Raw genomic sequence first — 55,170 nt, 5'->3', positions numbered from 1 at the left:
GCCGATCCTGAAGTTCGGCACGGACGAGCAGAAGCAGCGGTTCCTCACCCCCATGGCCGAGGGCCGCATGATCGGCGCCTTCTGCCTGACCGAGCCGCAGGCCGGGTCCGACGCCGCCGCGCTCAAGACCCGCGCGGTGAAGGACGGCGACCACTGGGTGCTGAACGGCGCCAAGCAGTTCATCACGTCCGGCAAGCACGGCCATGTCGCCATCGTCTTCGCCGTGACCGACCCGTCCAAGGGCAAGAAGGGCATTTCGGCCTTCATCGTCCCCACCGACACGCCGGGTTACGAGGTCGTGCGCGTGGAGGACAAGCTGGGCCAGCATGCCTCCGACACCTGCTCCATCGCCTTTACCGACTGCCGCATTCCGACCGACCTGATGCTGGGCAAGGAAGGCGACGGCTACAAGATCGCCCTGTCGAACCTGGAGGGCGGGCGCATCGGCATCGCGTCGCAGTCCGTCGGCATGGCCCGCGCGGCCTACGAGGCGGCGCGCGACTACGCCCGCGAGCGCAAGAGCTTCGGCACCGAGATCATCAACCACCAGGCGGTCGCCTTCCGGCTGGCCGAGATGAAGACCAAGATCAACGCCGCGCGCGGCCTGGTCCACGCCGCCGCCGCCAAGCGCGACGCCGGCGAGCCCTGCCTGGAGGAAGCCTGCATGGCCAAGCTGTTCGCCTCCGAGGCGGCGGAAGAGGTCTGCTCGGCGGCCATCCAGACGCTGGGCGGCTACGGCTACCTGGCCGACTACCCGGTGGAGCGCATCTACCGCGACGTCCGCGTCTGCCAGATCTACGAAGGCACCAGCGACGTGCAGAAGATGGTCATCGCCCGCGCCATCGCCAACGAAGACTAAGCCGCTCATTACAAAGACAAAAAAGAGCGTTCCGGCCACCAGGGAGGCATTCGCGTCATGAGCAAGGGTCCCATCGAGTTCTATTACGATTTCTCCTCGCCCTACGGCTACATCGGGGCCATGCGCATCGAGGACATCGCCGCCGCCCATGACCGGGAGATACTCTGGCGGCCGATCCTGCTGGGCGTCATCTTCAAGGCGACCAACAGCGCGCCGCTGATGCACGTGCCGCTGAAAGGCGAGTACTCCAAGCACGACTTCGCCCGCACGGCGCGGTACTACAACGTGCCCTACAAGCTGCCGTCCAAGTTCCCCATCGCCAGCCAAGCGCCGGCGCGCGGGCACTACTGGCTGGAGGAACAGGACAAGGGCCTTGCCAAGCGGTTCTCGCTGGCCGTCTTCAACGCCTATTTCGTCGAGGACAAGGACGTCTCCAGCCCCGAGGTCGCGGCCGACATCGCCCATGCGCTGGGCGTCGACCGGGCGGCCTTTCTGGAGGCCATCCAGGCGCCCGAGATCAAGCAGCGCCTGAAGGACGAGACGCAAGCCGCCGTCGACAAGGGTGTGTGCGGCAGCCCGTTCTTCATCGTCGACGGCGAGCCGTTCTGGGGCTCCGACCGCCTGCCCATGCTGTCGGCCTGGCTGGAGCGCGGCGGATGGTGATGAAGAAGGGCGCCATGCAGCTTGTCGAGGAGGCCGAGGCGGAAATCAGCACGCTCTCCCCGGCCGAGGCGCACGCCATGATGGACGATCCGGACGTCCAGCTTGTCGACATCCGCGACGTGCGCGAGCTGGACCGCAAGGGCATGATTCCCGGCGCCCTGCACGCGCCGCGCGGGATGCTCGAATTCTGGGTCGATCCGGAAAGCCCCTACCACAAGCCCGCCTTCGCCACCGGCCAGACCTTCGTGCTGTATTGCGCGGGCGGCCTGCGCTCGGCCTTGGCGGCCAAGACACTGCAGGACATGGGCCTTGCGCCCGTGGCCCACATCGGCGGCGGCTTCGCCGCGTGGCAAGAGGCACAACTGCCCACCGCGCCGCGCCCGTCGTCGTCCCCGTCATCCCACCCTTCGTCCAAGAAGACCGGCTGAGGTTCCCCACCCCATGACCGTCCTGAAAAGCGCTCTCAATCCTCGTTCCGACGAGTTCCGCGCCAACGCCGCCCACATGGAAAGCCTCGTCAGCGACCTGCGCGACGTGGTCTCCCGCGTCAAGCAGGGCGGCGGCGAGAAGGCCCGCGACAAGCACGTCTCGCGCGGCAAGCTGCTGCCGCGCGACCGCGTCCGCACCCTGCTGGACGTCGGCTCGCCGTTCCTCGAATTCAGCCAGCTCGCCGCCTACAAGATGTACGGCGAGGACGAGGTGCCCGCCGCCGGTGTCATCACCGGCATCGGCCGCGTCTCGGGCGTCGAATGCGTCATCGTCGCCAACGACGCCACCGTCAAGGGCGGCACCTACTACCCCATGACGGTCAAGAAGCACCTGCGCGCGCAGGAGATCGCCAAGGAAAACCGGCTGCCCTGCATCTACCTGGTGGACAGTGGCGGCGCCTTCCTGCCCAAGCAGGACGAGGTCTTCCCCGACAAGGAGCACTTCGGCCGCATCTTCTACAACCAGGCCAGCATGTCGGCCATGGGCATCCCGCAGATCGCGGTGGTGATGGGCTCGTGCACCGCCGGCGGCGCCTACGTGCCCGCCATGTCGGACGAGAGCATCATCGTGCGCAACCAGGGCACCATCTTCCTCGGCGGCCCGCCGCTGGTGAAGGCGGCGACCGGCGAGGAAGTCTCGGCCGAGGACCTGGGCGGCGCCGATGTGCACTGCAAGATCTCCGGCGTCACCGACCACTACGCCATGGACGACACCCACGCCCTGCACATGGCGCGCCGGGTGGTCGCCAACCTCAACCGCCGCAAGCAGGTGGCGCTGGACGTGGTCGCGCCGGAAGAGCCGCTGTACGACCCGCGCGAAATCTACGGCGTCATCCCCAAGGACACCCGCAAACCCTGGGACGTGCGCGAGGTCATCATGCGCCTTGTGGACGGCTCGCGCTTCGATGAGTTCAAGGCCAACTACGGCACCTCGCTGGTCACCGGCTTCGCCCGCATCTTCGGCTACCCGGTCGGGATCGTGGCGAACAACGGCATCCTGTTCTCCGAGAGCGCACTGAAGGGCGCGCACTTCGTGGAACTGTGCAGCCAGCGCGGCATTCCGCTGGTGTTCCTGCAGAACATCACGGGCTTCATGGTCGGCCGCAAGTACGAGAACGGCGGCATCGCCAAGGACGGCGCCAAGATGGTGACGGCGGTGTCCTGCGCCCAGGTGCCCAAGTTCACCGTGCTGATCGGCGGCAGCTTCGGTGCCGGCAACTACGGCATGTGCGGCCGTGCGTACAGCCCGCGCCTCATGTGGATGTGGCCCAACTCCCGCATCTCCGTCATGGGCGGGGAGCAGGCGGCCGGCGTGCTCGCGACCGTGCGCCGCGACGGCATGGAGGCGCGCGGCAAGCAATGGTCGGCGGAGGAGGAAGAAGCCTTCAAGCAGCCCATCCGAGAGCAGTACGAGCACCAGGGCCACCCCTACTACGCCAGCGCGCGCCTGTGGGACGACGGCATCCTCGACCCGGCGGACACCCGCATGTCGCTCGGCCTGGGGCTGTCGGCGTCGCTGAACGCGCCGATCCCCAAGACCGACTTCGGCATCTTCCGGATGTAAGGTGAGGACGCGCAACGATGACAAATGATGACACGCTCCTGATCGAGCGCGACGACCGCGGCGTCGCCACCATCACCATGAACAAGCCCGAGAAGCACAACGCCTTCGACGACGTGCTGATCGGCCGCATCAAGGCGGCGTTCGAGGAAGTGGGCGCCGATCCGTCGGTGCGCGTGGTGGTGCTGGCGGGCAGCGGCCCCAGCTTCTCCGCCGGCGCGGACCTCAACTGGATGAAGCGCATGGCCGGCTACTCGCGCGACGAAAACGTGGAAGACGCCATGGGCCTGGGCGCCATGTGCCAGGCCATCGACAAGTGCCCCAAGCCGGTGATCGCGCTGGTCCAGGGCGCGACCTTCGGCGGCGGCGTCGGCCTGGTGGCCGCCTGCGACATCGCGGTGGGCACCACGCACGCCAAGTTCATGCTGAGCGAGGTCAAGCTGGGCCTCATCCCGGCGGTGATTTCGCCCTACGTGGTCCGCGCCATGGGCGCCCGCGCCGCCCGCCGCTACTTCCTGACGGCGGAGCGGATCGAGGCGCAGGAAGCCTACCGCCTGGGCCTGCTGCACGAGGTGGTGGAGGACGAGACGGACCTGCACAACGCCTGCGACCGTCTGGTGACGGTGCTGCTGGCGAATGGTCCGCGCGCCATGGCCGAGAGCAAGGCCCTGGTCGACGCCGTGGCCGACCGCACCATTGACGACACCGTCATCCGCGACACCGCCGAACGCATCGCCGACACCCGCGCCTCCGACGAAGGCCGCGAGGGCGTGACGGCGTTCCTTGAAAAGCGCAAGCCCACCTGGACCGACGGTCAGGCATAAGGGCAGAGGGAGACCGAAACGTGTTCTCGAAAATCCTCATCGCCAACCGCGGCGAGATCGCCTGCCGCGTCATCAAGACCGCCAAGCGCCTAGGCGTGAAGACCGTCGCGGTCTACTCGGAAGCCGACGTGGAGGCCATGCACGTCCACATGGCCGACGAGGCGTACTGCATCGGCCCGGCCGCCGCCGCCGAAAGCTACCTGCGCGGCGACAAGATCCTCGCCGTCTGCGAGGCGTCCGGCGCCGAGGCCGTCCACCCCGGCTACGGCTTCCTGTCGGAAAACGCCGAATTCGCCGAGGCCTGCAAGGCGAACGACATCGTCTTCATCGGCCCGCCGACCAACGCCATCATCTCCATGGGGTCGAAGTCCGAGTCCAAGCGGATCATGGAAGCCGCCGGCGTGCCGCTGGTGCCCGGCTACCACGGCGCCGACCAGGACCTTGAGCTTCTGCGCTCCGAGGCCGAGCGCATCGGCTACCCCGTGCTGGTCAAGGCGTCGGCCGGCGGCGGCGGCAAGGGGATGCGTGTCGTCCGCGAGGCGTCCGAGTTCGACGCCGCCGTGGCCGGTGCCCGCCGCGAGGCCAAGGCGGCCTTCGGCGACGACCACCTGCTGATCGAGAAGTTCCTGGATCATCCGCGCCACGTGGAAATGCAGGTCTTCGGCGACACCCACGGCAACTACGTCCACCTCTATGAGCGCGACTGCTCCCTGCAGCGCCGCCACCAGAAGGTGATCGAGGAAGCCCCGGCTCCGGCGCTGCCCGACGACGTGCGCGCCAAGCTGCACGACGCCGCCGTCGCCGCCGCTCGCGCGGTGGATTACGTGGGTGCCGGCACGGTGGAATTCCTCTACCAGGACGAGGCGTTCTATTTCATCGAGATGAACACCCGCCTTCAGGTGGAGCATCCGGTGACGGAAATGGTCACCGGCCTGGACCTGGTGGAATGGCAGCTGCGTGTCGCGGCCGGCGAGCCCATCCCGCTGTCGCAGGACCAGATTTCGGTGAAGGGCCATGCCTTCGAGGCGCGCCTGTATGCCGAGGACCCGCAGCGCGACTTCCTGCCCGCCACCGGCACGCTGGGCCACCTGCGCCCGCCGGTGGAGGAGGGCGGCGTGCGCGTCGATACCGGCGTGCGCGAGGGCGATGCCGTCTCCATCCACTACGACCCGATGATCGCCAAGCTGATCGTCTGGGACCACGACCGCCTGTCGGCGCTGCGCAAGCTCAAGGGCGCGCTGGAGCGGTATCAGGTGGTGGGCGTGGCGACCAACAACGCCTTCCTCACCGCCTGCGCCAGCCACGAGGCGTTCGAGAACCTGGAGCTGTCGACCAACTTCATCGACCGCCACCGCGACGAACTGATCCCAGAGGCCAAGCCGGCCGACGACCGCATCCTGGCGATCGCGGCGCTGGAGGTGCTGTCGACCCGCGATGCCGAGTCGCAGGCTTTCGCGCTGGCGTCCGGCGACCCGTACTCGCCCTGGCACGGCACCACCGGCTGGCGGATGAACGACGAGGGCCACGTGGACCTGCGCTTCATCGACGGCGAGGCGGAGCATGTGGTGGTGGTCCACTACACCCGCGACGGCTACGAGCTGGAGCTGTCGGAGGGCCGCGTGCCGGCGCGGGTCTCGCGCGATGACCACGGCGACCTGCTCATCGACCTGGCCGGCGTGCGCCAGCGGGCGACGGTGGTGCGCCTGGGCGATGAGCTTGTCATCATGCACGAGGGCCGCCAGCACCGCCTGACGGTGTTCGATCCCGCCGCCGCTGCCGGGGAGCAGGAAGGTGCGGGCGGCGCGCTCACCGCGCCCATGCCGGGCAAGGTGATCGACGTTTCGGTCAAGGAGGGTGACAAGGTTTCCAAGGGCCAGGCGCTTGTCGTGCTTGAAGCCATGAAGATGGAGCATACAATCACCGCGCCCGCCGACGGCACGGTGGCGGCGGTTCACTACGGTCCCGGCGACCAGGTGGCCGACGGCGCCGAGTTGCTGGTGATCGAGCGGGACGAGTAGGGCCGGCCAAGGCCCGCGTCGTGGGGGCGCGGGCTCGACCGGCCGATCAACCGGAGGGGAAGAGCCCGTGACCACCGCGACCATCGATGCCCTGATGCTGGAATACGCCTGGACGGTCCACGATTTCCAGCACCTGGCGCACAGCCTGTCGCTGCTGACGGCGGCCATCAACGCCGACGAGTTCGAGGAGCGGAATTTCTATTCCGACGTCGAGGCGCTGACCATGGCTGCCGCCGAAAGCCGCGGCCACCGCGCGCTGCTGGAGCAGTTGACGGCCGACGACAAGGCGGTGCTCAAGCGGTTGAAGGGGGCGCGCGATCGGCTGGTCTACAGCTTCTTCGTCGACCACCGCATCGACCGCGACAACGCCGACGTGGTCGCCCGCGAGGCCCGCGAAAAGCTCCACACCCTGCGCGCCGACATCAAGGAGGGCCGCAAGGTCCTGGACCGCGCCTACGCCATCCTGGCCGAGGTCGGCGAGGAGGATTGACGGGGCGGCGGTCGCGCGCGATATCATTGATATCACCGCCGTGTTGAAGGAGAGAGTTCATGCCCTCGATGACCGTTCGGGACCTTCCCGAGGATGTGTTGCGGCGGCTTGACCAGCGAGCGGCGGCGGCTGGACGCTCCCGCGAAAAGGAAGTGCGCGCGATCCTGACCGAGTCGGTCAGTACGGATGAGGCGTGGGACCGTTTCGATGCGGCTGCCGCCATGATCCGCCGCAAGCTGGATCAGCGGGTTCTGTCCAGCAGCGTGGATGATCTGGCGGACGCCCGGCGAGAACGGGACGGTGACGCGTGACGCTGATCGTCGTCGATGCGTCCGTGGCCGTCAAATGGGTGGTGACGGAGGAGCCGGTTGAGGAAACGGCCGCTGCTCGTTTGTTGACGCGGCGGGCTCGGCTTGCCGCCCCCCGTCTTCTTGACGCCGAGCTGGGGAATATTCTGTGGCGCAAACGGCGCAAGGGCGAGTTGACCGCAGACGAGGCCGAGGAAGCCGCAATCGTTCTGGAAAATGCGCCGCTTGAGCGCGGCGCCGAAGCCGGGCTTTGGCTGCGGGCGCTCGCCCTTGCGGCGGAGATGGATCACCCTGTCTATGACTGCGTGTATGTCGCGCTGGCCGAGCGCCTTCAGGCGGCCTTCGTAGTGACCGCCGACCGCCGCTTCGCGCAACGCTTCGCTAGTGGGTCCGCGCCGCATACCGAGGGCGCGCCTCTCGTCATCATGGTGGGTGATGCCGGGGCGCGTCTCGATGCCCTTCAAGAATAAACAGAGGACACGTTCATGACCCTGCCCAAGGCCGTGAAGATGGTGGAGATGGGGCCGCGCGACGGCCTGCAGAACGAGCCGACCCCGGTGCCGCCCGAGGTCAAGGCCAGGCTCATCGACATGCTGGCCGACGCCGGGCTGACGGCCATCGAGGCGGGCTCCTTCGTCAGCCCCAAGTGGGTGCCGCAGATGGCCGGGACGGCGGAGGTCTTAAGCCTCATCCACCGCAAGCCGGGCGTCAGCTATCCGGTGCTGGTGCCCAACCTGAAGGGCATGGAGGCCGCCGAGGCCGCCGAGGGCGTGCACGAAATCGCTGTGTTCGGCGCGGCGTCGGAAAGCTTCTCGAAGAAGAACATCAACTGCTCCATCGCCGAGAGCCTGGACCGCTTCAAGCCCGTCGCCGAGCGCGCGCTGGCGAATGGCTGGAAGGTGCGGGGCTATGTCTCCTGCGTGCTCGGCTGCCCCTACGAGGGGGAAATCGCGCCGGAAAAGGTCGCCGAGGTCGCCGCGGCGCTGCTGACCATGGGCTGCTACGAGATCAGCCTGGGCGACACCATCGGCACCGGCACGCCCGCCAAGGCGCAGGCCATGGTCGATGCCGTGGCGGCCAAGGTGCCGGTGGAAAAGCTGGCGGCCCACTTCCACGACACCTACGGCCAGGCGCTGGCGAACATCTACGCCGTGCTGGAGCGCGGCGTGGCGGTGGTCGACAGCTCGGTCTCTGGCCTGGGCGGCTGCCCCTATGCCAAGGGGGCTTCGGGCAACGTCGCCAGCGAGGACGTGCTGTACATGCTCAACGGCCTGGGCATCGAGACGGGCGTCGACCTGGAAAAGCTGATGGCCGCCGGCGCCTACATCGGCGAGCACCTGAACCGCCCGTCGGGCTCCAAGGTCGCCCGCGCCAAGGCGGCGTGAGGTCAGGGCGGTTGCGGGTGGCATGACGGGTCCCGCCGCGTCCATCGCCCGCATCGGCGCGATTCTCCTCGGCCTCGCGCTGGCGGCCGTTCCCGCGCTCGCATGGCCCGCCTTGCCGCCGGAAGCCGTTCGCCCTCTCGGCGTGCTGGTCCTGGCCGGCGCGCTGTGGGCGAGCCCGTGGCGCTCGGCCACGCCCGCCGCCGCCCGGCCGTGGCTGCTGGGCACGCTGGCCGTCGCCGCCGCGCCCCTCCCCCTGCAGCAAGAGGTCGTCACGTCCACCGCGCTGTGGCTGGTGGCCGGCGGACTGGTGATCGGCGTCGCGGTGAAGGCCACCGGCCTGGGCGAGCGGCTGGCGCGCGGGCTGGTCAGCCGCATCGGCGGGTCCTACGGCGCGCTCATCGGCGGCATCATGGTGGTGGGGCTGGTGCTGGCCTTCGTCATGCCGTCGAGCATGGGGCGCGTGGTTCTGCTGACCCCCATCGTGCTCAGCCTGGCGGCGGCGCTCGGCTACCGCCACGGCACGCGCGGCTATGACGGGCTGATTCTGGCGACGGGGCTGGTGTGCATCGTGCCCGCCATGGCAATCCTGCCCGCGACCGTGCCCAACGTGGTCATGCTGGGCGCAGCGGAAGCCCAGTTCGGCGAGACCCTGCGGTTCTTCACCTTTCTCAAGGCGCAGTTCCCCGGAACCGGCCTCGCCCGGGCGGTGGTGATCGCGCTGGTCGTCTGGGCGCTTTATCGCCAGCGCCCGGCGCGCGAGCCCGAGGCCGCCCGCCCCGGGCCCATGAGCCGGCGGGAGCGGCGCCTCGCGGTCATCCTGGCCGCGGCACTGGGCCTCTGGGCGACCGACAGCCTCCACCACATCTCGCCGGCCTGGATCGCCGTCGGCGCCGCCGTCCTCTGTTTCCTGCCGCCGAACCCCATCCTGCCGCTCAAGGGCCTGCACCGGAAGGTGAACGTCAAGGCGCTCATCATGGTCGCCGCCCTGGTGGGGCTGGGGGCCGGCGTGGCGCAGAGCGGCATGGCCGCCGGCCTGGGCGGCTGGGCGGCGGAGACCCTGCCGCTGGACCCCGGCCAGCCGGGGTGGCTGAACGCGCTGGTGATCGGCGGCCTTGCCATGGTGGCGTCGGTGGCGGTGACCACGCCCGGCGTGGCGGCGGTGGTCACGCCCGCCGCCGGGCGCCTGGCGGATGCCTCGGGCCTGCCGCTCGACACCGTGCTGATGGCCGAGGTCATGGGCTACGCCACGGCGCTTCTGCCCTACCAGGTGCCGCCGCTGCTGGTCGCCATGAGCATGGCCGGCGTGCCTTTCCGCCAGGGCGTGCGGGCGAGCCTGGCCGTCGCCTGTGCCTCGGTGCTGGTGGCGTGGCCGGTGACGCTTCTGTGGTGGGTGTGGCTCGGCCTGCTGTGATTCGCGGCATTGCACCATGCGCTTCGACGTTAGTATGATCATGCTTCGCATCCTCAGGATGCAGGTCGAGGGGGAGGGGTCATGATCGGTTTCGACGGCGGGCAGTTGAAGGTCCTGCTGGTGGAGGACAACGAGCACTTCCGCCGCCTGATCCGCACGGTGCTTCAGGCCCTGGGCATCACGGATGTCCGCGAGGAAGCGGACGGCGGCGCCGGTCTTGCCGCGCTGGCGGCATACCCGGCGGATCTGGTCATCGTCGACTACCGGATGACCCCCATGGACGGGCTGGAGTTCACCCGCCGCCTGCGCCGCGAGCCGGGGCGGGCCAATCCATACGTCCCCGTACTGATGGTCACGGGCTACACCGAGCCCAAGCTGGTGGCGCAGGCGCGCGACGCCGGCGTGAACGAGTTCCTGGCGAAACCCATCTCGGCGAAGATGCTGCTGTCGCGCATCGTCCAGGTGTTGCAGACGCCGCGCGCCTTCGTCTCGGCGTCCGACTACTTCGGCCCTGACCGCCGCCGGCGCCAGACGCCCATCGCCCACCCGGAACGCCGCCGCTGCGACGAGGCGTGAAGGGCGCGAAATTGTGCAGTGCGGTGATCCCGCTTCATTCTTCGGGCGTATAATTACCGCTTTCCGCACGCTTCTTTTTCGCGGTATACAGGCAGGACATCCGCTGCCGGCGGGATGGCGACGGAACTTGGTCCGGCGAAGGTACTGTGCATGTCTGGCTACAATCTGGAGCGTTTGAACTTCCTCGTCGTCGACGACAACAAGCATATGCGCGCGTTGGTCAAGACGATCCTGCACGCCTTGGGCTCGAAAAACGTGCACGAGGCTGCCGACGGGGCGGACGCCTTCAAGGAACTGCGGCACTTTCCGGCGGATATCATCATCTGCGACTGGAACATGTCGCCGCTGGACGGGCTTGACTTCGTCCGGCTGGTGCGCACGGGCAAGGACAGCCCCAATCCCTTCGTCCCCATCATCATGCTGACCGGCCACACGGAAATGCACCGCGTGATCGAGGCGCGCGACGCCGGCGTGCATGAATTCCTGGCCAAGCCCATCTCCGCCAAGGGCCTGTTCTCGCGCATCCGCTCGATCATCGAGCGCCCGCGCCCCTTCATCCGCGCCGGCCTGTACTTCGGCCCCGACCGCCGCCGCCGCCAGATCGACTGGAAGGGCCCGGAGCGCCGCAAGTCCGGCGCCGGCAACGCCCAGGTGGCCGAGGACGAGGGCGGGCTGAGCCAGGCCGAGGTCGAGGCGCTGCTGAACGGCTGACGCCGGGCATGGCGCGCCGCAACCGTGGCTTTCCCCGGCCGCCGCTTACGGTTAGGATGAACGGATTACGCCCTCCGATCATATCCCGGAGGTCCTATCCGAAGCGCCCAGCCAGGGAGCCGTTCGCATGAGCAGTGAGCAGCCCGAGTTCATCCAGCCGCCCGACACCCTGAAGGACAAGGTGGACGTCACCGCCGGGGGCGTCGATCTGGACGCGCTGGAAAAGGCCGAGGCGCTGATTGCCGGCCTGCAGGGCGATTACCTGTCGTGGGTGGAGGGCGACCTGGAAAAGCTCCAGGAGTTCTACAAGGCCGCCGAGGCCGCCGAACCCGCCGACCGGCGCGAAAAGCTGCGCGACGTCTTTTCCGTCGCCCACGACGTCAAGGGCCAGGGCGGCAGCTTCAACTACCACCTCATGACCACCATCGGAAACCAGCTCTGCCGTTTCATCGAAAAGCTGCCCGAACAGGTCAGCAGGGGCCAGATGGAGGTGGTGAAGGTCCACATCGACGCCCTGCGCCTGGTCATCGCCCAGCGCCTGGAGGGCGACGGCGGCCGCGCCGGCAGCAACCTGGTGCGCGGCCTGGATGCCGTCATCAACAAGGTGAAACCGGCGGAGGAAGGCTGAGCCCTCTCCGCCGTTCTTCGTTCAGAACCGCCCGGCGCGGTAGTCTTCCACGGCCTGCATCAACTGCTCTCGCGTGGTCATGACGAAGGGGCCGTACTTGGCGATGGGCTCCTTCAGTGGTTTGGCCGCCACCACCAGCAGTCGCGCCCCGTCCGGGCCGCCGACGGCGCGCAGGGACCCTTCCCCTTCCTCGACCACCGCGACGCGCCCCTCGGGCACCATCTCCGCAGACTCGCCCGGCCCCAGGGCCACCGTGCCGGAAAACGGCAGGACGAAGCCGGCATGGCCGTCGGGCAGGGGCAGGTCTACCGGTGCGTTTTCCTCCAGCGTCACGTCGGCGATGAAGGGCCGCGTCGCGCGCTCGGGTGCCGGGCCGGCGGCCTCGCCCCAGGTGCCGGCGATCAGCTTGACGGAAACCCCCGGCGCGGGCTCGACCGCCGCCAGCCGGTCCGCCGGGATGTCGGCGTACCATGGCTCGCGCATCTTCTCGTCGGCCGGCAGGTTCAGCCAGAGTTGAAAGCCGAACAGCAGGCCGTCGGTCTGCTCGGGCATCTCGGAATGCTCGATGCCCCGCCCGGCGGTCATCCACTGCACGCCGCCGTCGACGATCAGGCCCTCGCCGCCGTGGTTGTCGCGGTGGCGCATGCGGCCCTGGACCATGTAGGTCACCGTCTCGAATCCCCGGTGCGGATGCGGCGGGAAGCCGGCGATGTAGGCCTTGGGGTCGTCGCTGCGGATGCGGTCGAGCATCAGGATGGGATCGATGACGTCCAGTTTCGGCTGGCCGATCATGCGGGTCAGCTTGACGCCGGCGCCGTCCTGGGCCGGCATGCCGTCGACGACGCGGGCAACGGAGCGGCCGCTGGGCATGGTGCTGGTGGACATGGCTGCGCTCTCCATGGAGTGAACTGTTTCCTGATGCGCAAGATGGCGCGGCGGCCCCGCCGGTTAAAGCGCCTTCGCGGAAACAGTCTGTCGCCCCATCAGCGGTCAGCCGGACGCTCAGCAGGGGCCGGGCAGCACCGATCCGATGCGGCGCCCGGCGGCGTCCACGGCGGCGGCGGGAGGACCGCAGGCGGCGGGCGCCTCGATCCCGGCCGGCGCGAAGACGGGGCCTTCCGGGCCGTAGTCGTCGGGCAGCCGGTCGAGGCGGGAGACGCCCATGCCCTGGTCGGGCGCCACGCATTCCCAGCGGGTGCCGTCGGGGCCGCGCAGGTGGACGCCGACCTGCCCCTTGGCGACGGGCCAGGCCTGCACGGCGACGGCTTCCGGCTCGCTCGCCGCCGCCAGGCAGGCGGTGACGGCGGGCAGGAACTCGGGCAGCCAGGCCGTCCACACCCAGCCCTCGGGCGGCGTGTCGTAGACGGGCGGCGGGGCAGGGTTGTCCAGGCGGGCGGCCAGCCGCGCGCCGTATTCCTCGCCGCGTCCGCTGTCGAAGCCCGGCGGCTGGTGGCCGCACGACGACGCCAGCGCGCCGAGGCCGAGGCCGAGCAGCGCGGCGATGGGCAGCGACAGGCGCCGCGTCAGGAGGCGGGGGAGGGGCATGAAGGGCGCGCGGTCCTTACACTCGGCTCAACCGCCGGTGGCTTCCTTGGGGGCGGGCAGGGCGACCCAGTCCGGCAGATCGACCCTGAGCGTTGCGGCACCCGCCGAAAGCGGCGCCTCAAGGTGCTCCAGCCGCACCAGCGCCAGCGCGTGGCCCTCGACGGCGGAACGCACGGTACCGGCCTCCTTGCCCTCGGGCGTGAGCAGCGGCGTGCCGGCGGCGGGCGTCGGCCCTTCGGTGACGGTCAGGGGGACGAGGCGCTTCTTCGCCAGGCCCCGGTACTTCATGCGGGCAGTCAGCTCCTGGCCGACGTAGCAGCCCTTCTTGAAGTCGACGCCATGCAACTCGTCGAAGCCCGACTCGAGCGCCGTACCCTTTTCCACCTCGATGTCGCGGCTTCCGTCGGGCAGGCCGAGCGCGATGCGATGGGCGTCCCAGCGGGTGAACTCGGCGGCGGTGAAGCCGGCGTCCTCCAGCAGCGGTCCGGCCTTTTCGGTGGGCACCAGCACGCGAACGCCGGCGCCGGGCAGACGCGGATCAGTGAAGGCCAGCCCCTCGCCGCCAGCGAAGGGCATGGCGGCGCCGGGGTTGTTTTCGGGCAGGCCGAGGCGCGACTCGGCGCCCGGCCCGAACACCGCGGCGACCTCCCAGCCCTCGGCGACGGCCAGTTTCACCTTGGCGCGCAGCTTGTACTTGGACAGGCGGGCCTTCAAATCCTCCAGCCGTGCCTGCTCGCCCTCCAGATAAAGCGTCTCGCCCATCTCCACGGCGAACACGTCGTGCAGGAACTTGCCCTGCGGGGTGAGCAGCGCCGCCCACACCGCGCGGTCGGGGGCGACGGCGGTGATGTCGTTGGTGAGCATGCCCTGCAGGAAGGTCTTGCGATCCTCCCCGGCGACCGCCAGCAGGCCGCGGTGTTCCAGGATGGTGTAGAAGGCGTCGGCCATGGACCCCGTCCTCTGCCTTGAAAAATCAACGTGTCCAGAAGGTGGCGCGCCGGCGCGCGCTTGGCAAGTCCGCTTGGCAGATGGGGGTTGGCGCCCTATAACGGACGGCGCGCCCCATAAGCCGGAATCCCATGAAGATCTGCCTTTTCGACGACTCCGTCCCCTTCGATGCCTGGACCCCTGGCCGCCGCCCGCTCGGCGGGGCGGAAAAGGCCTTCGCGCTGCTGCCGGGGCCTCTGTCCGCGCAGGGGCACGAGGTGCACGTCTACAATCAGTGCAAGTACTCCATGCCCATCGAGGGCGCCCGCTGGCACTCCCCAGACGGCCCCCGCCCGGTGGATGCCGAGGCGCTGATCGCGTTCCGCAAGCCGACCCTGCTGGAGGCGCTTCGCACCCCGCGACGGCGCATCCTGTGGGCGACGGCGGCGCCGGAATACCTGGACAAGAAGGCCGCGCGCCAGTTCCTGGCAGACCGCGAGGCGGAACTTGTCTTCGTGTCCGAGGCGCAAGCCGCCCGTTACCAGGGCGACCGGGCGGCGACGGTGATCCGCCCCGGCGTGGCCAAGGCCTACCTGCGCGAGGAACTGGCCCGCGACGCAGACGCCCCGCCCCGCGCGGTGGTGACCACGCACCCGAGCCACGGCCTCGACTGGCTCATCGATCTCTGGATCAACGAGGTCCGCCCCAAGGTGCCCGACGCGGAACTGGACATCTACTCCGCCAGCCTGGACCGCGCCATGCAGGACCCCGAAAGCGCGCCCGACGCGCTGGAGCCGCTGGTGGCCCGCTGCATGGCCGGCCGTCAGCACGGCGTGGCGGTGCTGGCGCCGCTGGGCGACGAAGGCATGGCGAAGGCCTATGCCGATGCCCGCGTGCATCTGTACCCCGGCCATCCCGACGACATGGCCTGCTGGACGCTCGCCGACAGCCAGGCCGCCGGCTGCCCCGCCATCGCGCGCGGCTTCCCAGCGGTGGCGGAGCGCGTGGACACCGGCCAGACCGGATATCTGGTGCCCGATGCGGCTGCCTTCGCCAACGTGGCGGTCGAGCTTCTGACCAACGACGCCGTGCGCGACTCCTTGGGCGAGGCCGCCCGCGCCGCGCACCGCCGCCGCCCGTGGAGCGCTGCGGCGGCCGACTTCCACACGCTGCTGACCGGCGGAGCCTGATCCCATGGAGACCCTGCGCGTCCTGCAAGCCATGGCCGGCGCCGAGAACGGCGGGGCGGAGCTGTTCTTCGAACGCCTCGTCACCGCGCTCCACCGCGCCGGCGTGCAGCAGCACGTGGTGCTGCGCGAGAACGGCGTCCGCACGGAAAAGCTGCGCGAGGCCGGCCTGCGCCCGGTGGAACTGCCCTTCGGCGGGCGGCTCGACCTGAAGACCGGGCGCGGCCTGAAGAAGGAGATCGCCCGGTTCCAGCCGCACGTGGTGCTGAGTTGGATGAACCGTGCGACACGTTTCGTGCCCAAGGACGGCCCCTTCGTCAAATGCGCGCGGCTGGGCGGCTACTACGACCTGAAATACTACCGCCACTGCGACCACCTGATCGGCAACACGCCCGACATCGTCGACTATCTGGTCAAGCAGGGCTGGCCGGAGGAGCGGGCGCATTACCTGCCCAACTTCGTCAACGAGGAACAGGCGGCCGAGCCGGCCTCGCGCAAGGCCAACTACACGCCGGGATCGGTGCCGCTGGTGTTCGCGCTGGGGCGGCTGCACGTCAACAAGGGCTTCGACACCCTGTTGCGGGCCATCGCCCGGCTGCCCGACGTGTATCTGTGGATCGCCGGCGACGGGCCGGAGCGCCAGGCGCTGGACGACCTGGCGCACGAACTGGGCGTGAAGCCGCGGGTGCGCTTCCTGGGCTGGCGCGAGGACGTGGCCGCCCTGCATGCCGCCGCCGACCTGTTCGTCTGCCCGTCCCGCCACGAGCCGCTGGGCAACGTGGTGATCGAGGCCTGGGCGCACGACCGCCCGGTGGTGGCGACGGCCAGCCAGGGGCCGTCCATGCTGATCCGCGACGGCGAGAACGGCCTGCTGACGCCGGTCGACGAGCACATTCCCCTGGCCGACGCCATCAAGCGGGCCCTGCGCGACGAGGCCCTGCGCGACCGTCTGGCCGCGGCGGGGCGGGCGGATTACGAGGCCGCGTTCACCGAGGAAAAGGTGGTCGCCCAGTATCGCGCCTTCTTCGCCCGCGTGGTGGCGGAGAAGTTCCCCGAGGCGGCGGAGTAGCGCCCCGATGTGCGGCATCGCCGGCGCCATGACCCGCGACGGCAGCGCCGTCGAACCCGCCCTGCTCAACCGCATGGCCGACGCCCTGGCGCATCGCGGGCCGGACGGGTCGGGCGTGCATCTGGCGGGCGACGTGGGGCTGGCGCACGCGCGGCTGGCGATCATCGACCTCGACGGCGGCGACCAGCCGCTGTTCGGGCCCGACGACGCCCTGGCGCTTGTCGCTAACGGGGAAATCTACAACTACCGCGAACTGCGCGCCGACCTGGCCGGAGAGGTGTTTCGCACGGGGTCGGACTGCGAGCCGCCGCTGGCGCTCTACCGCCGGCGCGGACTGGCCTTCACCGACGTGCTGCGCGGCATGTACGCCATCGCCCTGCACGACCCGGCGGAAAAGCGCCTGGTTCTGGCGCGCGATCCCTTCGGCATCAAGCCGCTGTACTACGCCGAGACCGAGACCCTGTTCGCCTTCGCCAGCGAGCCGGCCGTGCTGATTGCGGCCGGCATCGTGCCCGCGCGGGTGAACGACGCGAAGCGCGACGAGCTGTTCGGCCTGCAGTTCACCACCGGCGCGGACACCGCTTTCCAGGGCATCCGCCGCGTCCTGCCCGGCGAGACGCTGGTGGTGGAGGCCGGGCGCATCACCGAAAAGCGCCGACTCAACGCCCTGCCGCCGCCGGACACCAGGCCGGCGGCGCGCGACGGGGCGGCGGCGGTCAAGCTGTTCGACCGCCTGTTCGCCGAAAGCGTCGACCTGCACCAGCGCGCCGACGTGCCCTATGGCATGTTCCTGTCGGGCGGCGTGGACAGTTCCGCGGTGCTGGCGATGATGGCGCGGCTCAATCCCGATCCGGTGCTGGCCTTCACCGCCGGCTTTCCCGGCTCCGGCGCCCACGACGAGCGGGACCACGCCCGTGCCGTGGCCCGGGCGGCGGGGGCGGAGCATGTGGAGGTCACGGTCACCGAGGAGGACTTCTGGGCCCACCTCCCCGAGATCGCCGCCGCCGTGGATGACCCGTGCGCCGACTACGCCATCGTGCCCACCTGGCTGCTGGCGCGGGAGGCGCGGGCGTCCGTCAAGGTGATCCTGTCGGGCGAGGGCGGCGACGAGTTGTTCGGCGGCTACGGGCGCTACCGCGGCGCCATGCGCCCCTGGCCCTTCACCAAGGCCGTGCGCCGCAAGGGCATGTTCGAGGGGCTGGGCGTCCTGCGGCGCGAGGCCGGCAGCCGCTGGCGCGACGGCTTCGCGGCGGCGGAGGACGCGGCGGCACGGTCGGGCTGGCGCAGCCGCCTGCAACGGGCGCAGGTGCTGGACATGGCCGACTGGCTGCCCCACGACCTGCTGACCAAGCTGGACCGCTGCCTCATGGCGCACGGCATGGAGGGCCGCGTGCCGTTCCTGGACGTGGCGCTGGCCGCCTTCGCCATGCCGCTGCCCGACCGCTTGAAGATGCGCGGCCGGCACGGCAAATGGGTGGTCAAGCAGTGGCTGTCCGAGGCGCTGCCCGTCGCGCAGCCGTTCACGCCCAAGCGCGGCTTCACCGTTCCCGTTGGCGAGTGGATCGCGGCCAAGGGCGCGATGCTCGGTCCCATGGTCGCCGCCCAGCCGGGCGTGGTGGAGGCCGTCGATCCCGAGGCCGCGCGCCATCTGTTCACCAGTTCCGACCGCCGAGCGCGGTTCGCAGCCTGGACGTTGCTTTACTATGCTCTTTGGTATCGTCGCCACGTGCTGGGCCGGCCGCCCGCCGGCGACGTTTTCGAAACCCTGACCACCGCCCCGTGAAGGAGATTGCCGCCGTGGCCGACCGTTACGACCTGATCATTCAGAACGGCACCGTGATGACCCCCTCTGGCGCGGCGGGGGGCGACGTCGGCGTGCGCGACGGCCGCATCGTCGCCATCGGCGCGCTGGGCACCGCCGACGCCGCCGAGGTCGTGGATGCCTCGGGCCTGCACGTGCTGCCGGGCGTCATCGACAGCCAGGTGCACATGCGCGAGCCCGGCCTGGAGTACAAGGAGGACCTTGCGACGGGCTCGCTGGGCGCGGTGAAGGGCGGCGTTACGGCCGTCTTCGAGATGCCCAACACCAACCCGTCGACCACCACGCCCGACGCGATCGCCGACAAGCTGAACCGGGCGCGCGGTCGCATGTGGTGCGACCATGCCTTCTTCATCGGCGCCAGCCCCGAGAACGCCAAGAACCTGGGCGGCTGGGAACTGCTGCCCGGCTGTTCCGGCGTGAAGATCTTCATGGGATCGTCCACCGGCAGCCTGCTGGTGGAGCAGGACGAGATGATCGCCGAGGTGCTCGCCAACGGGCGCCGCCGCGTCGCCGTTCACTGCGAGGACGAGGCCCGCCTGCGCGAGCGCAAGCACTTGGCCGAAGAAGCCGGCCACCCCCGCGCCCACCCCGTCTGGCGCGACGCCGAGACGGCCCTGCGGGCGACCAAGCGCCTGGTCAGGCTGGCCGAGGCCGCCGGCCGCCGCGTCCACACCCTGCACATCACCACCGCCGACGAAATGCGCTTCCTGGCCGAGCACAAGGAGTTGGTGACGGTGGAAGTCCTGCCCCAGCACCTGACGCTGACCGACGAGGCCTATGAACGGATCGGCACCCGCGCCCAGATGAACCCGCCCATCCGCTCCGCCGAGCATCAGGCGGGCCTGTGGTGGGGCATCCAGCAGGGCGTGGTGGACTGCATCGGGTCCGACCATGCGCCGCACACGCTGGAGGAAAAGGCCAAGCCCTATCCGTCCAGCCCGGCCGGCATGACCGGCGTGCAGACGCTGGTGCCCGTCATGCTCAACCACGTGGCCGCGGGGCGCCTGACGCTCCAGCGCTTCGTCGACCTGACCAGCGCCGGCCCGGCCCGCGTGTTCGGCATCGCCGGCAAGGGGCGCATTGCGGTCGGCTACGACGCCGACTTCACCCTGGTCGACCTGAAGGCCGAGCGCGTGATCGAGGACAAGTGGATCGCCGCGCGCTGCGGCTGGACGCCGTTCGACGGCATGAAGGTCACCGGCTGGCCGACCCACACCATCATCCGCGGCCGCGTCGTGATGCGCGAGGACGAGGTTGCCGGCCAGCCCCAGGGCGTGCCCGTCCGCTTCCAGGAAACGATCGGCCAGGACGTGGTGTCCTGAGAGGGCGACGGGACGGGGGCGCATTCAGCCTCCGTCCTCTTGCTCTTACCCCGTGATGCCCCGCAAGACCGGGGCCGGCGCCCCGCACAAGGCCTTCACCGCCAGCCAGCGCTCCCACGACAGCGCCATGGCGCCGCCGGCGGGCACGTCGCGCAGGCGGTCCATGCGGGCGGCGTCGGCGGGATGGCTGCGCAGGTAGAGGGCGGGCCGCCCGTCGCGGTCCGCCCGGCTGTTCAGGACGTCGTGCACGCCAGCCAGTCCGCGTGTGCGCAGGCCGGCGTCGCGGAGGAGCGCGATGGCGGCAGCGTCCGTTTCCGCCAAGTCTGCCGGAGCGGGGCGGGCGCGGGTCAACGCGGCAGAAAGAAGTTCCGGCGCGCTCTGGGCGCCGTCCTGCCACACCGTCACCAGTTCGCCCGGCCGCAGGTGGCCGAGCAGGGTGCGCGTCGGACCGTGCCCGCCGGCATCGGCGATGGCGTGGGCCAATACACCGGCCAGTTCGTCGGGCGTGCGAAGGGTGTCGATCATGCCGCGCGTCAGCAGGATGTGGCCGCCGGGCAGGGCACGCGCCTCCACGGCGGGATCGTCGACCACCGTCACCTCCAGCGCCGGCGCGTCGGGACCGGCGGAGGCTTCCAGCCGGCCGACCAGCGATTCCAGTGCCTCGCGCCCGGCCGGGGCCTCGCAGCGCGACCCGGCGGCGGCGGCCAGCGTCGCACCCCAGGTGAGGCTCCAGTCCGCCGGGACGGACGGCGCCATGCGGGCGGCCACGACCGGCGCGGTGGCGGCGACGGCGGCGTAGAGGCCGATGCCCGCCGTCATCAGGCCGAGCGCCCAGGCCGACGCCCGCAGCGTCCGTTGCAGGCGCGGTGCGGCCGTCAGGCGGCGCCAGTCGGCCAGGCCCGGCGCACGCCGCTTCGGGCGCCGGGCCGCGGCGGCCGCGCGGGCGGCCTTCAGGCGCGGCCGCAGGTCGGTGGCGAGGGCCGGGTCGAAGACGCTGAGTGTGGTCCCGCCCTGGCCCCGGCGCGTCAGGTGGATGGCGCGCGACAGGGCCTCGCCGTCGCGGCCGGGGTCCAGCGCGATCTCGGCATAGGGCCACAGGGCGACCGGCAGCCCCCGGCGATCGCGGATCTCCAGGCGCGTCGGCGCGGGGCGGACCAGGACGTCGCGCGGCCCCTGGCCGTCGCCGTCGTCATAGAGCCCCGGATATGCGGGTGCGGTCGGTGTCGTCGTCACGGCGTTGTTGTAGCGGGGCGCGGGCCTTGCGTAAATGGCGGCGAAGGGCCTGCGTCTGTTATGGTTGCCCCAGCCGATTCATCAGACAAGGGAGGTTGCGTTTCATGAGCCAGTCCAGCGAGTTTCAGGCGCTTGTGCTCGACAAGTCCGACGACGGCAAGGTGGCGTCCACCATCAAGACCCTGTCGGACGCCGATCTGCCGGAAGGCGACGTGGTGGTGCGCGTCAGCCATTCCACCCTGAACTACAAGGACGGCCTGGTGCTGAACGGCCTGGGCGGTCTGGTGCGCACCTATCCGCACGTGCCCGGCATCGACTTCGCCGGGACCGTCGAGCAGTCCTCCCACCCCGACTACAAGGACGGCGACGCCGTGGTGCTGACCGGCTGGCGCGTCGGCGAGGTACACTGGGGCGGCTATGCCCAGAAGGCGCGCGTCAAGGGCGACTGGCTGGTCAAGCTGCCCGACGGGCTGAGCCCGAAGCGGGCCATGGCCATCGGCACCGCCGGCTTCACCGCCATGCTCGCCGTTCTGGCGCTGGAAAAGCATGGCGCGACCACCGGTGGCGGCCCGGTGCTGGTCACCGGTGCGACGGGCGGCGTCGGCTCGGTGGCGACGGCGATCCTGGGCAAGCTGGGCTACGACGTCGACGCGGTGACCGGCAAGGCCGAAAGCGCCGATTATCTGAAAAGCCTGGGGGCCACCAACATCATCTCGCGCGGTGAACTGGCCGAGCCGGTGACCAAGCCGCTGCTGAAGGAGCGGTGGCAGGGCTGCGTCGACGCCGTCGGCGGTCAGATGCTCGCCAATGTGCTGCCGCAGATGATGTACCGCGGCTCCGTCGCCGCCGTCGGCCTGGCGGGCGGCAACAAGCTGGAGACCACCGTGGTGCCGTTCCTGCTGCGCGGCGTGAACCTGCTGGGCATCGACTCGGTCATGTGCCCCAAGGCGGAACGCGAAGAGGCGTGGACCCGCCTGACCTCGGACCTGCCCATGGACAAGCTGGACGCCATGATCCACGACGCCACGCTCAAGGATCTGCCGGACCTGGGGACCAAGATCCTCAAGGGCGGCATGCAGGGCCGCGTCGTGGTCGACGTGAACGCCTGACCGGGCTGATGGGGCGCGCGCATGCCACCGCCGATGGCACGCATCGGCGGTGGCTCGCGTTCAACAGGAGAGACGGACGTTCGAGAGTCAGAGGAGGAAAGACCGCAATGGCCGAAACCGACCAGCTCAAGCAGCGCCTGAACACCCTGGAAACCCGCATCCGCAAGGTAGAGCAGGCGGCGCACCCGGTGGCGCCCAGCGACCACGACGTCGCCAGCCTGCTCCAGGACCTGTGGGGCGAACACGCCCGCGTGCGCCACTACCTGGCCGAGGACGGCGAGGCACCGGAGCCCGAAGGCCCCCGCCTGGCCTCCCACGCGGACGCCCACGACAGCATGAACGAGATGGAAAAGCTGCTGGCCCAGGCCGAAGCGCTGCATACCGAGAAGTGAGGACGTGTCCGTGACCCGGTACATCCGCCGCCGGCCGGCGCGGCGGCCATGAAACGCCGCTTTCTGGTCCTGTTCCTGATCCTGCTTGCGGCCGCCTGCGCGTGGTTTGTGCTGCATTTCCACGGCGATATCGGCAATTGGCTGCGCGAGGCGCAGGGCGTGATCGCGGGGTGGGTGGACGCCCGACCCCTGGCGGCCGCCGCTGGGTTCATCGTCATTGCGACGCTCGGCAAGGTGACCCCGTTTCCCGGCGGCATCGCGATCATGCTGACCGCCGGAACCCTGTTCGGGCCCATTCTGGGGCCGCTCATGTCGGCCCTGGGGGCGGCGTTGAGCGCGCTGCTGGTCGGCGCGCTGGGCCGCGTGCTGATCGCCGACGCCATTGACCGGCGGTTCGGGCACCGCATCTCCCACCTTGAGGAGGTGGTGGCCGAGGACGGCTTCAACTGGCTGCTGGCCGCGCGCCTGCTGCCCGTCCTGCCGGCGTGGCTGGTGAACCTGGTGCCGGTGGTCTTTCCCATTCCGCTGTGGAAGGTGTTCGTCGCCACGCTTCTGGGCCTGCTGCCCATCAGCTTCGTGCTGGGCAGCATCGGCGACGGCCTGGCGACCCTGGCGGAAGCCGAGACCGTGCCGGCGGACATCCTGCTGTCGGCGGACGTGCTGCTGCCGCTGGTGGGGCTGGCGGTGGTGGCGCTCGCCCCGGTGGCGGTCAAGCGCCTCAGGCAGTCGCGGCGCTAGGTTTGGCGCCCATTTCCCGCTTGTTGACGCGCTTGACGCTCAGCCACAGCACCAGCACCACCCAGGCCAGCAGCACCGCCAGGCTGGTCAGCCACTCGCCCGAGGAGAACAGCGCGCCCGGCGCCTCGTAGAAGGGGCCGCGCACGACGTTCAGGGCGTGGGTCACCGGATTGATGGTCATGACGAAGTCCAGCCACGCCGGCACGTTGTTCATGGGGAACAGCGCGCCCGACAGCAGCCACAGCGGAAACAGGAACACCATCATGATGGCGTGGAAGCCCGCGGTCGACTTCATGGTCCAGGCAATGGAAAAGCCCAGGCCCGCAAAGCCCAACGACGTCAAGGCCAGCGCGGCGACCACCATCAGCGATCCGCCGATCCCCGGCATCAGCCCGATGAAGGGTGCCGCGATCAGCAGGATCAGCGCCTGGAACATGGCGATGGCCGCCGCCCCGCCCACCTTGCCGACCACGATGGACAGGCGCGGCACGGGCGCAACCAGCACACCCTGCAGGAATCCCTGGTCGCGGTCCTCGATCACGGTGATGGTGGAAAAGATGCTGGCGAACAGGATCAGCATCATCAGCACGCCGGGGTAGAAGTACTCCAGGTACGTCATCCCCTCCATCCCCGGCGGGTTGAAGGACGGCGTCAGCCCCGCACCCAGGAAGGCCCAGAACAGCAGCGGCTGGCCGATGGACCCGACCACGCGCTGGGGCTGGCGGATGAAGCGAACGAACTCGCGGCGGGCCAGCGACAGGGCGAAGCGCATCATGCCGGGGCTCCTTCCCTGCGGGCCTTGGCGTCGGCGCCCCCGGCGTCGGAGGCCGCGCCGGCCTCGGCGGGACGCTTGCCGGTGATGTGAATGAACACGTCCTCCAGCGTCGGCTGCTTGACGGCGATGGACTGAATGTCGGCCCGGTGGGCGTTCAGCGCCTTCTCGACGATGCGCGGCACCTCGGCCGGCGGCAGGTCGTCGACGCGCAACTCGTCGCCATAGCGCCCGACGGCGAGGCCCAGGGTTTCCGCCAGCCTGGGGCGCAGGGCCTCGGCATCGCGGGTCTGGATCACCAGCACCTCCTGTCCGACGCGGGCGCGCAGCCCGGCGGGCGTGTCGTGGGCGATAAGACGGCCGTCGCGCATGATCGCGACGCTGTCGGCGTCCTCGGCCTCGCCGAAGACGTGGCTGGTCATCAGCACCGTCATGCCGCGCTCGCGCTGCACCCGGCGCAGCACGGTCAGGAACGACCAGCGGCTGGCGGGGTCCAGGCCCGTTGTCGGCTCGTCCAGCAGCAGCACGCGGGGACGGGTGAGCAGGCACTTGGCAAGCTCCACCTGGCGGGCCAGGCCGCCCGACAGGGTCTCCACCCGGTCGCCCAGGCGGTCCTTGAGGTCGGTCCACGACAGGGCGTCGGCCATGCGCTCCTGAAGCTCGGTCCCGCGGATGCCGTAGAGGCTGGCGTGCAGGGCGATGTTCTCGCCGACGCTCAGGTGCTTGTCGACGGCGGGGCTCTGGAACACCACGCCCATGATGCGGCGTACCTCGGCGGCGTCGGTCGCCATGTCGTGGCCGGCGACGCGCACGCGCCCGGCGCTGGGTGCGGCCAACCCGCAGAGGATGCGGAACAGGGTCGACTTGCCGCTGCCGTTGGGGCCCGAGAGGATGCAGAACGATCCGTCCCCGACCGTCATGGACAGGTCATGGATGGCGGTGCGCGCGGGCTGCCGCCGGCTGCCGGGGTAGATGTGCTTCAGGTGTTCGATGTCGATCATGGGTGCCTGTGCCGAAACCCGGCGGGGCCTCCTTGCGCGGATCGGGAAAGGAGGCATCTATTCCACAGGAAAGCGGCAACGGCAAGGCGGGGCGCGGTTTGGAACCATGAAAAATTCGGTCACGGCGGCGTTTGAAGGCGTTGGTCCCTCACGCGCGGGGGCGCGGTGGGGCTGAACGGGAGGCGACCGCATGCTGCCGACATCGTTGATGACCCGGCCGAACCGGGCTAGGGTCCGCCGCATGGATACAATGCGCCCCATCTACCACCTCTGCCTCCAGGATGCCTGGCAGGACGCGGCCGCCGCCGGCGTGTACGAGGGATCGGACCTCGACCGCCGCGACGGCTTCATCCACTGTTCCACCGGCGACCAAGTGGCCGAGACCGCCGCCCGCTATTTCCCCGGCACCGACCTGATGCTGCTGACCATCGACTCGACCCAGGTGGAGGGCGAGGTCAAGTGGGAGGAAAACCCCCGCGGCGTCTTTCCGCACATCTATGGCCGGGTGCCGCTGATGGCGGTGACGGCGGTGGAATTCCTGCGCTGGACGGGGGAGCGCCACGACATCCCCTTCCTCTTCGACTGACCCAGGCGACCGACCCGATGCCCGACACCGCACAGCTTCCCGCCGAGATTCCGCTGATCGACGGCGTCCGCGCCCTGGCGGAGCGCTATGACGCCTTCATCCTGGACCTGTGGGGCGTGATCCACGACGGGCAGACGGCCTATCCCGATGCCGCCGAAACCCTCGCGGCCCTGCGCGAGGCCGGGCGCAAGACCATCCTTTTGTCCAATGCCCCGCGCCGCGCCCACACCGTGGCGGCGGCCATGGAGCGCATGGGGCTGTCCGGCGACCTCTACGGCGATGCCCTGACGTCGGGCGAGGCGGTGCGCATGGAACTGCTGGAGCCGCGCGATCCCTTCTATCGCGACCTGGGGCCGAAGGTGTTCTTCCTGGGCCGGTCCGACGACGACAGCGTGCTGGAGGGCCTGGGCGACCGGTTCGAGAAGGTGGCCGATCCGGCGGCGGCGGACTGGGTGCTCAACACCGGCCCGCGCAACTTTACCGAAACGCTGGACGACCTGGAGCCGGTGCTGCGGGACCTGGCGGCGGAAAAGCTGCCCATGGTCTGCGCCAATCCCGACCGGGTGGTGATCCGCGCCGGCGAGCGCATCATCTGCGCCGGGCTGATGGCGGAACGGTACGAGGAGATCGGCGGCGGCCCCGTCAGCTGGCGCGGCAAGCCCGACCGCGCCGTCTACGCGCTCTGCCTGGAGCGGCTGGGGGTGTCCGACAAGAGCCGCGTGTGCACCATCGGCGACAGCTTCCACACCGATATCGCCGGCGCCGCGGCGGCCGGGATCGACGCCGTGCTGTGCACCGGCGGCATCCATGCCGAGGACCTGGGCGTGCGCTACGGCGAACCCGCCGATCCGCGCGCGGTCGCCGGCCTGGCGCGGCGCGAGGGTGTTGCTCCGGCGCCGGTGGGGCACATCGCGGCCTTCCGCTGGTAGCCGGAACGCATCAGGCCTTCTCCCGGTCGGCCTCGGCCTGAGCGTCCGACCCGGCCGGCTGGCGCTCCTCTCCGAACCAGCCGCGCAACAGGCGGAAGGCCATGGGGGCCAGCATCACCACGATGATGATGCGCACCAGATGGTGCGTGGAGACGAACGCCACGTCGCGGCCCAGCGAGATGGCGATCAGCGACATCTCCGCCACGCCGCCGGGGCTGAGCGCCAGGATCAGCGAACTGAACGGGATTCCCGTCAGCGCCTGGATGCCCAGCGCGAACACCGCGCCCGTCGCCAGGATCAGCGAGGTCGAGCCGAGCGCCGCGAAGAAGGTGTCGCGCATGGATTTCAGCGGCACGCCGACAAACCGGCTGCCGATGGCCGCGCCGATCACCACCTGCGCCAGGCCGACCGCCACCGGCGGCGGATGGGCGGCCGTCAGCCCCGCCAGATGGACGATGGCGCTGCCGATCATGGGACCCGTCAGGAAGTAGGCCGGCATCCGCACCGCCTTGGCCGCCAGCGCCCCCACCACGGCCGACGCCAGCAGCAGGCCCAGGTCGGCGGCGGTCAGGGTCTCCTCCACCGGCGGCAGGCCGCCCGCCGGCCGTTCGTAGCCGGCGAACAGCTGGTAGAGGAAGGGCAGGGTGAAGACGGTGATCAGGATGCGGATGGAATGCACCAGGCTGATCACCTTCTCGTCGCCGCCCATGGAGGTGCCGACCAGAATCATTTCCGTCAGCCCGCCCGGCGCGGCCGAGAAATAACTGGTCACCGGCCCGTACCGCACGACGCGGCGGAAGAACAGGATCACCAGCCCCGTCGCCGCGATGACGTAGACGAACAGGCCGGCCAGGCTCCACACCCAGTTGCCCAGGCTGTCCAGGATATCGGGCGTGAAGGCGCTGCCCAGCATGACGCCCAGCACGGTCACCATGGCCATGCGCAGGGTCTGCGGCACTTTCGGCGTCAGGCCGCTCATGGCGGCGATCAGGTTGGCGAAGATGGCGCCCAGCATCCATGGCAGGGGCGCCCCGATCACCGAGAACACCCACCCGCCGGCCGACCCCAGGACCAGGGCCAGCGCCCAGGCCGCCAGCGTGTGGCGGTCGGGCATGGTCATGGGGTGAACTGCTCGGACAGGATGCGTTCTTCGAGGTTGTGCTCGGGATCGAACAGCATGGTGAGCGTGACGTCGCGCGCCTCGTGCACCTCAACGCTGGCGACGTCGCGCACCTCGGTATAGTCGGCGACGGCCGAGACGGGGCGCTTGTCGCTTTCCAGGATTTCGAAGGCGACGGTGGTGCGGTGAGGCAGGATGGCGCCGCGCCAGCGCCGTGGCCGGAAGGCGGAAATGGGCGTCAGCGCCATGACGTTGGCGCCCATGGGCAGGATGGGGCCGTGGGCCGACAGGTTGTAGGCGGTCGATCCCGCCGCCGTGCACACGAGGGCCCCGTCGCAGATCAGCTCGGGCAGGCGCACCTTGCCGTCGATGCTGATGCGGATCTTGGCCGCCTGACGGGTCTCACGCAGCATGGAGACCTCGTTGATGGCCACCGCCTCGATGTGCTCTCCGTGCTTGTCGACGGCCTTCATGCGCAGAGGGTGCAGGTTGACCTTCTGCGCCCGCGCGAGGCGTTCGGGCAGCCCGTCCTCAAGGTAGACGTTCATGAGGAAGCCGACCGTGCCGCGGTTCATGCCGTAGATGGGCTTGTTGAGGCGGATGTAGCGGTGCAGAGTTTCCAGCATGAACCCGTCGCCGCCCAGGGCCACCACCATGTCGGCGTGCTCCGGCGGGGTGTGGCCGTAGCGGTGGCGCAGGCGCATCAGGGCCTCCTGCGCGAGTTCCGACTGCGCGGCGACGAAGGCGATGGCGGGATGGTCGGTGTCGATCATGTCTGGCCGTTCGATGCTGGGCCGCGCAGTATAGCCACCCCTGCGCGCAAAGCGAAAGGGCCGCTCCCGGACGGCATTCGGTACGGAAACCGGCCGGGCCAAGTATGGTGGGCGCGCGGCTCCGGTGCGCGCGGCGGGCGCCGGTCAGTGGTGGGGCAGGGTGGTGTCGTCCTCGGTCACCTGTTCAAGGTCCACGACGATGGTGTTGATGGTGCGCTTGCCGGCGTTCTCGAAGTTGACGGTCACGCGCGAGCCGACGGCCGACTGCACCTGGCCGATGCCCCAGTCGGGCTGGCCGGGATGGCGCACGAAGACGCCGGGAACGAAATCGGTGAACATGGGGCACCTCCTGTAACAGTCTGTCCTGCGGTTGCCGGCGGGGCGGAGAAACGCTAGCGTTTCCGGGGCCTTTCGCGGCAGGTCCTCAACAGGTCAACGTCAGTCCCGATATGGGGTTTCCATGAACGACCCGCATCCCGACCAGCTTGATCCTCTTCTTCTGGCCCGACTCTTGTGCACACGGCTGTGCCACGACATGGCCGCGCCGGTGGGCGCCGTGGCCAACGGGGCGGAGCTGATGGGCGGCGATCCGGCCATGGTGGACGCCGAAACGCTTGGCCTGCTGACCGACAGCGCGGCGGCGGCGAGCCTGCGCCTGCGCACCCTGCGGGCCGCTTTCGGCCTGGGCGGCGCGCTGGAGGCCGCCGATGTTCCCCGGCTGATTCAGGGCTGGGTGGCGACCCGTACCACCGTCGTGCCGCCGGCCCCCGAAACGCTGACGCGCCTGCCGGCCGACGACCTTCAGGTGCTGCTGAACCTGGCACTGGTCGCCCATGACGCGGCGCTGGCCCCGACGGCGCTGACCGTCACGGTCGAGCCGGGCGCGACCGTGGTCATGACCGCCGAGGCCACCGGCCGCGGCGCCCGTGCCGAGCAGGGGCTGGCCGAGGCCGTGGCCGGCGCGCCCGAGGGCCTCGGACCGCGCACGGTGCAGGGCTGGCTGGTCGGCGCCCTGGCCCGTCAGCGCGGGGGGCAGGTCGCCTACGCCGAGATCGCCGGCGGCGTGCGCCTGACCGGGACTCTGCCGCTGCCCGACGGCTGATGCCGGCATACCACTTCATGCGTAAAGAGCGCTTCTATGGGCGGGCGAGAAGTGGTAGCGTTCCCATCCGAAATTTGCCAGGAACGCCCCGTCCTGCCGGGCTCCGGCACGGGAAGGTGGAAGGGTCGTGGGACGCCACGCGCGCTGGTGGATCCGCGCACGGAACGCGGGCTGCCTGACGGGAGAAAGAGAATGGATGATCTGCTCAGTGAATTTTTGACGGAAACGTCGGAAAGCCTCAGCACGCTCGACGTGGAACTCGTGAACCTGGAGCAGAACCCGAACGACCGGGACATCCTCTCCAACATCTTCCGCCTGGTGCACACCATCAAGGGCACCTGCGGGTTCCTCGGCCTGCCGCGCCTGGAAAGCCTGGCGCACGCCGCCGAGAACGTGCTGGGCAAGTTCCGCGATGGCGAGCTTGAGGTCACGCCGGCGGCGGTGACGCTCATCCTCACGTCCATCGACCGCATCAAGGAAATCCTGGCCCACCTCGAGCAGACCGAGCAGGAGCCCGAGGGGACCGACGAGGACCTCAAGACGCAGCTGAACGCCGCCGCCGAGGGCCGCCTGGAAGAGCATCAGGCGGGCGAGGACGTCGGCGCCTCCGCCGAACCCGAGGGCGGCGCGGGCGACGATGCCGCCGCCGATGCCGGCGGGGACGAGGCCGGCGGCGGGCCGGTTCTGTCGGATGCCGGCTTCCCCGTGGCCGCCGAGCTTCTGGCCGAGGTGGAGGCCGCGACGGCGTCGGGCAAGAAGGCGGCGTCCGAGGACGAACTCGCCGCCGAAATGGCCGCCGAGATGGAGAAGGAAGCGGCCGCCAAGGAAGGCGCCGCGGCCGCGCCTCCGCCCAAGGAAGAGGCCAAGAAGGAACAGAAGTCCGAGGCCAAGCCTCCGGCGCCGGCGGCCAAGCCGCCCGCCAAGGCCGCCCAGCCGCCGGCCAAGCAGGGCGCCGGCGGTGGCGGCGGTGCCGGACCCGAGAAGAAGGGGTCCGAGCCGTCCATCGCCAGCCAGTCCATCCGCGTGTCGGTGGAGCTGCTGGAGAACCTGATGACCTTGGTGTCCGAGCTGGTGCTGACGCGCAACCAGCTGCTGCAGATGGTGCGCGGCCGCGATGACAGCGAATTCACGGCGCCGCTGCAGCGCCTGTCGCACATCACGTCGGACCTGCAGGAAGGCGTGATGAAGACGCGCATGCAGCCGATCGGCAATGCCTGGGCCAAGCTGCCGCGAATCGTCCGCGACCTGTCCATTGAAATGGGCAAGAAGATCGACCTTCAGATGTACGGCGCCGAGACCGAACTCGACCGCCAGGTGCTGGAGCTGATCAAGGACCCGCTGACCCACATGGTCCGCAACTCCGCCGACCACGGGCTGGAGGACACCGAGGGCCGCATCGCCGCCGGAAAGCCCGAGACGGGCGTGGTGAAGCTGAACGCCTATCACGAAGGCGGCCACATCATCATCGAGATCAGCGATGACGGCCGCGGCCTGAACATCGACAAGATCCGCGACAAGGCCATCATGAACGGCTTGGCGACCGAAGCGGAGATGGACAACCTGACCGACCAGCAGGTCGCGCAGTTCATCTTCAAGGCGGGCCTGTCGACGGCCGAGAAGGTCACCAGTGTCTCGGGCCGCGGCGTCGGCATGGACGTGGTGCGCACCAACATCGAGCGCATCGGCGGCACGGTGGAGCTGAAGACCTGGCCGGGCAAGGGGTCGACCTTCACCATCAAGATTCCGCTGACGCTGGCCATCGTCTCTGCGCTCATCGTCGAGTGCGCGCACGAACGCTTCGCCATTCCGCAGATCAGCGTGCTGGAACTGGTGCGCGTCACCAAGAACAGCGAGACCGGCATCGAGATGATCTCGGACGCGCCGGTGCTGCGCCTGCGCGACCGCCTGCTGCCCCTGGTGTCGCTGGGCAACCTGCTCAAGCTGCGCAAAAAGACCGTGCACGAGGAGGTCGAGGACCTCATCGACGCCCACGACGGCGTGCCGGCCGGACAGGCCAAGGGCAAGGGCAAGGGCAAGGGCAATGGGTCGGCGCTGGACAAGGTCGGCGCCGCGACCAACGCCGACGGCGACATCGCCGAGACCTTCATCGTGGTCACCCAGGTGGGCACCTACACCTTCGGCATTATCGTCGACCGCGTGTTCGACACCGAGGAAATCGTCGTCAAGCCGGTGGCGCCGATCCTGCGTCACATCAGCATGTTCTCGGGCAACACCATCCTGGGTGACGGCTCGGTCATCATGATCCTGGACCCCAACGGCATCGCCACGGCGACCGGCGAGGTCACCATGGGCACGGGCACGGCGGCCGAGAGCACGGCGCAGCACGACGCGCGCGGCGACGACCGCACCTCTCTGCTGGTGTTCCGCGCCGGCGGCAAGGACCTCAAGGCCGTGCCGCTGGCCCTGGTCGCACGCCTGGAGGAAGTGGACTGCGCGACCGTCGAGCACTCCTACGGCAAGCCGGTGGTGCAGTACCGCGGCCAGCTCATGCCGCTGGTGACCGTGAACCAGGGCTACGAGATCCCCGACGAGGGCCGCCAGCCGGTGCTGGTGTTCTCGGACCGCGACCGCAGCATGGGTCTGGTGGTCGACGAGATCGTCGATATCGTGGAAGACCGCCTGAAGGTGGAGTTGAAGGCCGACAAGCCGGGCGTCATCGGCACCGCCATCATCGGCGAGAAGGCCACCGACGTCATCGATACGGGCTACTACCTGACCCAGGCGTTCGGCGACTGGTTCGGCAATCCGGACGAATCGGCACCGTCGCTGGCAAGCGGCAAGAAGCGCGTGCTGCTGGTGGATGACAGCCCGTTCTTCCGCAACCTGCTGACGCCGCTGCTGAGCGTCGCGGGCTATGACGTCACTTCGGTGGACGGACCGCAGCGGGCCCTCGAGATGCGCGAGCAGGGGCACGACTTCGATGCCATCATCAGCGACATCGAGATGCCCGGCATGGACGGCTTCGGGTTCGCCGAGGCCGTGCGGGCCGACGGCCGCTGGGCCGACCTGCCCATGGTGGCGCTGTCCAGCCATGCGACTCAGAAGGATTTCGAGCGCGGCCGCCAGGTCGGGTTCGACGACTACGTGACCAAGTTCGACCGCGACGCCCTTCTGGAAACCCTGAAGGCGACGCTGGGCAGCCGTTCGTGATCCCGGCGGGCGGGACGGTCAATCGTCCGTCCCGCTCACGCCGAGGTTGCGTTTTTCACGGGCTTTTCCTTATGATGCGTCGGGCTTTGCGAGGGGAGAGGCAAGGCCGGCCCACGATGGTGCACAAAAAGCCCTACGGCTTGACGGGACCGGCGGTTGTGGCGTTAAGTCTCCCTCGTTCGGTTTAGGTCCAAAGCCACCGCCGCGGCGGCGGAGATCATCCAGGGGTGGAAGTGCTGGCATGAAGTCTTGTCTGATCGTCGATGACTCCAAGGTCATTCGCATGGTGGCGAAGAAGATCCTCTCGGAGCTGGAGTTCGCCACGGTGGAGGCCGAGGACGGCCAGCAGGCCCTGGACGCCTGCAAGGCCGAAATGCCCGACGCCGTTCTGCTCGACTGGAACATGCCGGTCATGAACGGCATCGACTACCTGCGCGAGCTGCGCAAGCTGCCGGGTGGCGACAAGCCGGTGGTCGTCTTCTGCACGACGGAGAACGACATCGAGCATATCCAGGAAGCCATCGAGGCCGGCGCCAACGAATACATCATGAAGCCCTTCGACAGCGAAATCCTGCAGGCGAAGTTCGCCCAGGTCGGGCTGCTCGACTAACGGGGCCGATCGGCCGACGCTCTTATTTTTGGGGGATTGTTGCATTGTCGTTAAGCCAGGGTGCCGGAACCGCGCGGTCCGCGAGCGCACAGTCCGAGCCGTTCCGCGTGATGGTCGTCGACGACTCCGCCGTGGTGCGAGGCCTGGAGACGCGCATCCTGGAGAGTGACCCGGCCATCACCGTGATCGCGTCGGTCGGCAACGGCCAGGCTGCCGTGCAGGCGCTGGACCGGCACGATGTGGAAGTCATCGTCCTCGACATTGAAATGCCCGTCATGGACGGCATCACGGCGCTGCCGCTTCTGCTGAAGAAGGCGCCGAAGGTCAAGATCGTCATGTCGTCGACCCTGACCCTGCGCAACGCCGAAATCAGCATGAAGGCGCTGGAGGCCGGCGCCTCGGAATACGTGACCAAGCCGTCGTCCTCGCGCGAGTTGACGGGCGGTCAGGACTTCAAGGCCGAACTGGTGGCCAAGGTCAAGGCGCTGGGCGCCGCCGCGCGCAAGGCCTCGGGCGGCACGCCGCGGGTGGCCTCGCCGGCGCCGCGCGCCGCCGCCGCACCGGCCGCCACCCCGCGATCGGCCGGCCAGCCTTCGCTGCATCAGGCCGGTGCCAACATCGTGCTGCGCGAGCCGTCGAAGGAGCGTCCCGACATCATCGCGATCGGGTCCTCGACCGGCGGTCCGCAGGCGCTGTTCAACCTGCTTGGGGGCTTGCGCAAGTGCGGCGGCGTGCAGCAGCCGATCATCATCACCCAGCACATGCCGGCCACCTTCACCACCATCCTGGCCGAGCACATCAACCGCCTGGCCGGGCTGACCGCCAAGGAGGCCGAGAACGGCGAGGTGCTGAAGCCGGGCGTCGTCTACATCGCGCCGGGCGACTACCACATGCTGGTGGAGAGCAAGGGCACGAACCGCGTGCTGACGCTCAACCAGGCGCCGCCGGAAAACTTCTGCCGCCCGGCGGTGGACCCGATGTTCCGTTCCGTGGCGAAGGTCTACGGCCGCCGTGCGCTGGCCGTGGTGCTGACCGGCATGGGCGCCGACGGGGCCAAGGGCGGCAAGATCATCGCCGACGCGGGTGGCACCGTCGTCGCGCAGGACGAGGCGACCAGCGTGGTTTGGGGCATGCCCGGCGCCACGGCGCAGGGCGGGGCGTGCAGCGCGGTGCTCCCGCTGTCCGACATCGCCCCTTACCTCCACAAGATCGCCAACAGGCGGGTGTGACATGAAGCCGGACGATTTCGACTACGTCGCCCAGATGCTCAAGACGCGGTCCGGGCTGGTTCTCACCAAGGACAAGTCCTACCTGCTGGAGAGCCGGCTGATGCCGGTCGCCCGCAAGCGCGGCTTCAAGGGGCTGGAGGAACTGGTGGCGCAGCTGCGCCGGCGCGACGAGTCGCTGGCCCAGGACGTGACCGAGGCCATGACGACCAACGAGTCGTTCTTCTTTCGCGACATGAAGCCGTTCGAGCAGTTCCGCGACGTGGTGCTGCCGAACCTGCTGAAGGCCCGCGCCAGCAAGAAAAGCTTCCGCATCTGGTGTGCCGCGGCCTCGTCGGGGCAGGAGCCGTACTCGCTGGCGATCATCCTGAAGGAAGCGGCGGCCAAGATGCCGGGCTGGCGCATCGACATCGTCGGCACCGACATCAGCCGCGAGGTCCTGCAGAAGGCCCGCGCCGGCCTGTACTCGCAGTTCGAGGTGCAGCGCGGCCTGCCGATCCAGCTCATGGTCAAGTACTTCAAGAAGAAGGAAGACCAGTGGGAGATCGATCCCTCGCTGCGCGCCATGGTGCAGTACAAGGAGTGGAACCTGCTGTCGGACCTGAAGGCGCTGGGCACCTTCGACGTCATCTTCTGCCGCAACGTGCTGATCTACTTCGACCAGGCGACGAAGGGCAAGGTGCTGGAAAACATGTCCCGGCAGCTGACCGACGACGGCGTGCTCTATCTTGGCGGCGCCGAGACGGTGCTGGGCATTTCCGACAAGTTCAAGCCGATCCCCGGCCAGCGCGGCGTTTACGCCGTCAACAAACCGGGCGCCCCCGCCGGCGCTCCGTCGCTGGGCACCGGCAGCTAAGTCCGGCGGCGCAGGCCGTAGAGACGTCATGACGGCGCCGTCTTCCCAGGCGGCGCCGTCATGCTATTCTGGCGCCATGACGACGCACGCACCGCCGACGGATGATCCGTTCTGAAGACGCTGGTGGACCGCATCGTGGCGGTCTTCCAGCCCGTAGCGGTATGGCTGTTCGGCTCCCGCGCCCGTGGCGACGCCCGGCCCGACAGCGATTATGATTTTCCGGTGGTGGCGCCGGATGATCGCGACATCCAGCAGGCGTGGCAGGACACGGCGCGCGTTCGGCGCGAGGCGGGGCTGGGCGTCGACATCGTGCCCTGCCGACGGACCGCACATGAACGCGGAAAGCACATGGCCGGCCTTCTCAATCATACGGCGACGTAGGAGCGGGTCCGGGTCCATGGCCCATCAGGCGGCAATGGCATGGCTCGGCGTTGCCGAGGATGACCTGCGGATGGCGTTGAACGGCGCAACGGGGCCAGCACCAAGCGCAGGGGATCTGCCTATCATGTCCAGCAGGGGGCCGAGAAACTGGTAAAGGCGGCGATTGCCGAACACGGACTGGTGCCTCCACGCACCCATGACATCTAAGCGCTGTGCGACAGGCTTCCTTCGGACAGTCCGGTGCGGTAAATCCTGATTCCGCTTGAGCGATTCACATACCTTGGGGTGGCGTTCCGCTATCCGCAGGCCGACGCGCCGCCGGACCCGTCCATCGCGGATGTCTTCTCTTGGATCGAAGAGGTGCGGACGGCGCGGGATCGGGTTGTCGATATGCTTGGCATCAACCGCTGAATGGAAAGAGCCCGCCGTGGCATCACGGCGGGCTCCGTCATCCGGGGCGGTCGGCCGGTCCTTACATGCTCTCGGGCGGCATCACCACGGTGTCGATGACGTGGATGACGCCGTTGTCGGCCTCCAGGTCGGCTTGGGTGACCATGGCGTCGCCGATCATCACGCCGCCGTCGGTGGCGGCGACCTTCAGTTCGGCGCCGTTGACGGTCTCCACCATCATCTCACCCTCGATGTCGCCCGACATCACCTTGCCGGGGATCACGTGGTAGGTGAGGATGTCGGTCAACTGCTGCTTGTTCTCGGGCTTGAGCAGCGTTTCCACCGTGCCCTCGGGAAGTTTCTCGAACGCTTCGTTGGTCGGCGCGAAAACAGTGAAGGGGCCTTCGCCCTTCAGCGTCTCCACGAGGCCGGCAGCCTTCACGGCCGCGACCAGGGTGGAAAAGGACTCGTTGCCGGCGGCGGTGTCGACGATGTCGGCGGCCTTGGCAGGCAGGGCGGCGAACAGCGCGATGGGCGCCGCAATGGCGGCGGCGCGCAGGGCGGTCACGAAGGTCATGGTCGATGCCTCTCTGTTCGGTTGACGCGGGAACAGGGGTGGCCACCCGGTGTCGTCATCGCGATTGCAAACGTTACGGGGCCTTCGTGTTGCCGGATCACGCGCGACGGCATTTACGCCGGCGGAACCGGCGCATGCCGAAAGATCATTTGTCGGAAGGCGTGCGCCTCAGGCCCGCGCCGCGGCCTCGCGCGTGGCGGCCCCGCCGGCTTTCCCGGAGGTGACGGCCGGGTTGACGGGCTCGCGCAGAACGTAGCCGCGGCCCCAGACGGTCTCGATGTAGTTGATGCCGCCGGTCGCCTGGGTCAGCTTCTTGCGAAGCTTGCAGATGAAGACGTCGATGATCTTCAGCTCCGGCTCGTCGATGCCGCCGTAGAGGTGGTTGAGGAACTGCTCCTTGGTCAGGGTCGAGCCCTTGCGCAGGGCGAGCAGTTCCAGGATGCCGTATTCCTTGCCGGTCAGGTGCAGGGGTTCGCCGTCGACGCAGACGGTGCGGGCATCCAGGTTGACCTCCAGCCGGCCCACGCGCACCACGGCCTGTGCATGGCCCTTGGCGCGGCGCACGATGGCCTGGCAGCGCGCCACCATCTCGCCCGTGTCGAAGGGTTTGGTCAGGTAGTCGTCAGCGCCCGAGCCCAGGCCCTTGATCTTCTTTTCCGGCTGGTTGAGGCCCGACAGGATCATCACCGGCGTCTCCACCCCCGCCTGGCGCAGGCGGCGGATGACTTCCAGCCCGTCCATGTCGGGCAGCATCAGGTCCAGGATGATGATGTCGTAATCGTACAACCGGCCGATTTCCAGGCCGTCCTCGCCCAGGTCCGTGGAATCCACGACCCAGTTCTCCCGCCGGAGCATCAGCTCCACCGACTTAGCCGTATGGGGATCGTCTTCGACCAGAAGAACGCGCATACTGATTCGCCTGCCTCGGTTGGGGGAGCGGTATTAGCCTACGATAGAATGCCCCGCCGCCTTGTGCAACGGAGTCTTTACGCCGTGTTAAGCGAGCCGCCTCATACTGACGGCTGCATCCGCGACGCTCCGTAGGTTGGAAGGAAACGTTTCGGACTGCCTCTTTCGTTCCACGGCGCATCGGGCTAGGGTCCGCGCGGCTGTCCGCGAACCGGGGTGATAACAGGTGACCGTCCACGTCCGCAACATCGTAAACGAGCTTGATCGCCTGCCGGATTCCCGGTCCTTCGGCCGGGTCGTCGCCGTGCAGGGCCTGCTGGTGCAGGTGGGCGGCATCCAGACCAGCGTGTCGGTGGGCGACCGCGTCATCATCCACGCCCGCGACGGTCGCCGCCTGCCGTGCGAGGTCGTGGGCTTCCGCGAGGGCCGCGCCCTGCTGCTGCCCTTCGGCGGACTGGGCGGCGTCGCGCTCGGTGCCCGGGCGGAGGTGGAGGACGCGGAACCGGCCGTCTACCCGACGCTGGAATGGCAGGGCCGCGTCATCAATGCCATGGGCGAGGCGGTGGACGACAAGGGCCCCCTGCCGGCCGGCGAGCAGGCCTATCCCATCCGCAACGCCCCGCCCCCGGCGGCCATGCGCCAGCGCGTCGGCGGCAAGCTGGATGTGGGCATCCGCGCCATGAACACCTTCCTGACCTGCTGCCTGGGCCAGCGCATGGGCATCTTCGCGGGCTCGGGCGTGGGCAAAAGCTCCGTCCTGTCCATGCTGGCCCGCTATTCCGGCGCCGACGTCATCGTCGTCGGCCTGATCGGAGAGCGCGGACGCGAGGCGCGCGAGTTCATTGAGGACGACCTGGGGCCCGAGGGCATGGCGCGATCGGTGGTCGTGGTGGCGACGTCCGACGAAGCGCCGCTCATGCGCCGCCAGGCGGCCTACATGACCCTGTCGGTGGCGGAATACTTCCGCGACCAGGGCAAGAACGTGCTCTGCCTGATGGACAGCGTGACGCGCTTCGCCATGGCCCAGCGCGAGATCAGCCTGTCGGCCGGCGAGCCGCCGGCGTCCAAGGGCTACACGCCGACCGTCTTCGCCGAACTGCCCAAGCTGCTGGAGCGCGCCGGGCCGGGGGCGCCGGGGCAGGGCTCCATCACCGGCCTGTTCACGGTGCTGGTGGAGGGCGACGACCACAACGAGCCTATTTCTGATGCCGTGCGCGGCATCCTGGACGGCCATATCGTGCTGGAGCGCCAGATCGCCGAGCGCGGCCGCTACCCGGCCATCAACATCCTGCGGTCGGTGTCGCGCACCATGCCCGGCTGCAACACCGAGGAGCAGAACCAGATCGTCCAGTTGGCCCGCCGCCTGCTGTCCACCTACGAGGACATGGCGGAACTGATCCGCCTGGGCGCCTACCGCAAGGGCTCGAACCCCGAGGTGGACGAGGCGATCTTCTATTACCCGCTGCTGGAACAGTTCCTGTCGCAGAAAAAGACCGAGCGGGCGACGCTGGATGACGGCTATCAGCAGCTTGTCCAGGTGCTGTCCACCGCGCCCGGCCCGGACGGAGAGCCGGTGCCGCCCCAGCAGCAGCCTCAGCAGGCGGCGCAGCAGGCGCCGCAGCAGAAGCAGCGGCCGCAGCGCCAGCAGCAGGGCCGCTGAGGGCTGACGGAGCGCGGGCATGGCAGACAAGGGACTGCGGGGGCTCATCCGCCTGCACAAGCACCAGGTGGACGAAAAGCGCCGCGCGCTGGCCGACCTGGAGCGTACCGAGCAGGAGATCCTGGACCGCCAGCAGGCCCTGCGCGAGGAAATGGTGCGCGAGCAGGCGGCGGTGCGCGAGGACCCGGCGCTGGGCCTGACCTTCGGCGCCTACGTTCAGCGCCACAAGGAACAGCAGGAGCGCCTGGCGCAGTCGCTGGCCAACATTCGCAAGGCCATCGAGGCTGCCCGCGACGACCTGTCCGAGGCCTTCAAGGAACTCAAGACCTACGAGATCACCCAGGCCAACCGCGACCTTCGGGAAAAGCATGAGCGCGACCGCAAGGAGCAGGAGGTGCTGGACGAGATCGGCCTGACGCTCCACCGCCGGCGCGAGCAGGCGGAGGACGACGGCGGCGACGGCAGCGGCGGTATCTGAGGACGGGCCACAGGCCTTTGCCGGTGACCCAGGGGCGACCTCGGCGCGTAAAGGGCAGGTATCCAGATCACCAAAACCGACCGGGAGCCGGGTCCATGGACGGAGTTTGGAGCCTTCTTGTTTTCATCGGCGTGAACGTCGTCGCCGCCTCGTCGGGAGCCCTGTTCCCGCCGGACGACTGGTACGCGCGCCTGCGCAAGCCGTCGTGGAACCCGCCCAATTGGCTGTTCGCGCCGGTGTGGTCGATCCTCTACCTGATGATCGCCGTGGCCGGCTGGCTGGTCTGGCGCGAGGCCGGCGGATGGGCCGGCGCGCAGGCAGCCCTGATCCTCTACGCCGTGCAATTGGTGCTCAATGCGGCGTGGTCGGGCATCTTCTTCGGCATGAAGCGCATCGGCCTGGCCCTGGCGGAAGGTCTGGCGCTGTGGGCGGCCGTCGCGGCCACCACGGCGGTGTTCTTCACCATAGACCCGCTGGCCGGCTGGCTGTTCGTCCCCTACCTTCTGTGGGTGAGCTTCGCCATGGTCCTCACCGGCACCCTGCTGCGCCTCAACCGTCATGCCGAAGCGGCCGCCTGACCCCGGGCGGAGGTCGGCGCGTTGACGCGGGAGGACGACCACCAGCCAGGAGACCGCCGCATGAGCGCACCGGACTACGACCTTCTCGTCATCGGAACCGGATCGGGCGCGCGCGGCGTCGCCAAGCCCTGCGCGCAGGCCGGCTGGCGCGTCGCGGTGGTGGACCGGCGGCCCTACGGCGGTACCTGTGCCCAGCGCGGTTGCGACCCGAAGAAGGTGATGGTGGGCATCGCGCGCGCAGTGGACGACGCGGCCCGGCTTCAGGGTCATGGCGTCGACGGCGCCCTGCGCCTGGACTGGTCTGCCCTGATGGCCTTCAAGCAGTCCTTCGTGGACAGCGTGCCCAAGGGCGTGGAAGCGGGTTTCCGCAAGGCCGGCATCGACACGCTCCATGGCGCCGCCCGCTTCACCGGCCCCACGTCGATGCGCATTGACGACCGCGAGGTTTCCGCCCGCCACATCGTGCTGGCGACGGGCGCGGTGCCGGCGCCGCTGCCCATCCCCGGCGCCGACCTCATGCGCTCCAGCGACGATTTCCTGGACCTGGGGCACCTGCCCGCGCGCGTGGTCTTCGTCGGCGGCGGCTACATCGCCGCGGAATTCGCCTGCATCGCCGCCAGGGCCGGTGCTGCGGTGACCGTGGTGCAGCGGGGCCCGCGCATGCTGAAGGGGTTCGACCCCGACCTGGTGGCGATCCTGATGGAAAGGTTCCGGGCGCTGGGCATCGATGTGCGCACCGACAGCCAGGTCACCGGCATCGAGCAGCACAAGGACGGCTACCGCGTCACCCTGGACCATAAGGAAGAGGGGGCGTCGACGGTGAAGGCGGACCTTGTCGTCCACGCCGCCGGCCGGGTGGCGCAGGTCGCCGACCTGGACCTGCAGGCGGCGGGCGTCGCGGCAGAGAAAGGGCGGCTCACGCTTGACCGGACGCTCCGCAGCACGACCAACCCGGCCGTCTGGGCCGTGGGTGATGCCGCCCAGAAGGGCCCGCCGCTGACGCCGGTCGCCAGCCATGACGCGCGGGTGGTGGTGGCGAACCTGCTGGAGGACGCAGGCGCCGGCCCCGACTACCGGGCGGTGCCGACGGTCGCCTTCAGCCTGCCGCCCATCGCCTCTGTCGGGCTGACGGCGGCGGAGGCGCGCGCCCGCGTCAAGCCGGTGCGTCAATCCTGCGGCTTTGCGGCGGACTGGTTCACCGCCCGCCACAACGCGGAACGGGCCTACGGCTACAAGGTGCTGATCGAGGAGGGGACGGAGAGGGTGCTGGGCGCCCATCTGGTCGGCCCCCACGCCGACGAGGTCATCAACGTCTTCGCGCTCGCCATCCGCCAGGGTCTGACGACTTCGGACCTCAAGGACGTGATGTTCGCCTATCCGACCACGTCGTCGGACATTCATTCCATGCTGTAGAGGGGCAGGGGGAGGATGCCGGCGCTGGTGGGCCTGGAGGGACTCGAACCCCCAACCAGACCGTTATGAGCGGTCAGCTCTAACCATTGAGCTACAGGCCCCCAGAACGCCGGACCCCGCACATAGCGCGACCGGCGCGCGCGGTCAATCCATTCGTGCAGCACCCTTACCTGTTCGCGCGGACGCAGGACGCAAAACGGCGGCCGCCGGGGGGAGCCGGCGGCCGCCGCATGATCTGCGCGCACGGGCGCGTGGTCAGTCCTTGGCGACGTAGACCACGTCCTCGGGCAGCTTGTAGGTCCAGGGCAGGCCACTGTTGCGCCAGCCCGAGACGTCGCGCACGCCGGCCGAGGGGCCGTCCTTGCGCTTGCCGCCCTCGAAGCCGTCGACCATGGTGTAGGCGTTGGTCCAGCCGCGGTCATGCAACATGTCGGCGGCCGGGGCGCTGCGGGTGGAGCCCGAGCGGCACATGAACACCAGCTTGGCGTCCTTGGGCACGTTCATGGCCTCCAGCTTCGCCTGCACCTCGTCGGCGAAGTCGGGGTTGGTCTCCATGGACCACACGCCCTTCTCGGCGTTCAGCTTGGAGCGGTTCGCCATCTTGTAGGGGACGTGAATGTCCGTTTCCTCGGCGAAGCCGGTGAACATCACCTCGACCGGGTCGCGCACGTCGATGAGCACCACCGACGGATCGGCCTGCATCATCTCGTAGGCTTCCGCGGCCGTGACGTAGAGGCCGGACTTGACCTGCGCGGTCTTCTTCTCCGGCACATCGGCCGCCGCCGCCGGGACGGCGGTCAGTGCCAGCGGCGCGGCGGCCGTGACGGCCAGCGCGCAGGCCAGGCCGAGCGCGCGGAGCGGGCGTAACAGGGGGGACGTCATGCGGCGGCTCCCTTGCATCAGAACGTGAAGTAGCGGACGTCGGGCTGGGCCATGTACTCGCCGATCACCGGCGGCTTGACCGGCGAGACGCCCTCGATCAGGTCTTCGGCGGTGTGGGTGCTGTTGGGCAGGTAGATGCCGCAGACCTCGGCGGTCGCACCCTTCTTCACCAGCCCGGAGAGGAGCTGCTGCGGTGTCGCGTCGGGACCCTTGAGGGTCGGCATCTCGGCACCCTTCAGCGCCATGTCGCCGCCGGGGCCGCACAGCAGGACGCGCACTTCGGTGCCGTGGCCGATGGCCTGGTGGCCTAGGATCATGGCCATAGCCTGGGTCTGCGGATCGTCGGAGGTGACGACGATGAAGGTCTTTTCGGCAGCGGCGGCCGTACCGGGGGAAACCAGCGCGCCAAAGGCGGTCGCCAGCGCCACGGCGGCGCCCAGGATGAGGTTGCGCATGGATGGGTGCTCCTTCCTTGTCCAACGGGATGGAGCGAAGATAACAGGGTTCACTTATATGCGTAATTGCTAATTCGCAATCGGTGGGAGGAGCGCAGCGGTGGAGTTGGAGGCAGGCCTCATCAAATGGATCGCGGTGGGGGTCATCGTGTGGGGCGCGCTGGGGTGGCACCTGTGGCGGAGGCGGAAGTAGAAAGTGGGCGTGCCCTCGACGGAAACGCGGCAGGGGTCCACAGACGCTGTCAGCCGCCCTTGCGACACCTCTGGAGGCCGCCAGCCGATCTCTTGAAACCCCCGCAAGCGGGAAATCCAAGCACATCGGCTGTCGCCCTGCCTTCATATCCCTCCGGCCGCCGGCACGGTCGCCTGCGCCGCGTCCTCCCGTTCGTCTTCGTCCTCGCGCACCCGGAAGAACAGGGCGTAGAACACCGGCACCGCGATCAACGTCAGCACGGTGGCGAACGCCAGGCCGCCCATGATGGTCGCGGCCATGGAGGCGAAGAAGACGTCGAACAGCAGCGGCACCATGCCCAGGATCGTCGTCACCGCCGCCAGCAGCACCGGGCTGAACCGGCTGACGCTGGCGTCGACGATGGCGGCATGGCGATGGTGTCCGCCCGAGATGCGCAGGTCAATCTCGTCCACCAGCACGATGGCGTTCTTGATGAGCATGCCCGACAGGCTGAGCATGCCCAGCAGCGCCATGAACCCGAACGGCAGGCCGGTCGCCAGCAAGGCGATGGTCACGCCGCAGATCGCCATGGGCACGCACAGCCAGATGATCAGCGGCTGGCGCACCTTGCCGAACAGGGCGATGGTGATCAGCACCATGGCGAGGAAGCCGAGCGGCAGGCCGGCGGCCAGCGAGGCCTGCGCCTCCGACGAGTTCTCGTGTTCGCCACCCCATTCCAGCTGGTAGCCTTCGGGAAGGTCGATGGCCTCCACCAGCGGGCGCACGCGCTGGAAGGCCGCCGCCGCGTTGCCGCCGTAGGCCGGGTCGGCCTGGGCGGTGATGGTGCGTTGCTTGTCCAGGCGGCGGATGATGCCGTTTTCCTCCGCCGTCTCGAAGCCGTCCACCACTTCGCTCATCGGTACGTAGGAGCGCGAGGCAGGCGCCCACACCCGGCGGTCGCGCAGGTCGGCGTTGGCGCCGCGCTCGCCCTCCGGCGCCCGCATGACGATGGGGATCAGGCGGTCACCCTCGCGGTACAGACCGACCTGCCGGCCCTCGGTCGCCACGGCCAGCGCGTCGGCGATGTCGCGGCGGGTGACGCCGACGCTGGTGGCGCGGTCTTCGGCCATGCGCGGCACGATCAGCTTTTCGCGCTGGCGCCAGTCCTGGCGCACGTTGATCAGCCCGGCCTCGCGGAAGACTCCTTGCGCCTGTTCGGCCAGGCGGCGCAGCACCGCCGGGTCCTCGCCGGAAAAGCGCGCCTCGATCTTCGCTCCGCCGCCGGGGCCGAGCTGCACGCGCTCCATCTTGGCCTCGGCCTCGGGATAGGTCTCCGCCAGCCATTGCAGGACGCGCGCGCCGATGGCGGGAATCTGCTCGGCGTCGTCCGCCCGCACGACGAACTGGCCGTAGGAGTCGTTGGGCCGTTCCGAGGCATAGACCAGCATCATGCGGTCGGCGCCGCCGCCGATGAAGGTGCTGACGTTGGTCACGCCGTCCATGCCGCGCAGGTGGTCCTCGATCTCGGCCATGTCCTCGGCGGTGGCGCGGATGTCGGTGCCCTGCTGGCGCCAGTAGTCGATGTAGAAGATGGGTGTGGCGCTGTCGGGGAAGAACGACTGCTTGACGAAGCCGAACCCCGCCACCGCCGCGACCGTCAGCCCCACCAGCGTCAGGATGGTCACCAGCCGGTGGCGCAGGGCGGCCTCGACGCTGCGGCGGTATCCGCGCAGCAGCATCGGCTCTCCGACCTCCGCCGCCGCTTCGGCCGAGCGCGTCTTGAACAGGTAGGACGCCAGCAGCGGCGTCACCGTCACCGCCAGCACCCAGCTCAGCAGCAGCGAAATGCCGATGACGGCGAACAGGCTGAAGGTGAACTCGCCGGTGGCGTCGTCGGAAAGGCCGATCCCGGAAAAGGCCAGGATGCCGATGACGGTCGCCGCCAGCAGCGGGATCTGCGTCTGCCCGGCGATCTCGCTGGCCGCCGCCTTGGCCGACGCGCCGCGCTTCATGCGGACCATCATGCCCTCGGCGATGACGATGGCGTTGTCCACCAGCATGCCCATGGCGATGATCAGCGCACCCAGCGAAATGCGCTGCATGGTGATGCCGAAAATCTTCATCAGCAGCAGCGTGCCCAGCACGGTCAGCAGCAGCACGCCGCCGACGACAAGACCGCCGCGCCAGCCCATGGCGAGGCACAGCACCAGGATCACGATGGCCACCGAGCTTGCCAGGTTGACGATGAAGCCGCTGACGGCGCGGTCGACCACCTTGTGCTGTTCGTAGATGGGCTGCATCTGCACGCCCACCGGCAGGGTGCGCATGACCTCCGCCAGCCGCGCCTCCACGGCCTCGCCGACCTCGACGATGTTGGTGCCCGACTGGGCGGAGACGCCGACGGTGGCCGCCGGCACGCCGTCATGGCGGATCAGCTTGTCCGGCACCTCCTTGTAGCCGCGCGTGATGTCGGCGATGTCGCCCAGGCGGATGGTGTTGCCGCCGCCCGCCGGCCCGGCGCTCAGGAACAGGTTCTGGATGCGCTCCACCGACGTGAAGGCGCCCGACGGCGACAGGCGGACATACTGGTCGTCGATGCGCATGGCGCCGCTGTCCACCACGGCGTTCTGCACCGCCAGGGCATCGGCGATGGTGGTCGGCGGGATGCCCAGCTGGGTGATGACGGACTGCGGGATTTCCACGAAGATGCGCTCTTCCCGCAGGCCGTCGAGCGACACCTTCGCCACCCCCGGCACCTGCAGCAGTTCCTGCCGCAGGGTGCGGGCGAAGTCGCGCAGGTCGGCCTGGGTGTAGTCCGGGGCCGTGAGCGCATAGAACAGGCCGAAGACGTCGCCGAAGTCGTCGTTGACGGTCGACGGCTGCGCGCCGGGCGGCAGGTCGCCCTGCATGTCATTGACCTTGCGGCGCAGCTCGTCCCACACCTGCGGCAGGCTGTCGCTGTCGTACTCGCTGCGCATCTCCACCGTGATCTGCGACATGCCCGGCGTGGAGCGCGATCGCACCTCCTTCACCTGGGGCAGGCGCTGGATGGCGGTCTCAAGCTGGTCGGTCACCTCCTGCTCCACCTCCACGGCCGAGGCGCCGGGGTAGGGCGTGGTGATGACCGCTTCCTTGATGGTGAATTCCGGGTCTTCCAGGCGGCCGAGGGTCAGCAGGCCCCAGATGCCGCCGATCAGGCAGATGAGGATGATGAGCCATGTGTTGACCGGCTTCTCGATGGAGGCGCGCGCGATGTCCATGACGTCCCAAGCTCCCCGTCTCAGCGCGCCGGGCGGGCGTCGACGGGGCGCACCTTCTGCCCCTCCGACAGGAAGCCGGCCCCGGCGGAGACGATGGTCTCGCCACCCTCAAGGCCCTCCAGCACCTCCAGGCGGCCGTCGGCGAGCGAGCCCACCTTGACCGGCTGCGGGTGAACGGTGTTGCTCTCCTCGTCCAGGACCCAGACGCGGAAATCGCCCTGCGGCCCGGCATCCACGGCCCCGGCGGGCACCACCAGCGCGCCTGCCCCCGCATCGGCGATGGCGACCTCCACGGTCGCCGACATGCCGGGCAGCACCCCGATGTCCTCGGGGTTTTCCATGGAGAAGGTGACCCTGTAGGCCCGCGTGCTGGGATCGGGTTCGGTGGCCCATTCCTTGATGGTCAGCGGAAACTCCCGCTCCGGCCGTGCGGAGAGGGAGGCGGTGACAGACACCAGATCCTCCTGACGGGTGCGGCCCATGGTGATCTCGGGCACGCTGACTTCCACGTCCAGCGTCGAGATGTCCTGCAACAGGGCCACGGGCGCGCCCGCCTGCACATTGGTGAATCGGTCCACCAGGCGTTCGGCCACCAGGGCCTTGAAGGGCGCCTCGATACGGGCGTAGTCCAGGTTCTGCTCCGCCCGGTCGACGGCGACCCGCGCCAGTTCGTAAGCGGCGCGGGCATCGTCGAGCGTGGCCTGGGAAACGTGTCCGTCCTCGCGCAGGGCGCGCTTGCGCTCCAGTTCCTTGCGCAACTGGTCGGCCCGGACGCGGGCCTCGCGCAGGGCCAGTTCGTAGTCGGTGGCGTCCAGGGCGGCGATCAGGGCGCCTTCCTCCACCGTTTCGCCTTCGCGGACGGGAAATTCCGCGATCTTGCCCGGCACCTGGAAGGAAACGGTGGATGTCTGCGCCGCCTCCACCCGCGCCGGGAAGCGGCGGATGTCGGTGGCCGCGCCGGGCTCGACCGTCATGACGCGCACGGGGCGGACGTCTGGTTCCAGGGTTCGGGCGGCGTCCCCGTCCTGGCCGGCGGCATCGTCGCAGGCGGCAAGCGCAAGGCCCGACAGCAGCAGCACTGCGGCAGCGGAAAGACGGCGGGGAAGGGCGGTCATCGGGGGTCTCCCGTCTTGGTCAGGATGCGGTGCGCCTGCGCGCGCAACTCGGTCTTTTCGTCGTCGGACAGCGGCGAGATGCCCAGGATGTCCAGGAAGTGCAGCCCGTGCATGGACAGCCACAGTAGCCGCGCGGTGGGAACCTCGGCCTCCAGGTCGCGCACGGCGGCGGATGTCTCGGCCAGCACCGTGCGCCCCGGGGCCAGCAGGTCGGGGTTGTGGGCCGCGGCGGCGATGAGCGTCAGGCCGAACTCCCGCTCCACCGGTTGACGCTCGATGCAGGCGGCAAGATGGGCGCGGCCGGCGCCGTGGGCGGCGTTGGCCGGCAGGGCGGCCCGCAGGTCCGCGACCCGCGCCATGTGTCGCTCCAGCGTACGCGCCAGCAGCCCTTGCAGCAGGGCCTCCTTGCTGCGGAAGTGATAGAGCATGCCACCCTTGCTGACGCCGGCCTCGGCCACCACGGCATCCAGCGTCAGATGCGCGGCGCCGTCGCGGGAAACCACGCGCTCGGCGGCGTCGAGCACCCGCTCGCGCAGGGGGCGCTTGGCATCGGAGGATGGGGCGGGGGAAGTAGACATGGCACCGCTCGCGGCAAAATTCGTACCGTCTGGACGGTAGGGCGAGCGCCGCCCGCTGTCAATTCAGTTACGCACGAAAAAGGCGGGCCGGATCGTCCGGCCCGCCCTCCGCGGAAAAAAGTCTGCCGTCCGGCCTACTCGGCCAGGAAAGCCTCGATGGCGTCGGCGGCGTCTTCGGTGAAGAAGTCCAGGAACATGTGGTCGGCGCCGTCGACCACGGCGACCTCCACGGTCTCCTTGTCGGCGATGCCGGTCTCCTCCAGCCTGGCGGGCAGGTCGGGCACCACCGTGTCCGCTCCGCCCACGATGATCAGGGTGGGTTCCTCGACGCCCTTCAGCACCGCCGGTGTGTCGCGGTCGGGGTTGGGCGCGTAGTAGTCGACAAAGGACGCCGCCGTCACCTTGGCGTCCTGGCAGTAGACGAAGCCCGGAACCTCGATCACCGTGTCGCCCTTGCCCTCGTCGACCAGCGCTTTGGCTTCCTGATACAGCGTGTCCAGGTCGGCGCCGAAGCGGTCGGTGTAGGCCGTGGCGTCCTCGCCCTCGCGCCAGGTGCCCGGGGCCATGAGCACGAGGCGGGTCAGCGCCGGATCATCCTCGGCGGCGGCGAAGCGTGCCACCTGATTGCCGCCGCGCGAGTGGCCGAGCATGGGCACGGCGGTCGCGCCGTGATCCTTCAGCCAGGCGAGCCAGGTGCCGATCTCGGCCATGGCGTCGCTGTCCTTGTGGGTGTGCGTCATGCCGCAGTCCACCATGCCTGTGCGGTCGTCCACCGACAGCGACAGGGTGTGCGCCAGCGTCGCGATGCCCCGCTCGGCGAGCGCCGCCTGCAGGTTCTCCATGATGGACATTTCGCCGTGCGCCAGCGTGCCGTGCGTCATCAGCAGCACCCGGTCGGGCACGCCTTCGGTGTCGTCGGGCGTGGTCAGGTAGCCGTTGAGGGTCAGCCCGGCCAGCTCGATCTGCAGATGCTGCTCCGCCGCCTGGGCCTGGGCCGCCAACCCGAGGGATAGCGCGAGGGCCGTGCCCGCGCCGCAGAACCACTTGAAATTCATGGATGACGCCTCCCGAGGTCGTTTATGAGACTTTCTTGATTTATCCGACGACTGTACTCGGGTTCAGGCGGTGTTACCAGGGCAGTCGGCTGCCGTCGTGGGAGAGAAAGGCGCCGTTGTCGTCGGGCGTAAGCCGGTCGATCACCGCCGCCAACCGCGCCACGGCCTCCTCCGGCGTCCGCACCGTCAGGCCCGCCTTGCCGAACGGCGCGGACAGGGCTGTGTCGGTGGTGCCGGGGTGCAGCGCAACCGCGGCGGCCTCCGGGCGCTTGCGGCCCAACTCGATCGCCATGGTGCGCACGATCTGGTTCTGGGCGGCCTTCGACGCGCGGTAGCTGTGCCAGCCGCCCAGGTGGTTGTCGCCGATGGAGCCCACCTTGGCCGACAGCGTGGCGGCGACGGCCTTTCCCTTGCGCGGCAGGGCCGGCAGGGCGTGTTTCAGGATCAGCGCCGGGCCGATGGCGTTGACGGCGAAGGCGCGGGCCATGTGCGCCGGCTCGATGGCGCGCCAGCTTTTCTCCGGCCCGAACCGCCCGTCGTGCAGGAAGCCGCTGGCGTTGACCACCAGCCGAAGCGGTCCCGCCTCGGCTGCCATTTGCACGGCGGCGGCGACGGCGGGCTCGTCGGTCACGTCCACCGGCGGCGTGCCGGCGCGCGAGAAGGCGAAGACGTGATCAAAGGCGCCCGAGGCTTCGAGATGCGCCACGAAGGCGCGGCCCAGGCCACCCGAGGCGCCGAAGACGGCGGCGACACCGCCGGTGGGAAAGGATTGCATGACGGCTCCCGGTCTGTTGTGGCGTCGCTGGCGATACGCACGGCCGGCGGCGCCGGATGTCCGGGCTTCAGGACGCGCCCGCCTCCGTCGCCAATGCCGCGTGCAGGGCGGACAGCAGCCGGGCCCCCGCCACAGGGCGGTCGAGCACCGCCGTCACGCCGGGCAGGGCGGCGGCCGCATCCTCTGCCGTCCCCTCGCCCGCCAGCAGAACCGCCGCGAGCGCGGGATTGCGGTGTCTCAGGCGGTGCAGCAGGTCGGTCACGCCGTCACCGTGCGCCGCCGGAGGCAGGGCGGCCAGCAGCACCTGCGGCGGGTCCAGCCGCGCCTTGCCCTCGGCTTCCGGTGCGGAAGCGGCGGTGGTGACCCGGAAACCGCGCTCGATGAGGATCACGGCCAGCGTCTGGCGGGTGGCGTCCTCGGGCTCCATCAGCAGAACATGGCCGGTCGGCCCGGCCGCAGACGCGGCGGAGAGGCCGCCCGCATCGGGCAGCACGACGGCCGGTGACGGCGTGCTTGCGGCAGTGGCCGGTGTCTCGGCGCCGGGGCGGTGGTCCCCGCTCAGCGGCAGGCGGATGGTGAACACGGCGCCGTCACGGTTGGCCGGCCGCAGGGTGCCGCCCATGCGGGAAATGGTCGACATGCTGATGGACAGGCCGAGGCCGGTGCCCAGGCCCTCCGTCTTGGTGGTGAAGAAGGGCTCGAAGATGTCGTCCAGCAGCGCGTGGGGGATGCCGGGCCCGGTATCGGCGACTTCCACGCAGATGCGGCGCGACTCCGGTTCGGGATGGCCGATCACGGTCACGCGGGGGCGCCAGTCCGCCGGCCGTTCGGCGGCCAGGCGCTGGCGTGATTCCTGGAGCGCATCGAAGGCGTTCTTGAGCAGGTTGATGACCACCTGTTCCAGGTCCAGCGGGCTGCCTTCCACCACACCCAATTGGGTCGGCAGGTCGATGACGAGTTCGATCTCTTCGCGCTCGAAGACCGGGCGCATCATGTCGGCGGCTCCGCGCAACGGCCCGGCGGCGTCGAAGCGCACGTGCCGGCCCTTGCTGGAGCGGCTGAAGACCCGGATATGGTCGATGATCTCGGCCATGCGGCCGCACTGGCGGGTGGCCTGTTCCAGCCTGGCGTCCAGGTCCTGGGGCGCCAGGGGGGCGCGGGTCTGTTGCAGGCGGATGCCCTCCAGCCCCATGGAAAGGATGTTGAGCGGCTGGCTCAGCTCGTGCGCGACGCTGGCCGCCATCTGGCCCAGCGTCGCCATCTTGGCCGTTTGCATCAGGCGTCCGCGCACGCCCTGACCGGCGTCCAGCGGACGGATGACGGCCTGCGAGGCCGGCTGGTCGTTGACGCGGATGGGGGCCGAGATGATCCAGGCATCGAACAGGCTGCCGTCGCGGCGTTGCAGGTCCTCCTGAATACCGTTCCACGACTCAGTGGCGCTGGCGCGGATGGCGCTGCGGACATGATCGCGCACTGCCGGCGCCACCATGGCCGAGACGGTAGGCTCGGCCGGCCAGTCCGCCGGATCGGCGTAGCCGAACAGGGTGCGGGCGGCGGAGTTGGCGAACAGCACGCGGTCGTCGCTGTGCACCACGATGGCCTCCGGCGACTGCTCCACCAGGGCGCGATAGCGGGCCTCGCTCTCGCGCACGGCGGTCTCGGCGGCCAGACGTTCCGACACGTCGCGGAAGAACCACACCCGGCCGATGGACGCGCCAGTCCCGTCGCGCAGTTCGCTTTCCAGGGTGTCGATGACGCGGCCGTCGGTCAGCACCCGGCGCAGCCATCCGGCCTGGTCCGCGTCGTCCGTGGTCTCGGATGTGCCGGGGGCGACGTGGCTTGCGATGTGGCGCAGCACGGGCAGCAGGTCGCCCGCCGACAGCAGCGCCTCGGGCACCCCCCACATGGCGCGGAACCGACTGTTCCACGACCGCAGCCGGCCGTCGGCATCGGTCACCAGCAGGGCGTCGGGCGAAGCCTCCTGCTGGATGCGCAGCAGGCTGTTCTGGAAGGCGATGGCCCTCTCACGGGCGCGCTGGTCCGTCAGGTCCTGGATGACCCCGACCAGCAGCGGTTCCTGTTCGCCGACGCGCGGTTTCAGGCTCAGTGTCACCAGCGCCTCCACCGCCGTGCCGTCACGCCGGAGGTAGCGCTTTTCATAGGACAGTCCCGCCGGGCCCAGCGCCTCCATGCGGGAGATGCGGTACATGGTCGACAGGCGGTCGTCGGGGTGGGTCAGATCCTCGATGTTGCGGCCCGTCAGCCCGCCCGGCTCGTATCCCAGCAGGCGGTCGAACACGGTGTTGGCGAAGCGGACCGTGCCGTCGGCCGCGGTCAGGCCCAGTCCCACGCCCACGTTGTTGAGGATGGAGCGGAAGAGAAGCTCGCGCTCCGCCAGGTCGCGGGCGGCCCGGCGCTCGAAGCGCAGGCGCCGCATCATGAAGGGATAGAAGCCCAGAAGCCCCGCGAGGATCAGCCCGGCCAGCAGGTACTGCGGCCACAGCGCCGACAGCAGCCGCGCCCGCAGGTCGGCGGCGGCATGGGTCGCCACAGCCGCCAGCGGCAGACCGTCGACGCGGGCGTAGGAGGCGATGCGGTCGCGGCCGTCGGGCAGGGCCTCGCTGCGCAGGGTCAGGCTTTCAACGCCGGTGCGCACGGCCTGCCGCAGGGGGCCGTCTTTCAGGGCCGAGCCCGAGGTGCCCGGAGTCGAGGGATAGTGCGCCAGCACCATGCCGTCGGTGCGCACCAGCGCGACGGTGCCCCGCGGGCCCAGCACCTGCTGCGAGAACACGTCGGCCAGGCTGTCGCCGGCGACCGACAGCACGACGGCCCCCATCGGCGACGCGCCCTCGCGACCCACCACGGCGCGGGCGACCAGAAACGACGGCCAATCCATGAAGCGGCCCGTCACCGGTTCGGCGAAAACAGGCGTGCCCGGTTCCGCCATCGCGGTGCGGGCCGCGTCGGCCAGGGCCGCGTGCTCGGGTCCGGCCGGCGCCGCGGGGCGCAGGGTATGGCGCACGGTGCCCTCGGCGTCCAGCAGCCAGAGGTTTTCCACCCAGGCCGTGTCGGCGGCGATGGTATCCAGTTCGAGCATTTCGTTGACGGTTTGGCCCGTCTCGGCGTCGATGGCGCTCCAGTCGGACCACCCGTGGTGCGAGACCTCGAAGGCCGTGTGGCGCATGATGAGGTCGGCACTGTCGAAGTAGCGGCTCATGTGCTGCTTGAGCACCAGTGCGCTGTCGCTGACGGCGCGTTCGGCATGGCGGCTGGCCGTGCGGTACTCGCTGTAGGCCGACAGGCTGAGTCCGGCCAGCACGATGACCAGCACGCTCGCCCACAGCACCTTGAAGCGCCGTTCGTTGGCCCGGCCGGCGACATCCACCGCCGGCCCGGCGTAGAGGCCGGGGCGGGCGCGGGATGCCTGTGATCCCAGGCCGGTCTCGTTCGGGCTCACGCGTCTTTCCCCCGGGGCATGCGCCTGCGGTTTTCCTACTCCTTTGGGAGGAGTCCATTCTTTCGTTGCATTCTGATCGTTCGGCGGCCGCGCGGCAAGCAAAGGCATGACCGGCAGCCATGGCGGGCATCGCGCTGGCCCCCCTTTCACGGCAGGTGTTGCAGGCCTGCCGCAGTGGCCGGCACACCGGTTCCGCCGGTGCGAAAACCGCTCCCCGCGCTGCGCTGCGGCGCTATACTTGCCACCGGCGCCGAGGGGGCGGCGTCTCATATGTGGGAATAGCGAGACCGATCATGAAAAAGCAAAGCGTTGAAGTGGGGCAGCGTTTCCGGGAACGCACCGCCTGGGGTGCCGAGTGGGAAGTGGAATACGTCTACCAGGACGGCGTGCGCATTCCGCACGCCAGGCTGCGGTCGCTGCGGTCGCCCGTGGATGCCCGCACGCTGGCCATCGAGGCCCTGCTGGACCGCGACCGCTTCGAACGGGTGGCCTGACGGCAGCCGTCCGGCCGCCCCGCCCGCCGCACGCGAAAAAGGCCGCATCCCATGGGTGCGGCCTTGGTCGTTCAGGGCGGCGATCACCGACTGCGGCGCCGCGAAGGGCGCCTGACATTGCGGTTCTGCGTGACCCGCGTGGCGTCAGTCGCGCGGCGGCACGCGGCGGCGGCGCTCGTCGATGCGGACGGGGATCGGCTTCGGTTCCGGCCTGAGCGCCCGCGCGGCGGCGGCGCCCAGGGCGAGCGCAGCGCCCACGGCGGCAATGGCCGCGGTCAGCGGATCGGTAAGCAGGGTCGTCACGCTGGTCATGGGCGGGCTCCCGTCCTTGATCGATATTTGAACAATCGCCCAAATGAAGTGAGGCAGCGGGCGATCGAATTCAAGATACACCCGCTACCTTATCCCGTCGCGGCACGCGAGGAAACCGCAAACGCCTCAGGCTCGACCCTCGTCGCGCGCGATGAAGCGCATCATCCAGGTGCCCAGCAGGCCCAGCGCCACGATGCCGAAGCCGATCAGCACGGCCACCGTCGGGCCGCTCTCGAAGCCGAACATCTTGCCGGACGTGCCCTGGACCAGCAGGGTTTCCACCAGTGCCCAGATGAAAACGGGGGCAGCCATGAAACCAACCAGGACGAGGGGGAGGAAGCGCATCACAATCTCCGAGTTTTCTTGTGGATTTTTCGCCCGCCGGGGCGCTGTTGTGCGCTGCGAAGACCGGGCGTCCGTCACCTAGCGCCAAGGTCGAGTGTTTTCAAGAGCGATTCGGACGAAAGTCGCACGCCGAAGGATCCGGCACAAAAAAAGAGCCGGTCGCGCGCAAGCGGCGGCGGCCGGCCCAGTCTGGGAGATTGCGTCGGGCCGGGCAGGCGCGCCACGACCCGCACCACGGAGGATGCTGCAACATGGTGATGGAAGCACGGGGCGGCGGCGAAACGCATTGACAAATCGCAGTCGGCCCCATAAGTCTTCGCCCGCCCGCAAGGGGATGTGACAGCGCGATGACGCGATGTCGGGGGCGATGTCAAATTCCTCTTGCACGGCTCTGAAGGCCTTGTTATAAGGCCGCCCTCCACGGGAGTTGCGGGTGTAGCTCAGTTGGTTAGAGTGCCGGCCTGTCACGCCG

The 55,170-nt window shown here is 69.4% G+C and carries 55 protein-coding genes, 1 tRNA gene and 1 pseudogene (1 of these 57 only partly in view); 35 read left to right on the top strand and 22 right to left on the bottom strand.

Annotated elements, in window-relative coordinates; all coding sequences use genetic code 11:
• The 14 genes from C882_RS05505 to C882_RS22970 all read left to right on the top strand — a co-directional run.
• A protein-coding gene (locus C882_RS05505) for an acyl-CoA dehydrogenase family protein (protein WP_009539574.1) crosses the window boundary here: on the top strand, positions 1–859 show its 3' portion. It extends 278 nt beyond the left edge of the window; 859 of the gene's 1,137 nt are visible here — the last part of the coding sequence; its start codon lies off the left edge, out of view; it ends in the stop codon at positions 857–859.
• A gap of 57 nt (positions 860–916) precedes the next feature.
• Positions 917–1,522 carry a 2-hydroxychromene-2-carboxylate isomerase gene (locus C882_RS05500; protein ID WP_009539573.1) on the top strand — a complete coding sequence of 202 codons (606 nt, stop codon included), beginning with the start codon at positions 917–919 and terminating at the stop codon, positions 1,520–1,522.
• Positions 1,516–1,950 carry a rhodanese-like domain-containing protein gene (locus C882_RS05495; RefSeq protein WP_009539572.1) on the top strand — a complete coding sequence of 145 codons (435 nt, stop codon included), beginning with the start codon at positions 1,516–1,518 and terminating at the stop codon, positions 1,948–1,950. Before C882_RS05500 ends, C882_RS05495 begins: the two co-directional genes overlap by 7 nt.
• A 13-nt stretch (positions 1,951–1,963) precedes the next feature.
• Positions 1,964–3,574, top strand: coding sequence for a carboxyl transferase domain-containing protein (locus C882_RS05490; protein WP_009539571.1), 1,611 nt, complete (start codon positions 1,964–1,966; stop codon positions 3,572–3,574).
• 17 nt (positions 3,575–3,591) lie between these two features.
• Positions 3,592–4,395, top strand: coding sequence for an enoyl-CoA hydratase/isomerase family protein (locus C882_RS05485; protein ID WP_009539570.1), 804 nt, complete (start codon positions 3,592–3,594; stop codon positions 4,393–4,395).
• A 20-nt stretch (positions 4,396–4,415) separates the two neighbouring features.
• On the top strand, positions 4,416–6,413 hold the full coding sequence (locus C882_RS05480) for an acetyl/propionyl/methylcrotonyl-CoA carboxylase subunit alpha (protein ID WP_009539569.1): 1,998 nt from the start codon (positions 4,416–4,418) through the stop codon (positions 6,411–6,413).
• Between the two features lie 67 nt (positions 6,414–6,480).
• A complete protein-coding gene (locus C882_RS05475) occupies positions 6,481–6,903 on the top strand; it encodes a hypothetical protein (protein ID WP_009539568.1) in 423 nt (140 codons plus the stop codon).
• 59 nt (positions 6,904–6,962) lie between these two features.
• Positions 6,963–7,214, top strand: coding sequence for a FitA-like ribbon-helix-helix domain-containing protein (locus tag C882_RS05470; protein ID WP_009539567.1), 252 nt, complete (start codon positions 6,963–6,965; stop codon positions 7,212–7,214).
• A complete protein-coding gene (locus C882_RS05465) occupies positions 7,211–7,681 on the top strand; it encodes a type II toxin-antitoxin system VapC family toxin (protein ID WP_009539566.1) in 471 nt (156 codons plus the stop codon). Before C882_RS05470 ends, C882_RS05465 begins: the two co-directional genes overlap by 4 nt.
• Before the next feature lie 15 nt (positions 7,682–7,696).
• On the top strand, positions 7,697–8,596 hold the full coding sequence (locus C882_RS05460; RefSeq protein ID WP_009539565.1) for a hydroxymethylglutaryl-CoA lyase: 900 nt from the start codon (positions 7,697–7,699) through the stop codon (positions 8,594–8,596).
• A gap of 22 nt (positions 8,597–8,618) precedes the next feature.
• On the top strand, positions 8,619–10,007 hold the full coding sequence (locus C882_RS05455) for an SLC13 family permease (RefSeq protein WP_009539564.1): 1,389 nt from the start codon (positions 8,619–8,621) through the stop codon (positions 10,005–10,007).
• Between the two features lie 81 nt (positions 10,008–10,088).
• Positions 10,089–10,583, top strand: coding sequence for a response regulator (locus C882_RS05450; RefSeq protein ID WP_009539563.1), 495 nt, complete (start codon positions 10,089–10,091; stop codon positions 10,581–10,583).
• A 150-nt stretch (positions 10,584–10,733) separates the two neighbouring features.
• Positions 10,734–11,294, top strand: coding sequence for a response regulator (locus C882_RS05445; RefSeq protein WP_009539562.1), 561 nt, complete (start codon positions 10,734–10,736; stop codon positions 11,292–11,294).
• Positions 11,295–11,421: 127 nt separating this feature from the next.
• Positions 11,422–11,922, top strand: a complete 501-nt coding sequence (locus C882_RS22970; protein ID WP_009539561.1) for a phosphorelay protein — start codon at positions 11,422–11,424, stop codon at positions 11,920–11,922.
• A gap of 21 nt (positions 11,923–11,943) precedes the next feature.
• Here the strand turns inward: C882_RS22970 and C882_RS05435 are convergent, their stop codons facing one another.
• The 3 genes from C882_RS05435 to ygfZ all read right to left on the bottom strand — a co-directional run bounded on the left by C882_RS05435 (position 11,944) and on the right by ygfZ (position 14,415).
• Positions 11,944–12,807 carry a pirin family protein gene (locus C882_RS05435; RefSeq protein WP_009539560.1) on the bottom strand — a complete coding sequence of 288 codons (864 nt, stop codon included), beginning with the start codon at positions 12,805–12,807 and terminating at the stop codon, positions 11,944–11,946.
• 117 nt (positions 12,808–12,924) lie between these two features.
• Positions 12,925–13,467, bottom strand: coding sequence for a hypothetical protein (locus tag C882_RS05430; RefSeq protein ID WP_009539559.1), 543 nt, complete (start codon positions 13,465–13,467; stop codon positions 12,925–12,927).
• A gap of 27 nt (positions 13,468–13,494) precedes the next feature.
• Positions 13,495–14,415: a CAF17-like 4Fe-4S cluster assembly/insertion protein YgfZ gene (ygfZ, locus tag C882_RS05425; protein ID WP_009539558.1), complete on the bottom strand. Its 921-nt coding sequence runs from the start codon at positions 14,413–14,415 to the stop codon at positions 13,495–13,497.
• 131 nt (positions 14,416–14,546) lie between these two features.
• Between ygfZ and C882_RS05420 the strand changes: the two genes are divergently transcribed.
• The 4 genes from C882_RS05420 to C882_RS05405 are packed head-to-tail and all read left to right on the top strand — an operon-like array spanning position 14,547 to position 19,794.
• Complete coding sequence (locus tag C882_RS05420) at positions 14,547–15,584, top strand: glycosyltransferase (RefSeq protein ID WP_009539557.1); 1,038 nt, start codon at positions 14,547–14,549, stop codon at positions 15,582–15,584.
• Positions 15,585–15,588: 4 nt separating this feature from the next.
• Positions 15,589–16,650, top strand: a complete 1,062-nt coding sequence (locus C882_RS05415) for a glycosyltransferase (RefSeq protein ID WP_009539556.1) — start codon at positions 15,589–15,591, stop codon at positions 16,648–16,650.
• Between the two features lie 7 nt (positions 16,651–16,657).
• The gene (gene asnB / locus C882_RS05410) at positions 16,658–18,433 is read left to right on the top strand and encodes an asparagine synthase (glutamine-hydrolyzing) (protein WP_009539555.1); all 1,776 of its coding nucleotides are present in this window, start codon (positions 16,658–16,660) and stop codon (positions 18,431–18,433) included.
• Between the two features lie 14 nt (positions 18,434–18,447).
• Complete coding sequence (locus C882_RS05405) at positions 18,448–19,794, top strand: dihydroorotase (protein ID WP_009539554.1); 1,347 nt, start codon at positions 18,448–18,450, stop codon at positions 19,792–19,794.
• 45 nt (positions 19,795–19,839) lie between these two features.
• Here the strand turns inward: C882_RS05405 and C882_RS05400 are convergent, their stop codons facing one another.
• The gene (locus C882_RS05400; RefSeq protein WP_009539553.1) at positions 19,840–21,027 is read right to left on the bottom strand and encodes a M48 family metallopeptidase; all 1,188 of its coding nucleotides are present in this window, start codon (positions 21,025–21,027) and stop codon (positions 19,840–19,842) included.
• Positions 21,028–21,131: 104 nt separating this feature from the next.
• Here C882_RS05400 and acuI point away from each other — a divergent pair, with 104 nt between their 5' ends.
• From acuI to C882_RS05385, 3 genes are all read left to right on the top strand, one after another.
• Positions 21,132–22,136 carry an acrylyl-CoA reductase (NADPH) gene (acuI, locus tag C882_RS05395; RefSeq protein ID WP_009539552.1) on the top strand — a complete coding sequence of 335 codons (1,005 nt, stop codon included), beginning with the start codon at positions 21,132–21,134 and terminating at the stop codon, positions 22,134–22,136.
• 107 nt (positions 22,137–22,243) lie between these two features.
• Positions 22,244–22,528 carry a hypothetical protein gene (locus C882_RS05390; RefSeq protein ID WP_009539551.1) on the top strand — a complete coding sequence of 95 codons (285 nt, stop codon included), beginning with the start codon at positions 22,244–22,246 and terminating at the stop codon, positions 22,526–22,528.
• A gap of 48 nt (positions 22,529–22,576) precedes the next feature.
• Positions 22,577–23,266, top strand: a complete 690-nt coding sequence (locus C882_RS05385; protein ID WP_009539550.1) for a TVP38/TMEM64 family protein — start codon at positions 22,577–22,579, stop codon at positions 23,264–23,266.
• Here C882_RS05385 and C882_RS05380 read toward each other — a convergent pair.
• Positions 23,247–24,041 carry an ABC transporter permease gene (locus C882_RS05380; RefSeq protein WP_009539549.1) on the bottom strand — a complete coding sequence of 265 codons (795 nt, stop codon included), beginning with the start codon at positions 24,039–24,041 and terminating at the stop codon, positions 23,247–23,249. The two genes, C882_RS05385 and C882_RS05380, sit on opposite strands and share 20 nt — an antisense overlap.
• A complete protein-coding gene (locus C882_RS05375; protein ID WP_009539548.1) occupies positions 24,038–25,039 on the bottom strand; it encodes an ABC transporter ATP-binding protein in 1,002 nt (333 codons plus the stop codon). The genes C882_RS05380 and C882_RS05375 overlap by 4 nt, the downstream gene beginning before the upstream one ends.
• 241 nt (positions 25,040–25,280) lie before the next feature.
• Between C882_RS05375 and C882_RS05370 the strand changes: the two genes are divergently transcribed.
• Together C882_RS05370 and C882_RS05365 are read left to right on the top strand one after the other, a co-directional pair.
• Positions 25,281–25,625: a DUF952 domain-containing protein gene (locus C882_RS05370; protein ID WP_043643826.1), complete on the top strand. Its 345-nt coding sequence runs from the start codon at positions 25,281–25,283 to the stop codon at positions 25,623–25,625.
• A gap of 17 nt (positions 25,626–25,642) precedes the next feature.
• The gene (locus C882_RS05365) at positions 25,643–26,554 is read left to right on the top strand and encodes a TIGR01459 family HAD-type hydrolase (RefSeq protein WP_009539546.1); all 912 of its coding nucleotides are present in this window, start codon (positions 25,643–25,645) and stop codon (positions 26,552–26,554) included.
• A gap of 10 nt (positions 26,555–26,564) precedes the next feature.
• On the opposite strand, the gene C882_RS05360 is transcribed toward C882_RS05365, so the two are convergent.
• From C882_RS05360 to C882_RS05350, 3 genes are all read right to left on the bottom strand, one after another.
• A complete protein-coding gene (locus C882_RS05360) occupies positions 26,565–27,674 on the bottom strand; it encodes an AbrB family transcriptional regulator (protein WP_009539545.1) in 1,110 nt (369 codons plus the stop codon).
• Positions 27,671–28,447, bottom strand: a complete 777-nt coding sequence (locus tag C882_RS05355) for an NAD kinase (protein ID WP_009539544.1) — start codon at positions 28,445–28,447, stop codon at positions 27,671–27,673. The genes C882_RS05360 and C882_RS05355 overlap by 4 nt, the downstream gene beginning before the upstream one ends.
• Positions 28,448–28,591: 144 nt before the next feature.
• A complete protein-coding gene (locus C882_RS05350) occupies positions 28,592–28,786 on the bottom strand; it encodes a DUF3553 domain-containing protein (protein ID WP_009539543.1) in 195 nt (64 codons plus the stop codon).
• 121 nt (positions 28,787–28,907) lie between these two features.
• Between C882_RS05350 and C882_RS05345 the strand changes: the two genes are divergently transcribed.
• The 7 genes and pseudogenes from C882_RS05345 to C882_RS25780 all read left to right on the top strand — a co-directional run.
• Positions 28,908–29,549, top strand: a complete 642-nt coding sequence (locus C882_RS05345) for a histidine phosphotransferase family protein (RefSeq protein WP_009539542.1) — start codon at positions 28,908–28,910, stop codon at positions 29,547–29,549.
• A gap of 192 nt (positions 29,550–29,741) precedes the next feature.
• Positions 29,742–32,720: a hybrid sensor histidine kinase/response regulator gene (locus tag C882_RS05340; protein WP_009539541.1), complete on the top strand. Its 2,979-nt coding sequence runs from the start codon at positions 29,742–29,744 to the stop codon at positions 32,718–32,720.
• A gap of 241 nt (positions 32,721–32,961) precedes the next feature.
• Positions 32,962–33,330, top strand: a complete 369-nt coding sequence (locus C882_RS05335) for a response regulator (RefSeq protein ID WP_009539540.1) — start codon at positions 32,962–32,964, stop codon at positions 33,328–33,330.
• A gap of 110 nt (positions 33,331–33,440) precedes the next feature.
• The gene (locus C882_RS05330; protein WP_009539539.1) at positions 33,441–34,559 is read left to right on the top strand and encodes a protein-glutamate methylesterase/protein-glutamine glutaminase; all 1,119 of its coding nucleotides are present in this window, start codon (positions 33,441–33,443) and stop codon (positions 34,557–34,559) included.
• Position 34,560: 1 nt separating this feature from the next.
• Positions 34,561–35,412, top strand: a complete 852-nt coding sequence (locus C882_RS05325) for a CheR family methyltransferase (protein ID WP_009539538.1) — start codon at positions 34,561–34,563, stop codon at positions 35,410–35,412.
• A gap of 123 nt (positions 35,413–35,535) precedes the next feature.
• Positions 35,536–35,793 carry a nucleotidyltransferase domain-containing protein gene (locus C882_RS05320; RefSeq protein WP_009539537.1) on the top strand — a complete coding sequence of 86 codons (258 nt, stop codon included), beginning with the start codon at positions 35,536–35,538 and terminating at the stop codon, positions 35,791–35,793.
• Positions 35,794–35,913: 120 nt separating this feature from the next.
• Positions 35,914–36,000: pseudogene (locus C882_RS25780) on the top strand (HEPN domain-containing protein); the annotation flags it as partial.
• Positions 36,001–36,265: 265 nt separating this feature from the next.
• Here C882_RS25780 and C882_RS05315 read toward each other — a convergent pair.
• Entirely contained in the window at positions 36,266–36,760 is a 495-nt protein-coding gene (locus C882_RS05315) for a fasciclin domain-containing protein (protein WP_009539535.1), read from the bottom strand.
• 168 nt (positions 36,761–36,928) lie between these two features.
• The gene (ctrA, locus tag C882_RS05310; RefSeq protein WP_009539534.1) at positions 36,929–37,669 is read right to left on the bottom strand and encodes a response regulator transcription factor CtrA; all 741 of its coding nucleotides are present in this window, start codon (positions 37,667–37,669) and stop codon (positions 36,929–36,931) included.
• A 226-nt stretch (positions 37,670–37,895) separates the two neighbouring features.
• On the opposite strand from ctrA, the gene fliI reads away from it, so the two are divergent.
• The 4 genes from fliI to C882_RS05290 all read left to right on the top strand — a co-directional run bounded on the left by fliI (position 37,896) and on the right by C882_RS05290 (position 41,798).
• Complete coding sequence (fliI, locus tag C882_RS05305; RefSeq protein WP_009539532.1) at positions 37,896–39,329, top strand: flagellar protein export ATPase FliI; 1,434 nt, start codon at positions 37,896–37,898, stop codon at positions 39,327–39,329.
• Positions 39,330–39,348: 19 nt separating this feature from the next.
• Positions 39,349–39,807: a flagellar export protein FliJ gene (locus C882_RS05300; protein ID WP_009539531.1), complete on the top strand. Its 459-nt coding sequence runs from the start codon at positions 39,349–39,351 to the stop codon at positions 39,805–39,807.
• A gap of 95 nt (positions 39,808–39,902) precedes the next feature.
• On the top strand, positions 39,903–40,385 hold the full coding sequence (locus C882_RS05295; RefSeq protein ID WP_009539530.1) for a TspO/MBR family protein: 483 nt from the start codon (positions 39,903–39,905) through the stop codon (positions 40,383–40,385).
• 60 nt (positions 40,386–40,445) lie between these two features.
• Positions 40,446–41,798, top strand: coding sequence for a dihydrolipoyl dehydrogenase family protein (locus tag C882_RS05290; RefSeq protein WP_009539529.1), 1,353 nt, complete (start codon positions 40,446–40,448; stop codon positions 41,796–41,798).
• A gap of 25 nt (positions 41,799–41,823) precedes the next feature.
• Here C882_RS05290 and C882_RS05285 read toward each other — a convergent pair.
• From C882_RS05285 to C882_RS05245, 9 genes are all read right to left on the bottom strand, one after another.
• A tRNA-Ile gene (locus C882_RS05285) sits at positions 41,824–41,899 on the bottom strand.
• Between the two features lie 154 nt (positions 41,900–42,053).
• The gene (locus C882_RS05280; RefSeq protein ID WP_009539528.1) at positions 42,054–42,680 is read right to left on the bottom strand and encodes a rhodanese-like domain-containing protein; all 627 of its coding nucleotides are present in this window, start codon (positions 42,678–42,680) and stop codon (positions 42,054–42,056) included.
• 17 nt (positions 42,681–42,697) lie between these two features.
• Complete coding sequence (locus tag C882_RS05275; protein WP_009539527.1) at positions 42,698–43,135, bottom strand: DsrE family protein; 438 nt, start codon at positions 43,133–43,135, stop codon at positions 42,698–42,700.
• A gap of 336 nt (positions 43,136–43,471) precedes the next feature.
• Positions 43,472–46,567: an efflux RND transporter permease subunit gene (locus C882_RS05270; protein ID WP_009539526.1), complete on the bottom strand. Its 3,096-nt coding sequence runs from the start codon at positions 46,565–46,567 to the stop codon at positions 43,472–43,474.
• A 20-nt stretch (positions 46,568–46,587) separates the two neighbouring features.
• Positions 46,588–47,682, bottom strand: a complete 1,095-nt coding sequence (locus C882_RS05265; protein WP_009539525.1) for an efflux RND transporter periplasmic adaptor subunit — start codon at positions 47,680–47,682, stop codon at positions 46,588–46,590.
• Positions 47,679–48,260, bottom strand: a complete 582-nt coding sequence (locus C882_RS05260; RefSeq protein WP_083875699.1) for a TetR/AcrR family transcriptional regulator — start codon at positions 48,258–48,260, stop codon at positions 47,679–47,681. Before C882_RS05260 ends, C882_RS05265 begins: the two co-directional genes overlap by 4 nt.
• 134 nt (positions 48,261–48,394) lie before the next feature.
• Positions 48,395–49,315 carry an alpha/beta hydrolase gene (locus C882_RS05255; protein WP_009539523.1) on the bottom strand — a complete coding sequence of 307 codons (921 nt, stop codon included), beginning with the start codon at positions 49,313–49,315 and terminating at the stop codon, positions 48,395–48,397.
• 73 nt (positions 49,316–49,388) lie between these two features.
• Positions 49,389–50,090, bottom strand: a complete 702-nt coding sequence (locus tag C882_RS05250) for an SDR family oxidoreductase (RefSeq protein WP_009539522.1) — start codon at positions 50,088–50,090, stop codon at positions 49,389–49,391.
• Positions 50,091–50,157: 67 nt separating this feature from the next.
• The gene (locus C882_RS05245) at positions 50,158–53,547 is read right to left on the bottom strand and encodes a PAS domain S-box protein (RefSeq protein WP_009539521.1); all 3,390 of its coding nucleotides are present in this window, start codon (positions 53,545–53,547) and stop codon (positions 50,158–50,160) included.
• Between the two features lie 293 nt (positions 53,548–53,840).
• Between C882_RS05245 and C882_RS05240 the strand changes: the two genes are divergently transcribed.
• Complete coding sequence (locus tag C882_RS05240) at positions 53,841–54,041, top strand: hypothetical protein (RefSeq protein WP_009539520.1); 201 nt, start codon at positions 53,841–53,843, stop codon at positions 54,039–54,041.
• Positions 54,042–54,185: 144 nt separating this feature from the next.
• Here the strand turns inward: C882_RS05240 and C882_RS24945 are convergent, their stop codons facing one another.
• Both C882_RS24945 and C882_RS05235 read right to left on the bottom strand, forming a co-directional pair.
• Positions 54,186–54,353: a hypothetical protein gene (locus tag C882_RS24945; protein WP_009539519.1), complete on the bottom strand. Its 168-nt coding sequence runs from the start codon at positions 54,351–54,353 to the stop codon at positions 54,186–54,188.
• 126 nt (positions 54,354–54,479) lie between these two features.
• Positions 54,480–54,698: a hypothetical protein gene (locus C882_RS05235; protein ID WP_009539518.1), complete on the bottom strand. Its 219-nt coding sequence runs from the start codon at positions 54,696–54,698 to the stop codon at positions 54,480–54,482.
• Between the last annotated feature and the right edge of the window lie 472 nt (positions 54,699–55,170).

Source organism: Caenispirillum salinarum AK4 (assembly GCF_000315795.1).
Classification (GTDB): domain Bacteria; phylum Pseudomonadota; class Alphaproteobacteria; order Rhodospirillales; family Rhodospirillaceae; genus Caenispirillum; species Caenispirillum salinarum.
Note: the sequence above shows the minus strand (reverse complement) of the source record. Positions and strands in the feature narration are given on the sequence as shown.

What these genes read in the sequence shown, in the direction of transcription:
- C882_RS05490 (WP_009539571.1), top strand. Translation starts at nt 1,964, where the DNA reads ATGACCGTCCTGAAAAGCGCTCTCAATCCTCGTTCCGACGAGTTCCGC.
- C882_RS05345 (WP_009539542.1), top strand. Translation starts at nt 28,908, where the DNA reads ATGAACGACCCGCATCCCGACCAGCTTGATCCTCTTCTTCTGGCCCGA.
- C882_RS05330 (WP_009539539.1), top strand. Translation starts at nt 33,441, where the DNA reads ATGGTCGTCGACGACTCCGCCGTGGTGCGAGGCCTGGAGACGCGCATC.
- C882_RS05435 (WP_009539560.1), bottom strand. Translation starts at nt 12,807, where the DNA reads ATGTCCACCAGCACCATGCCCAGCGGCCGCTCCGTTGCCCGCGTCGTC.
- ctrA (WP_009539534.1), bottom strand. Translation starts at nt 37,669, where the DNA reads ATGCGCGTTCTTCTGGTCGAAGACGATCCCCATACGGCTAAGTCGGTG.
- asnB (WP_009539555.1), top strand. Translation starts at nt 16,658, where the DNA reads ATGTGCGGCATCGCCGGCGCCATGACCCGCGACGGCAGCGCCGTCGAA.
- C882_RS05265 (WP_009539525.1), bottom strand. Translation starts at nt 47,682, where the DNA reads ATGACCGCCCTTCCCCGCCGTCTTTCCGCTGCCGCAGTGCTGCTGCTG.
- C882_RS05235 (WP_009539518.1), bottom strand. Translation starts at nt 54,698, where the DNA reads ATGCGCTTCCTCCCCCTCGTCCTGGTTGGTTTCATGGCTGCCCCCGTT.
- C882_RS05485 (WP_009539570.1), top strand. Translation starts at nt 3,592, where the DNA reads ATGACAAATGATGACACGCTCCTGATCGAGCGCGACGACCGCGGCGTC.
- C882_RS05445 (WP_009539562.1), top strand. Translation starts at nt 10,734, where the DNA reads ATGTCTGGCTACAATCTGGAGCGTTTGAACTTCCTCGTCGTCGACGAC.
- C882_RS05500 (WP_009539573.1), top strand. Translation starts at nt 917, where the DNA reads ATGAGCAAGGGTCCCATCGAGTTCTATTACGATTTCTCCTCGCCCTAC.
- C882_RS05455 (WP_009539564.1), top strand. Translation starts at nt 8,619, where the DNA reads ATGACGGGTCCCGCCGCGTCCATCGCCCGCATCGGCGCGATTCTCCTC.
- C882_RS05335 (WP_009539540.1), top strand. Translation starts at nt 32,962, where the DNA reads ATGAAGTCTTGTCTGATCGTCGATGACTCCAAGGTCATTCGCATGGTG.
- C882_RS05365 (WP_009539546.1), top strand. Translation starts at nt 25,643, where the DNA reads ATGCCCGACACCGCACAGCTTCCCGCCGAGATTCCGCTGATCGACGGC.
- ygfZ (WP_009539558.1), bottom strand. Translation starts at nt 14,415, where the DNA reads ATGGCCGACGCCTTCTACACCATCCTGGAACACCGCGGCCTGCTGGCG.
- C882_RS05350 (WP_009539543.1), bottom strand. Translation starts at nt 28,786, where the DNA reads ATGTTCACCGATTTCGTTCCCGGCGTCTTCGTGCGCCATCCCGGCCAG.
- C882_RS05240 (WP_009539520.1), top strand. Translation starts at nt 53,841, where the DNA reads ATGAAAAAGCAAAGCGTTGAAGTGGGGCAGCGTTTCCGGGAACGCACC.
- C882_RS24945 (WP_009539519.1), bottom strand. Translation starts at nt 54,353, where the DNA reads ATGACCAGCGTGACGACCCTGCTTACCGATCCGCTGACCGCGGCCATT.
- C882_RS05450 (WP_009539563.1), top strand. Translation starts at nt 10,089, where the DNA reads ATGATCGGTTTCGACGGCGGGCAGTTGAAGGTCCTGCTGGTGGAGGAC.
- C882_RS05280 (WP_009539528.1), bottom strand. Translation starts at nt 42,680, where the DNA reads ATGACGTCCCCCCTGTTACGCCCGCTCCGCGCGCTCGGCCTGGCCTGC.
- C882_RS05360 (WP_009539545.1), bottom strand. Translation starts at nt 27,674, where the DNA reads ATGACCATGCCCGACCGCCACACGCTGGCGGCCTGGGCGCTGGCCCTG.
- C882_RS05315 (WP_009539535.1), bottom strand. Translation starts at nt 36,760, where the DNA reads ATGACCTTCGTGACCGCCCTGCGCGCCGCCGCCATTGCGGCGCCCATC.
- C882_RS05375 (WP_009539548.1), bottom strand. Translation starts at nt 25,039, where the DNA reads ATGATCGACATCGAACACCTGAAGCACATCTACCCCGGCAGCCGGCGG.
- C882_RS05270 (WP_009539526.1), bottom strand. Translation starts at nt 46,567, where the DNA reads ATGGACATCGCGCGCGCCTCCATCGAGAAGCCGGTCAACACATGGCTC.
- C882_RS05355 (WP_009539544.1), bottom strand. Translation starts at nt 28,447, where the DNA reads ATGATCGACACCGACCATCCCGCCATCGCCTTCGTCGCCGCGCAGTCG.
- C882_RS05460 (WP_009539565.1), top strand. Translation starts at nt 7,697, where the DNA reads ATGACCCTGCCCAAGGCCGTGAAGATGGTGGAGATGGGGCCGCGCGAC.
- C882_RS05295 (WP_009539530.1), top strand. Translation starts at nt 39,903, where the DNA reads ATGGACGGAGTTTGGAGCCTTCTTGTTTTCATCGGCGTGAACGTCGTC.
- C882_RS05470 (WP_009539567.1), top strand. Translation starts at nt 6,963, where the DNA reads ATGCCCTCGATGACCGTTCGGGACCTTCCCGAGGATGTGTTGCGGCGG.
- acuI (WP_009539552.1), top strand. Translation starts at nt 21,132, where the DNA reads ATGAGCCAGTCCAGCGAGTTTCAGGCGCTTGTGCTCGACAAGTCCGAC.
- C882_RS05325 (WP_009539538.1), top strand. Translation starts at nt 34,561, where the DNA reads ATGAAGCCGGACGATTTCGACTACGTCGCCCAGATGCTCAAGACGCGG.
- C882_RS22970 (WP_009539561.1), top strand. Translation starts at nt 11,422, where the DNA reads ATGAGCAGTGAGCAGCCCGAGTTCATCCAGCCGCCCGACACCCTGAAG.
- C882_RS05290 (WP_009539529.1), top strand. Translation starts at nt 40,446, where the DNA reads ATGAGCGCACCGGACTACGACCTTCTCGTCATCGGAACCGGATCGGGC.
- C882_RS05380 (WP_009539549.1), bottom strand. Translation starts at nt 24,041, where the DNA reads ATGATGCGCTTCGCCCTGTCGCTGGCCCGCCGCGAGTTCGTTCGCTTC.
- C882_RS05370 (WP_043643826.1), top strand. Translation starts at nt 25,281, where the DNA reads ATGGATACAATGCGCCCCATCTACCACCTCTGCCTCCAGGATGCCTGG.
- C882_RS05385 (WP_009539550.1), top strand. Translation starts at nt 22,577, where the DNA reads ATGAAACGCCGCTTTCTGGTCCTGTTCCTGATCCTGCTTGCGGCCGCC.
- C882_RS05495 (WP_009539572.1), top strand. Translation starts at nt 1,516, where the DNA reads ATGGTGATGAAGAAGGGCGCCATGCAGCTTGTCGAGGAGGCCGAGGCG.
- C882_RS05340 (WP_009539541.1), top strand. Translation starts at nt 29,742, where the DNA reads ATGGATGATCTGCTCAGTGAATTTTTGACGGAAACGTCGGAAAGCCTC.
- C882_RS05255 (WP_009539523.1), bottom strand. Translation starts at nt 49,315, where the DNA reads ATGAATTTCAAGTGGTTCTGCGGCGCGGGCACGGCCCTCGCGCTATCC.
- C882_RS05275 (WP_009539527.1), bottom strand. Translation starts at nt 43,135, where the DNA reads ATGCGCAACCTCATCCTGGGCGCCGCCGTGGCGCTGGCGACCGCCTTT.
- C882_RS05390 (WP_009539551.1), top strand. Translation starts at nt 22,244, where the DNA reads ATGGCCGAAACCGACCAGCTCAAGCAGCGCCTGAACACCCTGGAAACC.
- C882_RS05250 (WP_009539522.1), bottom strand. Translation starts at nt 50,090, where the DNA reads ATGCAATCCTTTCCCACCGGCGGTGTCGCCGCCGTCTTCGGCGCCTCG.
- C882_RS05415 (WP_009539556.1), top strand. Translation starts at nt 15,589, where the DNA reads ATGGAGACCCTGCGCGTCCTGCAAGCCATGGCCGGCGCCGAGAACGGC.
- C882_RS05300 (WP_009539531.1), top strand. Translation starts at nt 39,349, where the DNA reads ATGGCAGACAAGGGACTGCGGGGGCTCATCCGCCTGCACAAGCACCAG.
- C882_RS05260 (WP_083875699.1), bottom strand. Translation starts at nt 48,260, where the DNA reads ATGTCTACTTCCCCCGCCCCATCCTCCGATGCCAAGCGCCCCCTGCGC.
- C882_RS05430 (WP_009539559.1), bottom strand. Translation starts at nt 13,467, where the DNA reads ATGCCCCTCCCCCGCCTCCTGACGCGGCGCCTGTCGCTGCCCATCGCC.
- C882_RS05420 (WP_009539557.1), top strand. Translation starts at nt 14,547, where the DNA reads ATGAAGATCTGCCTTTTCGACGACTCCGTCCCCTTCGATGCCTGGACC.